The organism is Pseudomonas sp. 2822-17, assembly GCF_002742485.1.
GTDB classification, from domain to species: domain Bacteria; phylum Pseudomonadota; class Gammaproteobacteria; order Pseudomonadales; family Pseudomonadaceae; genus Aquipseudomonas; species Aquipseudomonas cyclaminis.
In genome coordinates, this window is record NZ_LJRZ01000392.1 from 1 (window position 1) to 55,563 (window position 55,563).

Sequence of the window (55,563 nt, forward strand, 5' to 3'; positions counted from 1 at the left end):
TGAGAGTAGGTCATCGTCAAGATTAAATTCCGAAACCCCATTTGCGAAAGCAGATGGGGTTTTGTTTTGGGCGGTCGGAAAGTCCGACGCGCTGCTCGGAGTGCGCTTCAATGCCAAGCGTCCGCCTTTCTATGCAATGCCCCTGCGCATGGCTATCATGCGTGCCTCATTGTGAGGCGATACTTGCATGCTGACGTTGTTAGAACTTCTGAAAGATGGCCGGTTCCATTCCGGAGAAGCGCTTGGTGCTGCCCTGGGCGTTAGTCGCAGTGCTGTTTGGAAGCAGCTCCAGCACCTTGAAGCCGAATTGAATCTGCCCGTTCATAGGATTCGAGGGAAGGGGTATCAATTGGCTTCTCCTCTTGTTTTCTTGAGCGCTGCGGAAATTCGGCAACATGCGCCTGCTTTGGCGTGGCCTATCCATGTCTACGATTCCATCGACTCAACAAATGCTGAAGCTTTGCGCCTTGCGGGTGTCGAGTGCGCAACCCCCTTCCTAGTGCTTGCGGAACAGCAAACGGCGGGAAGAGGCAGGCGTGGTCGAAAGTGGGTCAGTCCGTTTGCTCAGAATGTGTATTACAGCCTCGTCTTGCGTATTGAGGGCGGTCTGCGGCAACTGGAGGGGCTAAGCCTTGTGGTTGGGTTGGCAGTCATGCAAGCCCTACGTGAATCGGGAGTTCAGGCTGCTGCTTTGAAATGGCCTAACGACGTCCTCGTTGGACATAAGAAAATTGCCGGGATCTTGCTGGAACTCGTAGGGGACCCTGCGGATATCTGCCACGTTGTCCTCGGAATAGGTATCAACGTCAATATGCAGAAGGCTGATGAGGTTGACCAGCAATGGACATCGGTGCAGTTGGAGACGGGCTCTCCTGTTGATCGCAATTCGTTGGTTGCCCGTCTTGGTCTGCAGTTGCAGCGGTACCTGGATCGGCACAGGGCATTAGGTTTTGCCGCGCTTCAGGATGAATGGGAGGCAAGCCATGCTTGGCAGGGCAGGGCGGTGTCGCTCATAGCCGGTGTCAATGAGGTCGATGGATTTGTTCTGGGCGTTGATCGTCAAGGTGCGTTGCGCTTAAGTGTCGATGGCATTGAGAAAATATACAGTGGTGGTGAGTTAAGCCTGAGGTTGCGTGATGATTCTTGAGCTCGACTGTGGGAACAGCTTTATCAAGTGGCGTGTGCTCGGTTCGAGTCTGGCTGGTGTAGCGATAGAAGGTGTGGCAAGTTCTGATGAGGCATTGGTTGATAGTCTACTGGCGGTGCCTGGCCTGTTGCTGACGCGTTGCCGGCTGGTGAGTGTGCGTGCGCTGGAGGAGACAGACAAGCTGGTCGCGGCGCTTGTGGATGCATTTGGTGTTGCTGTTACCTGCGCTGCTTCAGCTCGTGAAATGGCTGGGGTGCGTAACGGCTACGAAGATTTCGAGCGCTTGGGGCTCGATCGCTGGTTGGCGATGCTTGGTGGATTTAAGTTGGCATCCGGCGCTTGCTTGGTCCTGGACTTTGGTACGGCGGCGACGGCAGATTTTATAGCTGCGGATGGAGAGCACCTGGGGGGCTTCATTTGTCCGGGTATGTCTCTCATGAGGAATCAGCTGCGAACGCATACGCGCAAGATCCGGTATGGCGATGCCGCCGCTGAAAGGGCCTTGGAGTGCCTGTCACCGGGTCGCACCACGGTCGAAGCTGTAGAGCGGGGCTGTACGTTGATGCTAAGAGGGTTTGTGCTGACCCAGTTGGAGCTGGCCAGGAGCTACTGGGGCGATGACTTCGCCGTGTTCCTGACAGGCGGCGACGCTGATCTGGTATTGGATGCTGTGCCGCAGGCTCGGCTCGTTCCTGATCTGATTTTCGTTGGTTTGGCGATGGCGTGCCCGTTATCTTGAGGTGTTTATGCGTTGGCTGTTTTTGCTTTTACTGATCCTCAACGCTTTTTACTACATATGGCATCAACAAGAGGCGCCGTTGCGCGCTAAAGATGTCACTCCTCTGAGTCTCTATCGAGGCAGCCAGCAGGATATTCGTCTGCTGAGCGAGTCCTCTGACGCCGTGGCCCGCAGGGAGCGGGCAAAGGCGTCTGATGCGCAAAATACCTGTTTGTATATTGGTGGTTTTGTAGATCAGCGCCAGGCGCAATCTGTCGAGCAGCGCCTCACCAGCCTGGATATAAAGGTCAGGATTCAGTTGCTGAGCTTGCCTGATGCCCAGGGTTACTGGCTCCGGGTTGCCCCGGAAAGCAGGCGTCTGGCTGAGGATCTGCCCTTTGAAAACCTTGCTAAGGAATTCAATGAGTTAAAACATAAAATAATGCTGTGCGAAGGCATTGCAACTGTCGAATAGTTTGAATAGAATGGCGCCCGCTTCGCAGTGAAGACCTTTAGGGGGATTTGATGGGAAGTGACGTCAATGCAGCTAACCTCATAATTTAAATGAGAAAATGCTTGACAGAAGGTCGGCGTGATGTAAAATGCCGGCTCGCTTAGGAGGGGTTCCCGAGCGGCCAAAGGGATCAGACTGTAAATCTGACGTCTACGACTTCGAAGGTTCGAATCCTTCCCCCTCCACCATTTTTAGCGTGAGCTGCAAGCTCCGCGGGTATAGTTTAGTGGCAGAACCTCAGCCTTCCAAGCTGATGATGCGGGTTCGATTCCCGCTACCCGCTCCAAGTTTGCAGGTTGTGCAGGTGTTTTGCTCTTGTAGCTCAGTTGGTAGAGCACACCCTTGGTAAGGGTGAGGTCAGCGGTTCAAATCCGCTCAAGAGCTCCATATAACAAGGCAGATATGAAAATATCTGCCTTTGTTTTAACAGCTGCCTCGGCTTGAGGGTGTTGTATCTGGCGATGATGTTGTCAGGTGATTTCAAGTCTAGTGGGGTTGGTTGTTGTAAAGTCTTTTTCAGGCCTGCATAATGGTCGGCCTGATTTTGTTTTAGGTCAGTAGCTCAATTGGCAGAGCGACGGTCTCCAAAACCGTAGGTTGGGGGTTCGATTCCCTCCTGACCTGCCAGATTCACGTGGTGTGTCTGGCTTTCTTTTCACAGGATCTTCATAGATGACTCCTAAGGCTGAAGCTCAAAGCTCTCGTTTCGATCTCGTCAAGTGGCTCGCTGTGGTCGCATTGGTGGTCGTAGGCGTTGTTGGCAATCAGTACTACTCTGCTTCGCCGATCCTGTACCGCGTTCTCGCTTTGCTTGCTCTTGCTGCTGTAGCTGCCTTTGTAGGCTTGCAGACTGCCAAAGGCAAGTCTTTCGCGGTTCTGGTGAAGGAAGCTCGCACCGAAATCCGTAAAGTCGTTTGGCCGACTCGCCAAGAAACCACGCAGACCACGTTGATTGTTGTGGCTGTTGTTCTGGTTATGGCGTTGCTGTTGTGGGGGCTTGATTCCCTCCTCGGCTGGCTTGTTTCCTTGATTGTTGGCTAAGGGTGTCCCGTGGCTAAGCGTTGGTACGTTGTGCATGCTTACTCGGGTTACGAGAAGCATGTTATGCGCTCTTTGCTAGAGCGCGTAAAGCTGGCAGGCATGGAAGATGGCTTCGGCGAAATTCTGGTTCCCACTGAAGAAGTGGTTGAAATGCGGAATGGTCAGAAGCGCAAAAGTGAGCGTAAGTTCTTCCCTGGCTATGTGCTGGTTCAGATGGACATGAATGAAGGTACTTGGCACTTGGTCAAGGACACTCCTCGTGTCATGGGTTTCATTGGCGGTACTGCTGATAAGCCTGCTCCAATCACTGACAAAGAGGCAGAAGCAATTCTGCGTCGTGTTGCTGATGGTAGCGACAAGCCTAAGCCGAAGACGTTGTTCGAGCCGGGTGAGGTTGTTCGTGTCACAGATGGTCCGTTTGCTGATTTCAACGGTACTGTCGAAGAAGTTAACTACGAAAAGAGCCGGATCCAAGTGGCGGTGCTCATTTTCGGTCGCTCTACTCCGGTAGAGTTGGAGTTCAGCCAGGTCGAGAAGGTCTAGCTGAATAAGCATCCCAACCCCGCAGCCTTAGGCTGTGGGGTTTTGTCGTCACTGGGATAAACGCGCAAGTAACCGGGGAGCCTTTCGAGGCGTTTGAACCCGTAATTGGAGTGCCTCATGGCCAAGAAGATTACCGCTTACATCAAGCTGCAAGTGAAGGCCGCTCAGGCCAACCCAAGCCCACCTGTTGGTCCAGCTCTGGGTCAGCACGGCGTGAACATCATGGAATTCTGCAAGGCTTTCAACGCCCGTACTCAGGGTCTTGAGCCAGGTCTGCCGACTCCAGTGATCATCACTGTATACAGCGACCGTAGCTTCACTTTCGAAACCAAGTCGACCCCGGCTTCGGTTTTGCTTAAGAAAGCTGCTGGTCTGACTAGCGGTTCCGCTCGTCCTAACACCGTTAAGGTTGGCACCGTAACTCGTGCTCAGCTGGAAGAAATCGCGAAAACCAAAAACGCGGATCTGACTGCAGCTGATATGGATGCAGCCGTGCGTACCATCGCCGGTTCTGCTCGTAGCATGGGCCTTAACGTGGAGGGTGTGTAATGGCTAAGCTGACCAAGCGCCAAAAGGCTATCGCCGGCAAAATCGAAGCGGGCAAGTCCTACAGCTTTGTAGACGCTGCTGCTCTGCTGACCGAGCTGTCGACTGTCAAGTTCAGCGAGTCTGTTGACGTTGCTGTAAACCTGGGTGTTGACCCACGTAAATCCGACCAGGTCGTTCGTAGCGCTACTGTGCTGCCACACGGTACTGGCAAGACTGTACGTGTAGCCGTCTTCACCCAAGGTCCAGCTGCTGAAGCAGCTCTGGCCGCTGGCGCTGATCGCGTTGGCATGGACGACCTGGCTGCCGAAATGAAAGGCGGCGACCTGAACTATGACGTAGTTATTGCTTCCCCGGATGCAATGCGCGTTGTAGGTCAATTGGGTCAGATCCTGGGCCCGCGCGGCCTGATGCCTAACCCTAAAGTCGGCACCGTAACTCCAGACGTAGCTACCGCGGTTAAAAACGCCAAGGCTGGTCAGGTTCGTTATCGCACCGACAAAAACGGCATCATTCACACCTCCGTTGGCAAAGTCGGCTTCGACGCCGTCAAGCTGAAGGAAAACGTTGAAGCCCTGATCGCTGATCTGAAGCGTATCAAGCCAGCTTCCTCGAAAGGTATCTACGTCAAGCGCGTTACCCTGAGCACCACTATGGGCCCAGGTCTGGTCATCGACCAAGGCTCGCTGGACGTATAAGACACAGATTGGCGCAAGCGATTGCGTCAATTGGAAAAAATTGGGGTCCCTGCCTGGCGGGGGCTATCCAAGACCGTAGGCGACGCAAGTCTTAAACCAAAAGCCTACGCAGATGGTGCTCCCGGTTCCTTACCGAATCAGACACCAAAACGACATCCGGCTCCGGCCAGATGAAACGGTAACAAGCAGGAGTTAAACCCGTGGCAATTAATCTCGAAGACAAGAAGGCCATCGTCGCTGAAGTCAACGAGGCTGCCAAAGCTGCTCTGTCCGCTGTCGTGGCTGATGCCCGTGGTGTGACAGTAGGCGCTATGACCGGACTCCGTAAAGAGGCTCGTGAAGCTGGCGTATACGTACGTGTTGTACGTAACACCCTGCTCAAGCGCGCCGTTGCTGACACTGAATACAGTGTCCTCAACGACGTGTTCACAGGCCCGACTCTGATCGCGTTCTCCAAGGATCATCCAGGCGCTGCTGCCCGTTTGTTCAAGGAATTCGCCAAGAGTCAGGATAAGTTCGAGATCAAGGCAGCTGCGTTCGAGGGCAAGTTCCTCGCAGCTAACCAAATCGACGTACTGGCAACACTGCCGACCCGCGACGAAGCCATTTCGCAGCTGATGAGCGTGATTCAAGGCGCTACCAGCAAGCTGGCTCGTACTCTGGCTGCAGTTCGCGAGCAAAAAGAAGCTGCCGCAGCCTAAGGCTGAGCAAATTCTCTCGCGTATTTTTGTTTATTTCGATGGCCGCGTAGGCCGTCCCCCAATTCAGGAAATACAGCAATGTCTATCTCCCAAGACGATATCCTCAACGCCGTAGCTGAAATGTCGGTTCTGCAGGTTGTTGAGCTGATCAAAGCTTTCGAAGAAAAATTCGGCGTTTCCGCTGCCGCTGCTTCCGCTGGCCCAGCTGCTGCTGCTGCCGTTGTTGAAGAGCAAACCGAATTCAACGTCATGCTGCTGGAAGCTGGCGAGAAGAAAGTAAACGTGATCAAGGCAGTACGTGAACTGACCGGTCTGGGCTTGAAAGAAGCCAAGGCTGTAGTTGACGGCGCTCCTGCTATGGTTCTGGAAGCAGTGACCAAAGATGCAGGCGACAAAGCCAAGGCAACTCTGGAAGAAGCAGGCGCTAAAGTCGAGCTGAAGTAAGCATCGACATTGCGTCTCCAGCCCAAGCGTTAAGCTGAAGGCTGATGGCTGGTGGCTCTTGCCACCGGCCTTTTTCCGTTCTTGGCTGTCGACTCGGTCGCCGCCATTAACGCGCTGTAGCCACCCGATGCGGTGGTGCAAACCATGGGGTTTGCAAGATTTTCTGGCTGCTCCCGTCGGAGGGGCCAAACAAGCAGGTGACCAAGCTGGGGAACGCTGATGGCTTACTCATATACTGAGAAAAAACGTATCCGCAAGGACTTTAGCAAGTTGCCGGACGTCATGGATGTCCCGTACCTTCTGGCTATCCAGCTGGATTCGTATCGTGAATTCTTGCAGGCGGGAGCGACCAAAGATCAGTTCCGCGACGTGGGCCTGCATGCGGCCTTCAAATCCGTTTTCCCGATCATCAGCTACTCCGGCAATGCTGCGCTGGAGTACGTCGGTTATCGCCTGGGCGAACCGGCATTTGATGTCAAAGAATGCGTGTTGCGTGGCGTTACGTACGCCGTACCTTTGCGGGTAAAAGTCCGTCTGATCATTTTCGACAAAGAATCGTCGAACAAAGCGATCAAGGACATCAAAGAGCAAGAAGTCTACATGGGCGAAATCCCATTGATGACTGAGAACGGTACCTTCGTTATCAACGGTACCGAGCGTGTAATTGTTTCCCAGCTGCACCGTTCCCCGGGCGTGTTCTTTGACCACGACCGCGGCAAGACGCACAGCTCCGGTAAACTGTTGTACTCCGCACGCATCATTCCGTACCGCGGTTCGTGGTTGGACTTCGAGTTCGACCCGAAAGACTGCGTGTTCGTGCGTATCGACCGTCGTCGCAAGCTGCCGGCCTCGGTACTGCTGCGCGCGCTCGGTTACACCACTGAGCAAGTGCTGGACGCTTTCTATACCACCAACGTGTTCAGCCTCAAGGATGAAACTCTAAGCCTTGAGCTGATTGCTTCGCGTCTGCGCGGTGAAATTGCGGTCCTGGACATTCAGGATGAAAATGGCAAGGTCATTGTTGAAGCGGGTCGTCGTATCACTGCGCGCCACATCAACCAGATCGAAAAAGCCGGCATCAAATCGCTGGAAGTGCCTCTGGACTACGTCCTGGGTCGCACGACCGCCAAAGTCATCGTTCACCCTGCTACTGGAGAAATCCTGGCTGAGTGCAACACCGAGCTGAACACTGAGATCCTGGCCAAGATTGCCAAGGCTCAGGTTGTTCGTATCGAGACTCTGTACACCAACGATATCGACTGCGGTCCGTTCGTCTCCGACACCCTGAAGATCGACTCCACCAGCAACCAATTGGAAGCGCTGGTCGAGATCTATCGCATGATGCGTCCTGGCGAGCCACCTACCAAAGACGCAGCCGAAACCTTGTTCAATAACCTGTTCTTCAGCCCTGAGCGTTATGACCTGTCTGCGGTCGGCCGGATGAAGTTCAACCGTCGTATCGGTCGTACCGAGATCGAAGGTTCGGGCGTGCTCTGCAAGGAAGACATCGTTGCGGTCTTGAAGACTCTGGTCGACATCCGTAACGGCAAAGGCATCGTCGATGACATCGACCACCTGGGTAACCGTCGTGTTCGCTGCGTAGGCGAAATGGCTGAGAACCAGTTCCGCGTTGGCCTGGTACGTGTTGAGCGTGCGGTCAAAGAGCGTCTGTCGATGGCAGAAAGCGAAGGCCTGATGCCGCAAGACCTGATCAACGCCAAGCCAGTGGCTGCGGCGGTGAAAGAGTTCTTCGGTTCCAGCCAGCTCTCGCAGTTCATGGACCAGAACAACCCGCTCTCCGAGATCACCCACAAGCGCCGTGTTTCTGCACTGGGCCCGGGCGGTCTGACCCGTGAGCGTGCAGGCTTTGAGGTTCGTGACGTTCACCCTACGCACTACGGTCGTGTATGCCCGATCGAAACGCCGGAAGGTCCGAACATCGGTCTGATCAACTCCCTGGCCGCTTATGCGCGCACCAACCAGTACGGCTTCCTTGAGAGCCCGTACCGTGTGGTGAAAGACGCTCTGGTCACCGACGAGATCGTGTTCCTGTCTGCTATCGAAGAAGCTGATCACGTGATCGCTCAGGCTTCGGCCACGATGAACGACAAGAAAGTCCTGATCGACGAACTGGTAGCTGTTCGTCACTTGAACGAGTTCACCGTCAAGGCGCCGGAAGACGTCACCTTGATGGACGTTTCGCCGAAGCAGGTAGTTTCGGTTGCAGCGTCGCTGATCCCGTTCCTGGAGCACGATGACGCCAACCGTGCGTTGATGGGTTCCAACATGCAGCGTCAAGCTGTACCGACCCTGCGTGCTGACAAGCCGCTGGTAGGTACCGGCATGGAGCGTAACGTAGCCCGTGACTCCGGCGTTTGCGTCGTGGCTCGTCGTGGCGGCGTGATCGACTCCGTTGACGCCAGCCGTATCGTGGTTCGCGTTGCCGATGACGAAGTTGAAACTGGCGAAGCCGGTGTCGACATCTACAACCTGACCAAATACACCCGCTCGAACCAGAACACCTGCATCAACCAGCGTCCGCTGGTGAGCAAGGGTGATCGCGTTCAGCGTAGCGACATCATGGCCGACGGTCCGTCCACCGACATGGGTGAACTGGCTCTGGGTCAGAACATGCGCATCGCGTTCATGGCATGGAACGGCTTCAACTTCGAAGACTCCATCTGCCTGTCCGAGCGTGTTGTTCAAGAAGACCGCTTCACCACGATCCACATTCAGGAACTGACCTGTGTGGCACGTGATACCAAGCTTGGGCCTGAAGAGATCACTGCAGACATCCCGAACGTGGGTGAAGCTGCACTGAACAAGCTGGACGAAGCCGGTATTGTTTACGTAGGTGCTGAAGTAGGCGCAGGCGACATCCTGGTTGGTAAGGTCACTCCGAAAGGCGAGACCCAACTGACTCCGGAAGAGAAGCTGCTGCGTGCGATCTTCGGTGAAAAAGCCAGCGACGTTAAAGACACCTCCCTGCGTGTACCTACCGGTACCAAAGGTACTGTCATCGACGTACAGGTCTTCACCCGTGACGGCGTTGAGCGTGATGCTCGTGCACTGTCCATCGAGAAGACTCAACTCGACGAGATCCGCAAGGACCTTAACGAAGAGTTCCGTATCGTTGAAGGCGCGACCTTCGAACGTCTGCGTTCCGCTCTGGTAGGCCACAAGGCCGAAGGCGGCGCAGGTCTGAAGAAAGGTCAGGACATCACCGACGAAATCCTCGACGGTCTTGAGCACGGCCAGTGGTTCAAGCTGCGCATGGCTGAAGATGCTCTGAACGAGCAACTCGAGAAGGCCCAGGCCTACATCGTTGATCGCCGCCGTCTGCTGGACGATAAGTTCGAAGACAAGAAGCGCAAACTGCAGCAGGGCGATGACCTGGCTCCAGGCGTGCTGAAAATCGTCAAGGTTTACCTGGCAATCCGTCGCCGCATCCAGCCGGGCGACAAGATGGCCGGTCGTCACGGTAACAAGGGTGTGGTCTCCGTGATCATGCCGGTTGAAGACATGCCGCACGATGCCAATGGCACCCCGGTCGACGTCGTCCTCAACCCGTTGGGCGTACCTTCGCGTATGAACGTTGGTCAGATCCTTGAAACCCACCTGGGCCTCGCGGCCAAAGGTCTGGGCGAGAAGATCAACCGTATGATCGAAGAGCAGCGCAAGGTCGCAGACCTGCGTAAGTTCCTGCACGAGATCTACAACGAGATCGGCGGTCGCAACGAAGAACTGGACACCTTCTCCGACCAGGAAATCCTGGATCTGGCGAAGAACCTGCGCGGCGGCGTTCCAATGGCTACCCCGGTGTTCGACGGTGCCAAGGAAAGCGAAATCAAGGCCATGCTGAAACTGGCAGACCTGCCAGAAAGCGGCCAGATGCAGCTGTTCGACGGCCGTACCGGCAACAAGTTTGAGCGCCCGGTTACTGTTGGCTACATGTACATGCTGAAGCTGAACCACTTGGTAGACGATAAGATGCACGCTCGTTCTACCGGTTCGTACAGCCTGGTTACCCAGCAGCCGCTGGGTGGTAAGGCTCAGTTCGGTGGTCAGCGTTTCGGGGAGATGGAGGTCTGGGCACTGGAAGCATACGGTGCTGCATACACTCTGCAAGAAATGCTCACAGTGAAGTCGGACGATGTGAACGGTCGTACCAAGATGTACAAAAACATCGTGGACGGCGATCACCGTATGGAGCCGGGCATGCCCGAGTCCTTCAACGTGTTGATCAAAGAAATTCGTTCCCTCGGCATCGATATCGATCTGGAAACCGAATAACACGTGACGCGAATCGAGAGCGGGGCTATTTAGCCCGCTCTCTGCTCCGCCAGGAGGAAAGGCCTTGAAAGACCTACTGAATTTGCTGAAAAACCAGGGTCAAGTCGAAGAGTTCGACGCCATCCGTATTGGATTGGCATCGCCTGAGATGATCCGTTCGTGGTCGTTCGGTGAAGTTAAAAAGCCGGAAACCATCAACTACCGTACGTTCAAACCTGAGCGTGACGGCCTGTTCTGCGCCAAGATCTTTGGCCCGGTAAAGGATTACGAGTGCCTGTGCGGTAAGTACAAGCGCTTGAAGCACCGTGGCGTGATCTGCGAGAAGTGCGGCGTTGAAGTCGCGCTGGCCAAGGTTCGTCGTGAGCGTATGGCGCACATCGAACTGGCCTCGCCGGTTGCCCACATCTGGTTCCTGAAATCGCTGCCGTCCCGTATCGGCTTGCTGATGGACATGACCCTGCGTGATATCGAGCGCGTTCTCTACTTCGAGAGCTATGTCGTTATCGATCCAGGCATGACTACCCTTGAAAAAGGTCAGCTGCTGAACGATGAGCAGTACTTCGAAGCGCTGGAAGAGTTCGGCGACGATTTCGATGCCCGCATGGGTGCCGAAGCTGTCCGCGAACTGCTGCACGCTATCGACCTGGAACACGAGATTGGCCGTCTGCGCGAAGAGATTCCGCAAACCAACTCGGAAACCAAGATCAAGAAGCTGTCCAAGCGTCTGAAGTTGATGGAAGCCTTCCAAGGTTCCGGCAACTTGCCAGAGTGGATGGTGCTGACCGTTCTGCCGGTTCTGCCGCCAGACCTGCGTCCTCTGGTACCGTTGGATGGTGGTCGTTTCGCAACGTCCGACCTCAACGACCTGTACCGTCGCGTGATCAACCGTAACAACCGCTTGAAGCGTCTGCTTGATCTGTCCGCTCCGGACATCATCGTGCGCAACGAAAAGCGTATGTTGCAAGAAGCGGTCGATGCACTGCTCGACAACGGCCGTCGTGGCCGCGCTATCACGGGTTCGAACAAGCGTCCTCTGAAATCCTTGGCTGACATGATCAAGGGTAAGCAAGGTCGTTTCCGTCAGAACTTGCTCGGCAAGCGTGTTGACTACTCCGGTCGTTCGGTAATTACCGTAGGCCCGACCCTGCGTCTGCACCAGTGCGGTCTGCCTAAGAAGATGGCACTTGAGCTGTTCAAGCCGTTCATCTTCGGCAAGCTGGAAATGCGCGGTCTCGCGACCACCATCAAAGCGGCCAAGAAAATGGTCGAGCGCGAACTGCCAGAGGTTTGGGACGTTCTTGCTGAAGTGATTCGCGAACACCCGGTTCTCCTCAACCGTGCACCGACCCTTCACCGTCTGGGTATCCAGGCGTTTGAACCGGTACTGATCGAAGGTAAGGCTATCCAGCTGCACCCTCTGGTCTGCGCTGCGTACAACGCCGACTTCGACGGCGACCAAATGGCCGTGCACGTACCGCTGACACTGGAAGCCCAGTTGGAAGCGCGTGCGTTGATGATGTCGACCAACAACATTCTGTCGCCAGCCAACGGTGAGCCAATCATCGTTCCGTCGCAGGACGTTGTATTGGGTCTGTACTACATGACCCGTGAAGCGATCAACGCCAAAGGCGAAGGTCGTGTGTTCGCTGACCTGCAAGAAGTTGACCGTGTGTTCCGTGCCGGCGAAGCCGCACTGCACGCCAAGGTCAAAGTGCGGATCAACGAAACCGTCAACGACCGTGACGGCGGCAGCGTGAGCGGCACCCGTATCGTCGACACCACTGTCGGCCGTGCGCTGCTGTATCAAGTTGTGCCAAAAGGTCTGTCCTACGACGTCGTCAACCTGCCGATGAAGAAAAAGGCGATCTCCAAGCTGATCAACCAGTGCTACCGCGTGGTTGGTTTGAAAGAGACCGTGATCTTCGCTGACCAGTTGATGTACACCGGTTTTGCTTATTCGACCATCTCCGGCGTTTCCATCGGTGTTAACGACTTCGTTATCCCGGATGAAAAAGCCCGCATCATCGCAGCTGCAACCGATGAAGTGAAAGAGATCGAAAGCCAGTACGCCTCGGGCCTGGTAACACAGGGCGAGAAGTACAACAAAGTGATCGACCTTTGGTCCAAGGCCAACGACGAAGTCTCCAAGGCGATGATGGCCAACCTCTCGAAAGAGAAAGTCATCGACCGTCACGGCGACGAAGTTGACCAGGAATCCTTCAACTCGATGTACATGATGGCCGACTCGGGCGCACGGGGTTCTGCTGCGCAGATCCGTCAGCTCGCCGGTATGCGTGGCCTGATGGCCAAGCCGGACGGTTCCATCATCGAAACGCCGATTACTGCGAACTTCCGTGAAGGTTTGAGCGTACTCCAGTACTTCATCTCCACTCACGGTGCTCGTAAGGGTCTTGCGGATACCGCGTTGAAAACCGCTAACTCCGGTTACCTGACTCGTCGTCTGGTAGACGTTGCACAAGATCTGGTTGTAACCGAGATCGATTGCGGCACCGAGCACGGCTTGCTGATGACTCCGCACATTGAAGGCGGTGACGTTGTAGAGCCGCTGGGTGAGCGCGTATTGGGTCGTGTTATTGCACGCGACGTATTCAAGCCAGGTACCGAGGAAATTATCGTTCCTGCCGGCACCCTGGTAGATGAAAAGTGGGTCGAGTTCATCGAACTCAACAGCATCGACGAAGTGATCGTTCGCTCGCCGATCAGCTGTGAAACCCGCTACGGCATCTGCGCCAAGTGCTACGGCCGTGACTTGGCTCGTGGTCACCAGGTGAACATCGGTGAAGCGGTCGGCGTTATCGCTGCCCAGTCCATCGGTGAGCCGGGTACCCAGCTGACCATGCGTACGTTCCACATCGGTGGTGCGGCAAGCCGGACCTCCGCTGCGGACAGCGTTCAGGTGAAGAATGGCGGTACCGTCCGTCTGCACAACCTCAAGCACGTTGAGCGAGTGGATGGTCACCTGGTTGCTGTGTCCCGTTCCGGCGAACTGGCCATCGCTGATGACTACGGTCGTGAGCGTGAGCGCTACAAGCTGCCGTACGGTGCTGTGATTTCGGTTAAAGAAGGTGACAAGGTCGACGCTGGCGCTATCGTGGCCAAGTGGGATCCGCACACTCACCCAATCGTTACCGAAATGAAAGGTACCGTGACCTACGTGGGCATGGAAGAAGGCATCACGATCAAGCGTCAGACTGACGAATTGACCGGTATGACCAACATTGAAGTACTCGACGCCAAAGATCGTCCAGCTGCCGGTAAAGACATCCGTCCTGCCGTGAAGATGGTCGATGACAACGGCAAGGATCTGTTGCTGCCAGGCACTGACGTAATCGCTCAGTACTTCCTGCCAGCCAACGCCCTGGTCGGTGTAGCGGATGGTGCGAAGATCGCGATCGGTGATGTTATCGCGCGTATCCCGCAAGAAACTTCGAAGACTCGCGACATCACCGGTGGTCTGCCGCGTGTTGCCGACTTGTTCGAAGCTCGTCGTCCGAAAGAAGCGTCGATTCTGGCAGAAGTCAGCGGCACCATCGCGTTCGGTAAAGAGACCAAGGGCAAGCGCCGCCTGGTTATCACCCCGAACGACGGTACCGATCCGTACGAAGAGCTGATTCCAAAGTGGCGTCACCTGAACGTCTTCGAAGGCGAACAGGTAAACCGCGGCGAAGTTATCTCCGACGGCCCGAGCGATCCACACGACATCCTGCGTCTGCTGGGTGTAAGTGCGCTGGCCAAGTACATCGTTAACGAGATCCAGGACGTTTATCGCCTGCAAGGCGTGAAGATCAACGATAAGCACATCGAGACCATCCTGCGTCAGATGCTGCGTAAAGTTGAAATCGCTGAATCCGGCGATTCCAGTTTCATCAAGGGCGACCAGATGGAACTGACTCACGTACTGGTAGAAAACGAGCGTCTGGCTGGCGACGAGAAATTCGTTTCCAAGTTCACTCGTGTGCTGCTGGGTATCACCAAGGCGTCGCTGTCCACTGAATCGTTCATCTCGGCGGCCTCCTTCCAGGAGACCACTCGTGTACTGACCGAAGCAGCGGTAACCGGCAAGCGCGATTACCTGCGCGGCCTGAAAGAGAACGTGGTCGTGGGTCGTCTGATCCCGGCGGGTACCGGTTTGGCTTATCACAGCGAGCGTAAGCGTCGCCGTGATGCTGACAAGCCGCTGCGCGTTAGCGCCAGTGAAGTGGAAGCTGCACTGACCGAAGCACTGAACTCAAGCGGTAACTGAGTTCTGCGCTAGATAAGACTGGGCCCTGGCAGCCCCATTCGTCGGATCGAGGCAGTTTTGCCCCGGTTCGACGAGTGGGGAGGTCGGGGCCTTGCCTTGACTGGGGACAAGATCCTCTTTAGACTCTTGTACCCCTAAATTTGGCGGGAATTCGTTCCTGCCATTTTGCTTTTCTTGCAAGACAATAGCGTCGCAAGACAACAGTGGAGCTAGTAGATGGCAACTATCAACCAGCTGGTACGTCAGCCGCGTAAGCGTATCGTCGAGAAATCCGACGTACCTGCGCTGCAGAACTGCCCGCAACGTCGTGGCGTATGCACCCGTGTGTATACCACCACGCCGAAAAAACCTAACTCGGCACTGCGTAAAGTATGCCGTGTGCGTCTGACCAACGGTTTCGAGGTTTCCTCGTACATCGGCGGTGAAGGCCACAACCTGCAAGAGCACAGCGTGGTACTGATCCGCGGCGGTCGTGTAAAAGACTTGCCAGGTGTTCGTTACCACACCGTACGCGGCTCCTTGGATACTTCCGGCGTTAAAGGTCGTAACCAGGGTCGTTCGAAGTACGGTACCAAGAAGCCTAAGTAGTAGCGGCTTTTTGTAAAACTGAATCATCTTATTTTCTGAGTCGATAAGAGTAAGGTCGGAGGCGTCCCGAAAGGGCACCGATTCCGAACGAACCTGAAGACCGTTTGAGGGCTTATCCATGCCAAGAAGACGCGTAGCAGCCAAGCGCGAAGTGCTTGACGATCCAAAATACGGAAGCCAAATCCTGGCCAAGTTCATGAACCACGTGATGGAAAGCGGCAAGAAAGCCGTTGCCGAGCGTATCGTTTATGGCGCGCTGGAAAAGGTTAAAGAGCGCAAGAACAGCGACCCCCTGGAAATCTTCGAGAAAGCTCTCGACGCCATCGCTCCGCTGGTCGAAGTGAAGTCGCGCCGTGTAGGCGGTGCTACTTACCAGGTTCCGGTCGAAGTTCGTCCGTCCCGTCGTAACGCTCTGGCAATGCGCTGGTTGGTAGACTTCGCCCGTAAGCGTGGCGAGAAGTCTATGGCTCTGCGTTTGGCCGGCGAACTGTTGGACGCTGCTGAAGGTAAAGGTGCTGCTGTTAAGAAGCGTGAAGACGTGCACCGTATGGCTGAAGCTAACAAAGCTTTCTCGCACTACCGCTTCTAATCTTAGCTTCACTAATTTTGCGAGGGCTTTATGGCTCGTACTACTCCGATTAGCCGCTACCGTAACATCGGTATCGTTGCTCACGTGGATGCTGGTAAAACCACCACCACCGAGCGCGTACTGTTTTACACCGGCAAAAGTCACAAGATGGGCGAGGTGCATGATGGCGCCGCGACCACAGACTGGATGGTTCAGGAGCAGGAGCGTGGTATTACCATTACTTCTGCTGCTATTACCGCCTTCTGGAAAGGTTCCGAGAAGCAGTACAAAGATGAGCACCGCTTCAACGTAATCGATACTCCGGGCCACGTTGACTTCACCATTGAAGTTGAGCGTTCCCTGCGCGTACTCGACGGCGCTGTCGTTGTGTTCTGCGGTACCTCGGGTGTTGAGCCTCAGTCGGAAACCGTATGGCGTCAAGCCAACAAATACGGTGTTCCACGTCTTGTTTACGTAAACAAGATGGACCGTGCTGGTGCTAACTTCCTGCGCGTGATCGGTCAGATCAAGCAGCGCCTGGGTCACACTCCGGTGCCAATCCAGTTGGCTATCGGTTCCGAAGACAACTTCCAAGGCCAGATCGATTTGCTGACCATGGAAGCTGTTTACTGGAACGATGCTGACAAAGGTATGGTTCCTGTTCGTAAGCCTATCCCTGCTGAGCTGCAGGAACTGGCTGACGAATGGCGCAACAACATGGTTGAAGCTGCGGCCGAAGCCAACGAAGAGCTGATGAACAAGTACCTCGAAGGTGAAGAACTCACCAACGTGGAAATCAAGGCTGCTCTGCGTCAGCGTACTATTGCTGGTGAGATCGTCTTGGCTGTTTGCGGTTCCTCGTTCAAGAACAAGGGCGTTCCCCTGGTTCTCGATGCTGTGATCGACTACTTGCCGGCACCAGTGGATATTCCTGCCATCAAGGGTACTGACCCGGATGACGAGACTATCGAGCTGGAGCGTCATGCAGACGACGCAGAACCGTTCTCCGCTCTGGCATTTAAAATTGCCACTGACCCATTCGTGGGTACCTTGACCTTCGTCCGCGTTTACTCGGGCGTGTTGAACTCCGGCGACGGCGTGATCAACTCGGTTAAAGGCAAGAAAGAGCGCGTGGGTCGTATGGTGCAAATGCACGCAAACGCCCGCGAAGAGATCAAGGAGGTGCGCGCTGGTGACATCGCGGCCTTGATCGGCATGAAGGACGTCACCACTGGTGAGACCTTGTGCAACGCTGACAAGCCAATCATCCTGGTTCGTATGGACTTCCCGGAGCCGGTTATTTCGGTTGCCGTAGAGCCTAAGACCAAGGATGACCAGGAAAAAATGGGTATTGCTCTGGGCAAACTTGCTCAGGAAGATCCATCTTTCCGCGTTAAAACTGATGAAGAGACTGGTCAAACGATCATCTCTGGCATGGGCGAGTTGCACCTGGACATCCTGGTTGACCGGATGCGCCGCGAGTTCAACGTCGAAGCTAACATCGGTAAGCCTCAGGTTTCCTATCGTGAGCGCATCACGAAGAACTGTGAAATCGAAGGCAAGTTCGTTCGTCAGTCCGGCGGTCGTGGTCAGTTCGGTCACTGCTGGATCCGTTTTGCTCCTGCTGACGAAGGTCAGGAAGGTCTGCAATTCGTGAACGAAGTAGTAGGTGGTGTGGTTCCTAAGGAATACATCCCTGCTATCCAGAAGGGCATCGAAGAGCAGATGAAGAACGGTGTTGTTGCCGGCTATCCGCTGATCGGCCTGAAAGCAACCGTTTTTGACGGTTCTTACCACGACGTCGACTCCAACGAGATGGCGTTTAAGGTGGCTGCTTCCATGGCAACCAAGCAACTGGCCCAGAAGGGCGGTGGTGAGTTGCTTGAGCCAATCATGGCGGTAGAAGTTGTTACACCTGAAGACTATATGGGTGATGTCATGGGCGACCTTAACCGTCGTCGCGGCATGATCTTGGGTATGGAAGACACGGTTTCCGGCAAAGTGATTCGCGCCGAGGTTCCGTTGGGTGAGATGTTCGGTTACGCGACCGACGTTCGCTCCATGTCCCAGGGTCGCGCAAGCTACTCTATGGAATTCAAAAAATACAACACAGCTCCGGCGCACATCGCTGAAACTGTATCCAAAAAACAAGGCTGATTCAGTCCTTTAGGCAAGGAGTTAATTGTCGTGGCTAAAGAAAAATTTGATCGTTCCCTACCGCACGTCAACGTTGGCACTATCGGTCACGTTGACCACGGTAAAACCACTCTGACCGCAGCTCTGACTCGCGTTTGCTCCGAAGTATTCGGTTCGGCAATCGTTGATTTCGATAAAATCGACAGCGCGCCAGAAGAGAAAGCTCGTGGTATCACCATCAACACCGCGCACGTCGAGTACAACTCGAAGATCCGTCACTACGCTCACGTCGACTGCCCAGGTCACGCTGACTATGTGAAGAACATGATCACTGGTGCTGCCCAGATGGATGGCGCGATCCTGGTCTGCTCGGCCGCTGATGGTCCGATGCCACAAACCCGTGAGCACATCCTGCTGTCCCGTCAGGTAGGCGTTCCGTACATCGTGGTTTTCCTGAACAAGGCTGACCTGGTAGACGACGCTGAGCTGCTGGAACTGGTTGAGATGGAAGTGCGCGATCTGCTGAGCACTTACGACTTCCCAGGCGACGACACTCCGATCATCATCGGTTCTGCTCGTATGGCGCTGGAAGGCAAGGACGACAACGAAATGGGCACCACTGCCGTTCGTAAACTGGTTGAAACCCTGGACAGCTACATCCCAGAACCAGTTCGTCTGACCGACAAGCCGTTCCTGATGCCAATCGAAGACGTATTCTCGATCTCCGGTCGTGGTACTGTTGTGACTGGTCGTATCGAGCGCGGTATCGTTCGCGTTCAAGATCCGCTGGAAATCGTTGGTCTGCGTGACACCACCACCACCACCTGCACCGGTGTTGAAATGTTCCGCAAGCTGCTCGACGAAGGTCGTGCTGGTGAGAACTGCGGCGTTCTGCTGCGTGGTACCAAGCGTGACGACGTTGAGCGTGGCCAGGTTCTGGTTAAGCCGGGTTCGGTTAAGCCGCACACCAAGTTCACCGCTGAAGTCTACGTTCTGAGCAAAGAAGAAGGCGGTCGTCACACTCCGTTCTTCAAAGGCTACCGTCCACAGTTCTACTTCCGTACTACTGACGTGACTGGTAACTGCCAGCTGCCAGAAGGCGTTGAAATGGTAATGCCAGGCGATAACATCCAAATGGAAGTTACCCTGATCAAAACCATCGCAATGGAAGACGGTCTGCGCTTCGCAATTCGTGAAGGCGGCCGTACTGTTGGCGCTGGTGTTGTAGCTAAAATCATCGAGTAAGCATCTCTTTTGAGATAGCTTCGATGCTTTGAAAAGGCCCCCGCTCAGCGGGGGCTTTTTTATTGGGTTGACACCTATCTGGGGCGTCTATAGAATTGCGCCTCCTTTTAACGGGCGTATTGCGCTCGCTGGGAATAGCAGCCGGAGTCTGAAATCCAATGCAAAATCAGCAAATCCGTATCAGGTTGAAGGCTTTTGACCATCGCCTGATCGACCAATCCACCCAGGAAATCGTGGAAACCGCGAAACGTACTGGTGCTCAAGTGCGTGGTCCAATTCCACTGCCTACCCGCAAAGAGCGGTTCACCGTTCTGGTCTCCCCGCACGTCAACAAAGACGCGCGTGACCAGTACGAGATCCGTACTCATAAGCGCGTTCTGGACATTGTCCAGCCAACGGATAAAACCGTTGATGCACTTATGAAGCTTGATCTGGCGGCCGGTGTGGAAGTACAGATCAGCCTCGGCTAAGACTTGGGTCTTAGTCGTGTAACGCTCTGAAATGGGCGGCCATAGCGGGTGAAAGCCCCGTACACTCATGAGGTTTACAACATGACTATTGGTGTAGTCGGTCGTAAATGCGGTATGACCCGTATTTTCACCGAAGAAGGTGTCTCCATTCCGGTTACGGTCATTGAGATCGAGCCGAATCGCGTCACCCAGTTCAAAACTGAAGAAACCGATGGCTATCGTGCAGTGCAAGTCACTGTCGGCGAGCGTCGTGCTTCGCGCGTGACTGCTGCTCAAGCAGGTCACTTCGCAAAAGCAAACGTTGCAGCTGGTCGTACTGTTATGGAGTTCCGTCTTGAAGATGGTGACTACCAGGCTGGCGATCTGATCAACGCTGAAATCTTCGCCGCTGGTCAACTGGTTGATGTAACCGGTCAGTCCAAGGGTAAAGGCTTCCAGGGTACGATCAAGCGTTGGAATTTCCGTGGTCAAGACAACACTCACGGTAACTCCGTTTCCCACCGCGTCCCGGGCTCTATTGGCCAGTGCCAGACTCCTGGTCGTGTATTCAAGGGCAAAAAAATGTCCGGTCATATGGGCGCTGAGCGCGTGACCGTGCAGTCCCTCGAAGTAGTGCGCGTCGACGCTGAACGCAATCTGTTGTTGGTCAAGGGTGCTGTTCCTGGCGCTACTGGCGGCAACCTGGTTGTACGTCCAGCGGCCAAGGCTCGCGGTTAAGGGGAAGCTGACATGCAATTAAATGTAAATGACGCTCAAGCGATCGAAGTTTCCGAACTGACATTTGGCGGCGAATTCAACGAGACGCTGGTTCACCAAGCAGTCGTGGCCTACATGGCCGGCGGCCGTCAAGGTAGCAAGCAGCAAAAGACCCGTTCCGACGTACGTGGTGGCGGTAAGCGCCCTTGGCGTCAGAAAGGCACTGGCCGTGCTCGTGCCGGTACTATCCGTAGCCCAATCTGGCGTGGCGGCGGTACCACTTTCGCAGCTCGTCCACAGGATCACTCTCAGAAGCTCAACAAGAAGATGTATCGCGCAGCTCTGCGCTCCATTCTTGCTGAACTCGTGCGTACTGATCGTCTGGTCGTGGTTCAGGACTTCGCTGTTGAAAGTCCAAAGACCAAAGATCTGCTGGGCAAACTGAACAACATGAGCCTGACCGACGTTTTGATCGTGTCTGAAGCTGTTGATCAGAACCTGTACCTGGCTGCTCGCAACCTGCCACACGTTGATGTACGTGACGTGCAAGGTTCCGATCCAGTTAGTCTGATCGCATACGACAAGGTGTTGATCACCGTGTCGGCCGTGAAGAAATTCGAGGAGCTGCTGGGATGAACCAGGAACGCGTATTTAAAGTTCTGCTTGGCCCGCACGTTTCCGAAAAGGCTACGGTTCTGGCTGACAAGAAAGGCCAGTTCGTTTTCAAGGTTGCAACTGACGCAACCAAGCTGGAAATCAAGAAGGCCGTCGAAAGCCTGTTCAGCGTGAAAGTTGAGCGTGTTACTACCCTGAATGTTCTGGGTAAGAGCAAGCGCACTGCTCGCGGTCTGGGCAAGCGTAATGACTGGAAGAAGGCAGTTATCTCCCTTCAGCCAGGCCAAGATCTCGATTTCAGCAGCAGTGCTGAGTAAGGAAGGGGTGCATCATGGCAATCGTTAAATGCAAACCGACTTCCCCTGGCCGCCGTTTTGTGGTCAAGGTGGTCAACCAGGAGCTGCATAAAGGCGCTCCTCACGCACCGCTGCTCGAGAAGAAATCGAAGACTGGTGGTCGTAACAACAATGGTCGCATTACCACTCGTCACATCGGTGGTGGCCATAAGCAGCATTATCGTCTGGTCGACTTCCGTCGCAACGACAAAGATGGCATCTCTGCCACTGTCGAGCGTATCGAATACGATCCAAACCGTACTGCTCACATCGCTCTGCTGCTGTACGCAGATGGCGAGCGTCGCTACATCATCGCCCCTAAAGGCGTGAGCGCTGGCGACCAGCTGATCGCAGGTGCTTTGGCGCCGATCAAGCCGGGCAACGCTCTGCAACTGCGTAACATTCCAGTTGGTAGCACCGTACACGGCATCGAATTGAAGCCAGGTAAAGGCGCGCAAATCGCTCGTTCCGCTGGTGCTTCGGCTCAGCTGATCGCTCGTGAAGGTGTCTACGTGACCCTGCGTCTGCGTTCTGGTGAGATGCGTAAAGTGCTGGCTGAATGCCGTGCGACCTTGGGTGAAGTCTCGAACTCCGAGCACAGCCTGCGTTCGCTGGGTAAAGCTGGTGCCAAACGCTGGCGTGGCGTTCGCCCAACCGTTCGTGGTGTTGCCATGAACCCGGTTGACCACCCACACGGTGGTGGTGAAGGTCGTACCTCTGGTGGTCGTCATCCGGTATCGCCATGGGGCTTCCCGACTAAGGGCGCGAAGACTCGTGGTAATAAGCGTACCGACAAAATGATCGTCCGTCGTCGCAAGTAAATAGAGGGATACGACAGTGCCACGTTCTCTGAAAAAAGGTCCTTTTATTGATCTTCACCTACTGAAGAAGATCGAAGTGGCGGCGGAAAAGAACGATCGCAAACCAGTTAAGACCTGGTCGCGTCGTTCGATGATCCTGCCACAAATGGTCGGTTTGACCATCGCTGTACACAACGGTCGTCTGCACGTCCCAGTTCTCGTGAACGAAGACATGGTTGGCCACAAACTGGGCGAGTTTGCCGGTACCCGCACTTATCGTGGGCACGTGGCAGACAAGAAAGCCAAGCGTTAAGGGGTTAGGAAATGGAAGTAGCCGCTAAGTTGTCGGGCGCTCGAATCTCCGCCCAGAAAGCCCGCTTGGTCGCCGACCAGATCCGCGGGAAGAAGGTGGGCGAAGCGCTCAACCTGTTGGCTTTCAGCAGTAAGAAAGCCGCCGAGATCATGAAGAAAGTGCTGGAGTCGGCCGTAGCCAACGCCGAGCATAACGAAGGCGCAGACGTTGATGACCTTAAAGTCAGCACCGTTTTCGTCAACGAAGGGCGTTCGCTGAAGCGCATCATGCCACGTGCCAAAGGCCGTGCTGATCGCATCGTCAAGCGGTCTTGCCATATCACTGTCAAGGTTGCTGACAAGTAACGGAGTCGAAGAGATGGGTCAGAAAGTACATCCCATTGGCATTCGCCTGGGAATCGTCAAGGAGCACACCTCCGTCTGGTACGCAGACGGTCGGACTTATGCGGACTATTTGTTCGCTGATCTGAAGGTGCGTGAGTATCTCCAAGACAAACTAAAAAGCGCGTCCGTAAGCCGTATCGATATCCATCGTCCGGCACAAACTGCACGTATCACCATCCACACCGCTCGTCCAGGTATCGTTATCGGGAAGAAAGGTGAAGATGTTGAGAAACTGCGTCAGGACCTGACCAAGCAAATGGGTGTGCCTGTGCACATCAATATCGAAGAGATCCGCAAGCCGGAGCTCGACGGTATGCTGGTTGCGCAGAGCGTAGCTCAGCAGCTGGAGCGTCGCGTAATGTTCCGTCGCGCTATGAAGCGCGCCGTACAGAACGCCATGCGCATTGGTGCCAAAGGCATCAAAATCCAAGTGAGCGGTCGTCTCGGCGGTGCTGAAATCGCACGTACTGAATGGTATCGCGAAGGTCGTGTGCCACTGCACACCCTGCGTGCCGACATCGACTATGCCAACTACGAAGCTCACACCACTTACGGTGTGATCGGTGTAAAGGTTTGGATCTTCAAAGGCGAAGTAATTGGTGGTCGCCAAGAAGAACTGAAACCACAAGCACCAGCGCCTCGTAAAAAAGCTGCTAAGTAAGGGGTACGCCAAATGTTGCAACCAAAGCGTACGAAGTTCCGCAAGCAGATGACAGGCCACAACCGTGGTCTGGCTCAGCGCGGTAGCAAAGTCAGCTTCGGCGAGTTCGCGCTGAAGTCTGTAGCTCGTGGTCGTCTCACCGCTCGTCAGATCGAGTCAGCGCGTCGTGCACTGACCCGTCACGTTAAACGTGGCGGCAAGATCTGGATCCGTGTATTCCCGGACAAGCCGATCTCCAAAAAACCTCTTGAGGTTCGGATGGGTAAAGGTAAGGGTAACGTGGAATACTGGGTAGCCCAGATTCAGCCAGGCAAAGTCCTGTATGAAATCGAGGGTGTAACTGAAGAGCTGGCGCGTGAGGCTTTTGCCCTGGCTGCTGCAAAGCTGCCGCTCGCCACCGCCTTTGTTAAACGGACGGTGATGTGATGAAAGCGAATGAACTTCGTGAAAAATCCGCACAGCAGCTGAACGAGCAACTGCTCGGCCTGCTGCGCGACCAGTTCAATCTGCGCATGCAGAAAGCAACTGGCCAGTTGGGGCAGTCTCATCTGCTCTCGCAAGTTAAGCGTGACATTGCTCGCGTGAAGACTGTGCTCAACCAGCAGGCAGGTAAGTGATCATGGCTGAAGCCGAAAAGACTGTCCGTACGCTGACTGGCCGTGTTGTCAGCGACAAGATGGACAAAACCATCACCGTACTGATCGAGCGTCGCGTTAAGCACCCGATCTACGGTAAATATGTTAAGCGTTCGACTAAGCTGCACGCGCACGACGAAACCAATCAGTGCCACATCGGCGACAAAGTCACTATTCGTGAAACTCGTCCGCTGGCCAAGACCAAGTCTTGGGCACTGGTTGATGTTCTCGAACGCGCTGTGGAAGTCTAAGGACTAGGGGTCGGAGAAATTATATGATTCAGACTCAATCCATGCTCGATGTGGCCGATAACAGCGGCGCTCGCCGTGTTATGTGCATCAAGGTGCTGGGTGGCTCCCATCGTCGTTACGCTGGTATCGGTGACATCATCAAAGTTACCGTGAAGGAAGCAATTCCTCGCGGCAAAGTGAAAAAAGGCCAAGTGATGACTGCTGTTGTAGTCCGCACTCGTCACGGCGTACGTCGTGCTGATGGCTCCATTATCCGCTTTGATGGCAACGCTGCTGTTCTTCTGAACAACAAGCAAGAGCCGATCGGCACCCGTATCTTTGGGCCAGTGACCCGTGAACTTCGTACTGAGAAGTTCATGAAGATCGTCTCGCTCGCCCCAGAAGTGCTGTAAGGAGATCCGACATGCAAAAGATTCGTCGTGACGACGAGATCATCGTGATCGCCGGCAAAGACAAAGGTAAGCGCGGTAAGGTGCTTAAGGTTCTCGCCAATAACCGTCTGGTTATCGGTGGTCTGAACCTGGTCAAGCGTCATACCAAGCCTAACCCGATGTCGGGCGTACAAGGCGGTATCGTCGAAAAAGAAGCTCCACTGGACGCTTCTAACGTCGCCATTTTCAACGGCGAAACCAACAAGGCTGACCGCGTTGGTTTCAAAGTAGAAGACGGCAAGAAAATTCGTGTCTTCAAGTCGACCCAAAAAGCGGTTGATGCTTGAACACTGCTAGGTAGAAGACCATGGCACGACTAAAAGAGATTTACTGGAAAGAAATCGCACCGAAGCTTAAGGAAGAACTTAAGCTTTCGAACGTGATGGAAGTTCCACGCGTTACCAAAATCACCCTGAACATGGGTCTGGGCGAAGCTGTCGGCGACAAAAAAGTCATCGAGCATGCTGTTGCTGACCTGGAAAAGATCACCGGCCAGAAAGTCGTTGTGACCTACGCTCGGAAATCCATCGCTGGCTTTAAAGTCCGTGAAGGTTGGCCGATCGGCGTCAAAGTGACCCTGCGTCGTGAGCGTATGTATGAATTCCTGGATCGTCTGCTGTCGATCTCCCTGCCTCGGGTTCGCGACTTCCGCGGCCTGAATGCCAAGTCCTTCGATGGTCGTGGTAACTACAGCATGGGCGTGAAAGAGCAGATCATCTTCCCGGAAATCGACTACGACAAGATCGATGCTCTCCGCGGTCTGGACATCACCCTGACCACCACTGCCAAGAACGATGATGAAGGCCGCGCTCTGCTGCGTGCGTTCAAATTCCCGTTCCGCAACTGATTGGAGTAGGACCATGGCCAAGATGAGCATGAAAAACCGCGAGCTGAAGCGTCAGCTCACGGTTGCCAAGTACGCCAAGAAGCGTGCAGCACTGAAAGCAATCATCGTAGATCTGAACGCAAGTCCAGAAGCGCGTTGGGAAGCGACAGTTGCTCTGCAGAAGCAGCCACGTGACGCAAGCGCCTCGCGCATGCGTAACCGCTGCCGCCTGACCGGTCGTCCACACGGCGTTTACCGCAAGTTCGGCCTCGGCCGTAACAAACTGCGTGAAGCGGCAATGCGTGGTGACGTACCAGGTCTGGTTAAAGCCAGCTGGTAAGTACTTTCAGCGTCGGGGCGGTCAAAATCGCAAGATACTGACCGCCGGTGACCTTGAATCTGGAACAAGCCCCTTTTGGGGCTTGTTTCATTTCCGGAGTGTGTCTAAAATACGCGGCTCGCCTGAGCCCGTGTTTTTTACCCGGAGATTCTCGGCGACATATGTAGCCGCAAGGCTAATTTTTTTGTATTAGGAGCGTCTAGCCCATGAGTATGCAGGACCCGTTAGCGGACATGCTAACTCGTATCCGTAATGCCCAGATGGCTGAAAAGTCCGTCGTAAGCATGCCATCTTCCAAGTTGAAGGTAGCTGTTGCCAAAGTCCTGAAAGACGAAGGCTACATTGCGGGTTATCAGATCAGCAGCGAAATCAAACCACTGCTGTCCATCGAGCTGAAGTACTTCGAAGGCCGTTCGGTCATCGAGGAAGTGAAGCGCGTTAGCCGTCCAGGCCTGCGTCAGTACAAGTCCGCTGAAGATCTGCCGAAAGTTCGTGGCGGTCTGGGCGTGTCTATCGTCTCCACCAACAAAGGTGTGATGACGGATCGTGCTGCGCGCGCTGCCGGTGTCGGCGGCGAAGTTCTTTGCACTGTGTTCTAAGGGGGGATAAGCATGTCTCGCGTCGCTAAGAACCCCGTTAAGCTGCCAGCCGGTGTCGAAGTAAAATTCGCAGGCCAACAGCTTTCGGTGAAGGGTGCCAAGGGCACTCTTGAACTGAACATCCATTCGTCCGTTGAGATCGTTGAAGAAGCTGGTGAGCTGCGTTTCGCTGCTCGCAATGGCGATCAACAAACTCGCGCAATGGCCGGTACCACGCGTGCGTTGGTAAACAACATGGTCCAAGGCGTAAGCCAAGGCTTCGAGCGTAAGCTCCAGCTGGTCGGTGTTGGTTACAAAGCGCAAGCAAAAGGCACGGTTTTGAACCTGGCCCTTGGCTTCTCGCACCCAGTGGATTACGAACTGCCGGAAGGCATCACCGCTGAGACCCCTAGCCAGACCGATATCCTGATCAAGGGTATTGATAAGCAGCTGGTAGGTCAGGTGGCCGCTGAGATCCGCGACTTCCGTCCACCAGAGCCGTACAAAGGCAAAGGTGTGCGCTACGCGGACGAAGTCGTCCGTCGTAAAGAAGCCAAGAAGAAGTAGGGCATAGCAAATGACCGACAAAAAAGTTACTCGACTGCGTCGCGCTCGCAAAGCACGCCTGAAAATGCACGAACTAGAAGTCGTGCGTCTCTGCGTGTACCGCTCGTCGCAGCACATCTACGCCCAGGTCATCTCGGCCGACGGCAACAAAGTCCTGGCAAGCGCCTCGACTTTGGATAAAGAACTGCGTGATGGTGCCACCGGCAACATCGACGCGGCCACAAAGGTTGGCCAGCTGGTCGCTACACGTGCTAAGGCCGTGGGCGTCTCGCAAGTGGCTTTCGACCGCTCTGGCTTCAAGTACCACGGTCGCGTTAAAGCGCTGGCTGATGCTGCTCGTGAAGCTGGGCTGGAGTTCTAAGTTATGTCAAATAACGACCAAAAGCGCGACGAAGGCTACATTGAGAAGCTGGTTCAAGTTAACCGCGTAGCCAAAACCGTTAAAGGCGGCCGTATCTTCACTTTCACCGCGTTGACCGTGGTGGGTGATGGTAAAGGACGTGTTGGCTTCGGCCGTGGCAAGTCACGTGAAGTGCCTGCTGCGATCCAGAAGGCGATGGAAGCTGCTCGTCGCAACATGATCCAAGTTGATCTGAACGGCACCACGCTGCAATACGCTATGAAGTCCGCTCACGGCGCTTCGAAGGTGTACATGCAGCCTGCTTCTGAAGGTACCGGTATCATCGCTGGCGGCGCTATGCGTGCTGTCCTCGAAGTTGCTGGCGTTCAGAACGTTCTGGCCAAGTGCTACGGTTCGACTAACCCGGTAAACGTGGTTCACGCCACTTTCAAAGGTTTGAAAGCTATGCAGTCTCCTGAATCCATTGCCGCCAAGCGTGGCAAAAGTGTCAAGGAGATCTTCTGATCATGGCTACCGTTAAAGTAACGCTGATCAAAAGCATGACCGGCCGCATTCCTAACCACAAACTGTGCGTTAAGGGTTTGGGTCTGCGTCGCATCGGTCACACTGTAGAAGTCCAGGATACTCCCGAGAATCGCGGGATGATCAACAAGGCTTACTACATGCTGCGTGTAGAGGGTTAATCGATGAAACTCAATGATCTGAGTCCAGCGCCGGGTTCCCGTCGCGAAAAGCATCGTCCGGGCCGTGGTATCGGTAGCGGTTTGGGTAAGACTGGTGGCCGTGGCCACAAAGGTCAAACCTCCCGCTCCGGTGGCACCATCGCTCCAGGCTTTGAAGGCGGTCAACAGCCGCTGCATCGTCGCCTGCCTAAGTTCGGTTTCGTATCCCTGAAAGCTATGGATCGCGCAGAAGTGCGTCTGTCCGAGCTGGCTAAAGTGGAAGGCGACATCGTTACTGTGCAGACCCTGAAAGATGCCAACGTGATCAACGTCAACGTACAGCGTGTGAAAATCATGCTGTCCGGTGAAGTGACTCGCGCTGTCACTATCGGCAAGGGAATCGGCGCCACCAAAGGTGCGCGTTCGGCTATCGAAGCAGCTGGCGGCAAGTTCGAGGAATAAATGGCTAAGCAAGGTGCTCTCTCAGCGCTCGGCAAAGGCGGTATGTCTGAACTTTGGGCTCGTCTGCGTTTTCTGTTCTTGGCGATTATCGTCTACCGAATAGGCGCACACATCCCGGTTCCAGGTATCAACCCGGACCGACTCGCAGACCTGTTTCGACAGAATGAGGGGACCATTCTTAGCTTGTTCAACATGTTTTCCGGCGGTGCGCTGGAGCGGATGAGCATCTTTGCACTGGGGATCATGCCGTACATTTCGGCATCGATCATCATGCAGTTGATGACCGCCGTCAGCCCGCAGCTGGAGCAGTTGAAGAAGGAAGGTGAAGCTGGCCGTCGCAAGATTAGCCAGTACACCCGCTACGGCACTGTCGCTCTCGCCTTGGTTCAAGCTATCGGCATGTCCGTTGGTTTGGCAGGGCAGGGCGTTGCGTTCACTGGTGACTTTGGCTTCCATTTCGTTGCGGTATCCACGTTTGTGGCTGGCGCAATGTTTATGATGTGGCTGGGTGAGCAGATTACTGAGCGTGGTGTTGGTAACGGTATCTCGATGTTGATTTTCGCAGGTATCGTCGCCGGTCTTCCGAGAGCGATTGGGCAGTCTTTCGAGTCTGCACGTCAGGGTGATATCAATATTTTCGCCCTTGTCGCCATCGGTTTGCTGGCAGTAGCGATTATCGGTTTTGTGGTGTTCATTGAGCGTGGTCAGCGTCGTATTGCTGTTCACTACGCCAAGCGTCAGCAGGGCCGTAAGGTTTTTGCTGCGCAGACCAGCCACTTGCCGCTGAAAGTGAATATGGCCGGTGTTATTCCGGCAATTTTCGCGAGCAGCATTTTGCTGTTTCCGGCTTCGTTGGGTACCTGGTTTGGTCAGTCTGAAAACATGGGCTGGCTGCAGGACCTCTCTCAGTCGATCGCTCCTGGTCAGCCGTTGAATATTCTGCTGTTTAGTGCAGGGATTATTTTCTTCTGCTTCTTCTATACGGCGTTGATGTTCAATCCGAAAGACGTAGCGGAAAACCTGAAGAAGTCCGGTGCCTTTATTCCGGGTATCCGTCCAGGTGAGCAGTCTGCACGCTACATTGACGGCGTTCTGACTCGTTTGACCCTGTTCGGTGCTCTATATATGACGGCCGTGTGCTTGTTGCCCCAGTTCCTGGTGGTTGCAGCAAACGTTCCGTTCTACCTTGGCGGGACCTCGTTGCTGATCGTCGTCGTGGTTGTGATGGACTTCATGTCCCAAGTACAATCGCACCTCGTTTCGCACCAGTACGAATCCCTGATGAAGAAAGCCAACCTGAAGGGCTACGGCAGCGGCATGTTGCGCTGAGTACCCCATAAGGTTCGAGGAGTTGGTGATGAAAGTTCGTGCATCGGTGAAAAAGCTGTGCCGTAACTGCAAGATTATTCGCCGCGAAGGTGTTGTTCGAGTAATTTGCAGCGCGGAACCGCGTCACAAACAGCGCCAAGGCTGAGTGTGATCCGCTTGAAGCCCGGCAGCTAGTGCGCTGCCGGGTTGATTATTTGTTATTACAGCGATATTATCTCGCGCCCTATTTCTTGGCTTCCGGGGCGTAGGTAGCTGTCAATTGGAGTCCCACTGAATGGCCCGTATTGCAGGCGTTAACATTCCAGATAACAAGCACACTGTTATCTCGCTGACCTACATCTATGGTGTTGGTCGCACTACTGCGCAGAAAATTTGCGCAGATACTGGGGTAAACCCAGCCGCGAAGATCAAAGATCTGAGCGACGAGCAGATTGAGCTGTTGCGTGGCGAAGTGGCGAAGTTCACCACTGAAGGTGACCTGCGTCGCGAAATCAACATGAAAATCAAGCGTTTGATGGACCTCGGTTGCTACCGTGGTCTGCGTCATCGTCGTGGTCTTCCAGTACGCGGTCAGCGTACCAAGACTAACGCGCGTACCCGTAAAGGTCCGCGTAAGCCGATCCGCAAGTAATCGCCCACGCGAATCGACAGGAAAATTATCATGGCAAAACCTGCTGCTCGTCCTCGTAAAAAAGTTAAAAAGACAGTGGTTGATGGCATCGCCCACATCCATGCATCTTTTAACAACACAATCGTGACCATCACCGACCGTCAAGGTAACGCGCTTTCTTGGGCTACCTCCGGTGGTTCGGGTTTCCGCGGTTCCCGCAAGTCCACCCCGTTTGCCGCTCAAGTAGCTGCTGAACGTGCTGGTCAAGCTGCGCTGGAATATGGCCTGAAAAACCTCGACGTTAACGTCAAAGGTCCAGGTCCAGGTCGTGAGTCTGCTGTCCGTGCTTTGAACGGCTGTGGCTATAAGATCGCCAGCATCACCGACGTGACGCCAATCCCGCACAACGGGTGCCGTCCGCCGAAGAAGCGCCGCGTGTAATCCAGGAGATTGTAAAGAATGGCTCGTTACATTGGTCCAAAATGCAAACTCGCTCGTCGTGAAGGCACCGATCTCTTCTTGAAGAGCGGCGTGCGCGCGATCGAATCGAAGTGCAACATTGAAGCAGCACCTGGTATCCACGGCCAACGCCGCGGTCGCCAGTCCGACTACGGCACCCAACTGCGTGAAAAGCAGAAGGTCCGTCGTATTTACGGCGTTCTCGAGCGTCAGTTCAGCGGCTACTACAAAGAAGCTGCTGGCAAGAAAGGTGCAACCGGTGAAAACCTGCTGCAACTGCTCGAATGCCGTCTGGACAACGTTGTATACCGTATGGGCTTTGGTTCGACTCGTGCCGAATCCCGTCAGCTGGTATCGCACAAATCCGTAAGCGTAAACGGCCAAACCGTTAACGTCCCGTCCTACCAGGTTCGTGCTGGTGACGTGGTCGCGATTCGCGAGAAAGCAAAAAACCAACTTCGCATTGTCCAAGCTCTCGATCTGTGTGCCCAACGTGGCCGCGTAGAATGGGTAGAAGTAGACACTGAGAAGAAGTCGGGCGTTTTCAAGAACGTTCCTGCTCGCAGTGATCTGTCCGCCGACATCAACGAAAGCCTGATTGTCGAGCTCTACTCCAAGTAAGGGCTAGAAAATAGGTGCATCCATGCAGATTTCGGTAAATGAGTTCCTGACACCCCGCCACATTGATGTGCAGGTTGTCAGTCCAACCCGCGCCAAGATCACTCTCGAGCCTCTCGAGCGTGGTTTTGGCCACACCCTGGGCAACGCGCTGCGCCGCATCCTGTTGTCCTCAATGCCCGGCTGTGCAGTAGTCGAGGCCGAGATTGACGGTGTGCTCCACGAGTACAGCGCCATCGAAGGTGTACAGGAAGACGTAATTGAAATCCTGTTGAACCTTAAAGGTCTGGCTATCAAGCTGCACGGCCGTGACGAAGTTACGCTGACCTTGTCGAAGAAGGGTTCGGGGGTGGTTACCGCTGCCGATATTCAGCTGGATCATGATGTCGAGATCGTTAATCCCGATCACGTAATCGCTAACCTGGCGTCTAACGGCGCCCTGAACATGAAGCTCACTGTAGCTCGTGGTCGTGGTTATGAACCGGCCGACTCGCGTCAGAGCGATGAAGACGAAAGCCGCAGCATTGGTCGCTTGCAGCTCGACTCTTCGTTCAGCCCGGTTCGCCGTATCGCATACGTGGTGGAAAACGCCCGTGTCGAGCAGCGTACTAACCTGGACAAGCTGGTTATTGATCTGGAAACCAACGGTACTTTGGATCCTGAAGAGGCAATCCGCCGCGCTGCAACCATTCTGCAACAGCAGTTGGCTGCGTTCGTCGACCTCAAAGGTGACAGCGAACCAGTGGTAATCGAGCAGGAAGACGAGATCGATCCGATCCTGCTTCGCCCGGTTGACGATCTGGAACTGACTGTACGTTCGGCTAACTGCCTTAAGGCGGAAAACATTTACTACATCGGCGACCTGATTCAGCGTACCGAAGTAGAACTGTTGAAGACTCCGAACCTTGGCAAGAAATCCTTGACTGAAATCAAGGACGTTCTGGCCTCCCGCGGTCTGTCCCTCGGCATGCGCCTCGACAACTGGCCGCCTGCAAGTCTTAAGAAGGACGACAAGGCGACTGCCTGATCGTCGTAATCACCGAACGTGAGTTTGGTAAGGAATGAACCATGCGTCATCGTAAAAGTGGTCGTCACCTGAGCCGTACCAGCTCGCACCGCAAGGCCATGTTTCAAAACATGGCGGTGTCGCTGTTCGAGCACGAGCTGATCAAAACTACACTGCCGAAAGCTAAAGAACTGCGTCGCGTTGCTGAGCCGCTGATCACTTTGGCTAAGACAGACAGCCTGGCTAACCGCCGTCTGGCTTTCGACCGTACTCGCTCGAAAGCTATCGTTGGTAAGCTCTTCAACGACCTGGGCAAGCGTTACGCTACCCGTGAGGGTGGCTACCTGCGCATCCTCAAGTGCGGTTTCCGCGCTGGCGACAACGCGCCTATGGCGTACGTCGAGTTGGTTGATCGTGCTACTGCCGGCGAAGCTGTAAGCGCCGAGTAAGACGACAAGCTGTAACGGAGAACCGGGCCTAGTGCCCGGTTTTTTGTGTGTGTAAAAAACGTTGTCTATATTAATTGAGTCGCTGCCAGCATCAGAGTCCAATCCATAGCTAATTACTCTGTTGGGTTTGTTAGTTATTTTCTATCAATGACCATAATTTAATAAATTTGATGGTGTCATCTTGATCGTCAATACTCCCTCTAAGCCGATTAGCCGGCAGTTCCAAGTCTGACCTGAGGAAGATTGAGCATGAGCCAGAATAAAGTCCTTACTACCGCCAGCGGTGCCCCCGTTGCGGATAACCAGAATTCCCGTTCCGCCGGCCCGCGCGGCCCGTTGCTGCTCGACGATTTTCACCTGATCGAGAAGCTCGCTCACTTCAACCGTGAAAACATCCCGGAGCGGCGTGTACACGCTAAAGGTTCGGGTGCCTACGGTACGTTCACGGTCACCCAAGACATTACCCAGTACACCAGCGCCAAGCTGTTTGAGTCCGTTGGCAAGCAAACCCCTACCTTCCTTCGGTTTTCCACTGTTGGTGGTGAACGCGGTTCGGCCGATACCGAGCGCGACCCGCGCGGCTTCGCTTTGAAGTTCTACACCGAAGAAGGTAACTGGGACATCGTGGGTAATAACACGCCAGTGTTCTTCATTCGCGACCCGCTGAAATTTCCGGACTTCATCCACACCCAAAAGCGCCTCCCACAAAGCAACCTGAAAAGCGCGCAAATGATGTGGGACTTCTGGTCGCACTCGCCTGAGGCGCTGCACCAGGTGACCATCCTGTTTTCGGACCGTGGCATTCCAGACGGCTATCGCCACATGCACGGCTTCGGTAGTCACACCTACAGCCTGATCAATGCCAAGGGCGAGCGTCACTGGGTTAAATGGCATTACAAAACCAAGCAGGGCATCAAGAACCTGGCTCCGGCGGATGCCGCACGTTTGGCCGGTACTGACCCTGATTACGCCCAGCGTGATCTGTTCGGCGCGATTGAGCGCGGTGACTTTCCGAAATGGCGCGTCTGCATCCAGATCATGACTGAAGCCCAGGCTAACGCTCACTATGAGAATCCTTTCGACGTGACCAAAACCTGGTCTCAAAAGGAGTTTCCGCTGATCGAAGTGGGTGAACTGGAGCTCAACCGCAACCCTCTGAACTACTTTGCCGAAGTGGAGCAAGCCGCGTTCGGGCCAAGCAATATGGTGCCCGGTGTTGGTCTGTCGCCAGACCGTATGTTGCAAGGTCGTGTTTTTGCTTACGCCGATGCCCATCGTTATCGTGTCGGCACCAATCACCAGCAATTGCCGGTAAACGCGCCGCGCAGCCCGGTAAACAGCTACCAACGCGACGGCTCGATGGCTTTTGGCAGCAACGGTGGTTCAGCCCCTAACTACGAGCCGAACAGCTACGCCGGTGCCCCCAAGCAAGCCCCGCAGTACGCTGAGCCTGCTTTGGCGCTGAGCGGTGCCGCTGATCGTTACGATCATCGTGAAGACACTGACTACTACAGCCACGCGGGTGCGCTGTTCCGTCTGATGAATGCTGAGCAGCAGGCACTGCTGACCACCAACATCGCCGGTGCAATGGCTGGGGTTTCCAGTGATGTTGTCCAGCGTCAATTGGCGCACTTCTACAAGGCAGACGCTGCTTACGGAGAAGCAATCGCAAAGGCGCTGGGTGTATCGCTTAACTGACTCTAAACGATAAGCAGAACCGCCCTCATTTGGGCGGTTTTTGCGTTATTTCAGCTACTTTTCTCGGGAAATGTGCGTTTTTATGCCGTTGATCCCGTGACCTCCAGGTCATGATGGTTCAAACTACAGTCTTTCAAGCAGGGAGATGTAGGGCGATGCAAGGTCACCCCGACGTAATCGATTACCTCAACACGTTGCTGACGGGCGAACTGGCAGCTCGTGACCAATATTTCATCCACTCGCGGATGTACGAAGACTGGGGTTTTACCGAACTCTACGAGCGTATCAACCACGAGATGGAAGAAGAGGCACAGCACGCTGACGCACTGATGCGCCGTATCCTGATGCTCGAAGGCACGCCGCGTATGCGTCCCGACGACCTGGACGTGGGCACAACCGTACCTGACATGCTGGCAGCCGATCTTCGCCTCGAATACAAGGTACGTGCTGCGCTTTGCAAGGGCATTGAGCTCTGCGAGCAGCACAGTGACTTCGTCACACGTGAAATCCTTCGCGTGCAATTGAATGACACAGAAGAAGATCACACCTACTGGCTGGAAAAGCAGTTGGGTCTGATCAAGCTCATTGGCCTGGAAAACTACCTGCAATCGCAGTTCTGATTCCCGGCTACGAAAAAGCCCCTGTCACCGCAAGGTGACAGGGGCTTTTTCATGGGACGACAAGTCAGGCCCGGTCGCGCTCCAGCAACGGTTTCAAGTAGTAACCGGTGTGGGACTGCGGCATTTCAGAGACTTGCTCCGGCGTGCCGACCGCGATGATCTGGCCACCCTTGGAGCCGCCCTCCGGCCCGAGGTCCACCAACCAGTCAGCCGTCTTGATCACATCAAGGTTGTGCTCAATCACCACTACAGTGTTGCCGTGGTCGCGCAATCGGTGCAGCACGTCGAGCAGTTGCTGGATATCCGCGAAATGGAGCCCCGTAGTCGGTTCATCGAGGATATACAGAGTCTTGCCCGTATCACGCTTGGACAGCTCCCTGGACAGCTTCACCCGCTGTGCCTCGCCACCGGACAGCGTGGTCGCTGATTGCCCCAGCTTGATATACGACAGGCCCACATCCATCAGCGTCTGCAGCTTGCGCGCCAATGCTGGAACCGCGTCGAAGAACACGCGAGCTTCCTCGATGGTCATCTCCAGGGTTTCGTGGATGTTCTTGCCCTTGTACTTGATCTCAAGAGTTTCGCGGTTATAGCGCTTGCTCTTGCACACATCGCACGGCACATAGATATCCGGCAGGAAGTGCATCTCTACCTTGATCAAGCCATCGCCCTGACACGCTTCACAGCGTCCGCCCTTGACGTTGAACGAGAACCGCCCAGGCCCGTAGCCACGTGAGCGAGACTCCGGCACACCCGCGAACAGCTCGCGAATCGGCGTGAACAGCCCCGTGTACGTTGCCGGGTTGGACCGAGGTGTACGGCCAATCGGGCTCTGGTCGATATCGACCACTTTGTCCAGGTGCTCAAGGCCCTTGATGCTGTCATGCGCGGCCGCTTCCAGCGTAGTTGCGCCGTTCAGGGCGGTTGCACTAAGGGGGAACAGCGTGTTGTTGATCAGCGTCGACTTACCCGAACCCGATACACCGGTCACGCAGGTCAGCAAGCCCAGCGGAATCTCCAGGTCGACATTACGCAGGTTGTTCCCGCGAGCGCCCTTGAGATGCAGCGCCATCTTCTTGTTGCGCGGCGTACGTTTAGCCGGCACTGCAATCTTCACACGGCCAGACAAGTACTTGCCGGTCAGGGAGTCCGGATGAGCCATGACTTCGGCCGGTGTGCCTTCAGCAACAATATGTCCACCGTGCACGCCGGCGCCTGGGCCAATATCGACCACATAGTCCGCCAGGCGAATCGCGTCTTCATCGTGCTCGACCACAATCACCGTGTTGCCGATATCCCGTAGGTGCTTCAACGTGCCCAACAGACGATCGTTGTCCCGTTGGTGCAAGCCAATGGACGGTTCATCCAGGATGTACAACACGCCCACCAAGCCTGCACCAATCTGGCTGGCCAGGCGAATACGTTGCGCCTCACCGCCGGACAAGGTGTCGGCGCTACGGTCCAGAGAAAGATAGTCCAGGCCCACATTGACCAGGAACTGTAACCGCTCACGAATTTCCTTGAGGATCTTGTCGGCAATTTCCCCACGGCGTCCGGTCAGCTTGAGCACACCGAAGTATTCACACGCATCGCCGATCGGCAGGTTCGTCACTGCTGGCAGGGTCTTCTCGCCCACCCAGACATGCCGCGCCTCACGGCGCAAGCGAGTGCCACGGCAATCTGGACAAGGTTGAGTGCTGAGGAATTTCGCCAGCTCTTCGCGCACGCTCGCCGATTCGGTCTCGCGGTAGCGCCGCTCCAGGTTCGGCACAATGCCTTCGAACGGGTGCGAACGCTTAACGATGTCGCCGCGGTCGTTCAGGTATTTAAAGTCGACGTTCTGCGAACCACTGCCATTGAGGATGACCTTCTGCTGATCTGCAGGCAGTTGGTTGAAAGGCACTTCAAGGCTGAATTTGTAGTGGGACGCCAGCGACCCCAGCATCTGGAAGTAATAGACGTTACGCCTGTCCCAGCCGCGTATCGCGCCTTCCGCCAACGTCAGCTCGCCATTGACCAGGCGCTTGATATCGAAGAACTGCTTCACACCCAGGCCATCGCAGGTTGGGCAGGCGCCGGCCGGGTTGTTGAAGGAAAACAGCTTGGGTTCCAGTTCGCTGATGGCATGGCCACAGATCGGGCAGGCAAAGCGCGCAGAGAAGATGATCTCTTCGCCCGGCTCGTCATCCATCGGCGCAACCAGCGCAATACCATCCGCCAGCTTCAGCGCGGTCTCGAACGATTCCGCCAGGCGCTGCTGCAGGTCGGCGCGCACTTTGAAGCGGTCGACCACTACATCGATCGAATGCTTCTTCTGCTTGTCGAGCTTCGGTGCTTCGTCCAGTTCATACAGCTTGCCATTGATGCGCGCGCGTACAAAACCTTGCGCCCGCAGCTCTTCGAAGACGGAAAGATGTTCGCCCTTGCGCTCGCGAATCACCGGCGCCAGCAGCATCAGCTTGGCACCTTCCGGCTGGGCCAGTACCAGGTCGACCATCTGGCTGACGGTCTGGGCTTCCAGTGGAATGTCGTGATCCGGGCAGCGGGGGATACCGACCCGCGCGTAAAGCAGGCGCAGGTAGTCGTAGATTTCAGTGATGGTGCCCACGGTGGAACGTGGGTTGTGGGAGGTCGACTTCTGTTCGATGGAAATTGCCGGCGACAGGCCTTCAATGGTGTCGACGTCGGGTTTTTCCATCATCGACAGGAACTGCCGGGCATAGGCCGACAGCGATTCCACATAGCGGCGCTGACCTTCGGCATACAGCGTGTCGAACGCCAGGGACGATTTGCCCGAGCCAGACAAGCCGGTGATGACAATCAGCTTGTCCCGGGGCAGGGTCAGGTCGATGTTCTTCAGGTTGTGGGTTCTAGCCCCACGAATCAGGATCTTGTCCAAGATGGCCTCGCACGGCGGGCGTAAATAATGCCGGAGTATACGGCTAAAGACTGGATGAATATACACTGTCAAAGTGCCGGGTGCAGCCTTACATGAAAGCTGCGCGGCAAAGCGCCGCATATACCCTCTCAATCGATGGGACTGGTAGAATCGCCGCCGGTTCACACGAGGTTTTTCCATGCACGATCCCCACAGCGAACGCATGAGTAGCGGCGAGACCCGAGCGGCAAGCGGTCTGGCCCTTGTGTTCGCCTTCCGTATGCTGGGCATGTTTATGGTGTTGCCAGTGCTGGCGACCTATGGCATGGACCTCGCCGGCGCAACCCCGGCGCTGATCGGCCTGGCGATTGGCGCCTATGGCCTGACACAGGCGATTTTTCAGATTCCGTTCGGGATCATTTCCGACCGCATTGGCCGTCGTCCGGTGATTTACCTGGGGCTGATCGTGTTCGCCCTCGGCAGTGTGCTCGCGGCCCAGTCCGATTCGATCTGGGGCGTGATCGCCGGACGTATTCTGCAAGGTGCCGGGGCGATTTCCGCTGCGGTGATGGCGCTCCTCTCTGACCTGACCCGCGAGCAGCATCGCACCAAGGCCATGGCGATGATCGGTATGACCATCGGCCTGTCGTTTGCCGTGGCCATGGTGGTCGGACCCTTGCTCACACGTGCGTTCGGCCTGCACGGTTTGTTTCTGGCCACAGGCGGCATGGCGTTGTTCGGCATCGTGATCGTGGCCTTCATGGTGCCGCGCTCCACCGGCACATTGCAGCACCGTGAATCCGGCGTTGCGCGCAACGCGTTGTTGCCGACGCTCAAGCACCCGGACCTGCTGCGCCTGGATTTAGGTATCTTCGTATTACACGCAATGCTGATGTGCAGCTTCGTCGCCTTGCCCCTGGCACTGGTACAAAAAGCCGGGCTGCCCAAGGAGCAGCACTGGTGGGTCTACCTCACCGCTCTGTTGATTTCGTTTTTCGCCATGATCCCGTTCATCATCTATGGCGAGAAAAAACGCAAAATGAAACGAGTTTTGCTGGGCGCCGTCGCGACATTGATGCTCACTGAACTATTCTTCTGGCAGTTCGGCGACAGCCTACGGGCGCTGGTAATCGGCACGGTGGTGTTCTTCACCGCGTTCAACCTGCTGGAGGCTTCATTGCCTTCGCTGATCAGTAAAGTTTCACCGGCGGGTGGCAAGGGCACGGCGATGGGGGTGTATTCCACCAGCCAGTTCCTCGGCTCGGCGTTAGGCGGCATCATGGGCGGCTGGATGTTTCAGCATGGCGGTTTGTCGGTTGTCTTCCTCGGATGCGCCGGGCTGGCTGCACTTTGGCTGGTCTTTGCTGTTACCATGCGCGAACCTCCCTACGTCACAAGTCTGCGTTTGCCGCTATCGCCCGAAGCGATCCGCGAAGCCGGTCTGGCAGAGCGCCTGAAGGCCGTCGTAGGGGTAACGGATGCAGTCGTGGTCGCTGAAGAGGCGGCCATTTACATCAAATTGGACACCGAATTATTGGATCGCGCGACGCTTGAGCAACTGGTCAACCCAGTGCCGACAGCGCGCCCAGCCTAGGAGAACGTTATGGCCCGTGGGGTTAACAAAGTCATATTGGTCGGTACTTGCGGCCAGGATCCCGAAGTTCGCTACTTGCCTAACGGTAACGCCGTGACCAACCTGAGTCTGGCGACCAGCGAACAGTGGACCGACAAGCAAACCGGTCAGAAAGTCGAAAAAACCGAATGGCACCGTGTGTCGATGTTCGGCAAGGTCGCAGAGATCGCCGGTGAATACCTGCGCAAGGGTTCGCAGGTCTACATCGAAGGCAAACTGCAGACCCGCGAGTGGGAAAAAGACGGCATCAAGCGTTACACCACTGAAATCGTGGTCGACATGCAAGGCACCATGCAACTGCTGGGCGGCCGTCCACAGGGCGACCAACAGGGCCAGGGCGGCATGTCCAACTCGGCACCGCGTCCACAGCAGTCGCGTCCGCAGCCAAGCCAGCAGCCACAGCGTGAGTCGCGTCCAGCGCCACAGCAGGCCGCTCCTCAGCCGGCTCCGGATTTCGACAGCTTTGATGACGATATTCCGTTCTAGGATATCGCTCGGAGCAATCCGTAAAGTTTTCCCGGAAAGCCCCGTGAGCACTGCTCTCGGGGCTTTTTTATTTGCCATCGCTACCCACGGCTCCAGGCCGAACGGTGTTCTGAAACGGATCAACTGACGGGACCAGTGATCAGTTGTCCCGGCATTTGTGCTCATGGGCTACAGGATTTAGGCTGGAGCCAAACCCTAGAGACGAAGGAAAGCCGCGATGACCTGGTCTGCCAAGCAGTACACGATGTTTGAACAACAGCGCACTCGCCCCGTGCGTGACCTGGTGGCAGCCATTCCCAATCTGGATGTGCACACCGCCGTCGACCTCGGCTGCGGCCCTGGCAACTCCACCCAAGTGTTGGCCGAGCGTTTTCCTCAAGCGGATGTCACCGGCATGGACAGCTCTGAAGACATGCTCGTCGACGCCCGCAACCGCCTGCCGAGCCTGAGCTTTGAACTGGCGGACATCGGCGCCTGGAACCCTGTAAAAACATTCGATGTGATCCTCGCCAACGCCTCGCTGCAATGGCTGCCAGACCACGCCACGCTTTACCCCCATCTGGTCAACCAGTTGAACCCCGGCGGTACGCTGGCGGTGCAAACCCCGGATAACCTGGACGAGCCTGCGCACCGCCTGGCTCGGGAGGTTGCGGCGGATGGCCCGTGGGCTGCCAGGATTGGTACGGTCAAACACAATGAACGGCACGCGGCGAGTTACTACTACCAGTTGCTGAGCAAGCACTGCGCCACTATTGATGTATGGCGCACGACCTACCTGCACCCGTTGGCGGATCATGGGGCGGTGGTGGAGTGGTTCAAGGGCTCTGCATTGCGTCCATTCCTCGCGCCTTTGACCGATGATGAAAAAGTCGCCTTCCTACAGGAATATCAGGCGCGGATTACCCAGGCCTATCCAGCCCTGGCCGATGGCAGCGTACTACTGCCATTCCCGCGCCTGTTTATCATCGCGACCCGCTAAAAGCCCAGGCAAGCAGTGGTCACGCTGCTGCTTGCGCCTTCAAATACTCATCCGCCGACACCACGCCCGCATACCCAAACGCCAGTGACGCCATATACGCGCCATGCACCTGCGCGGCCGGGATCACTTGCCCGTTGAATTCCTGATCGCGGGTGGCACAAGCGTCATGAATCACCGTGACCTTGTAGCCCAGGTCCGCTGCGGCGCGCACCACGGCGTCGACGCACATATGGCTCATGCTGCCGACCACCACCAGTTCGGTGATGCTGCGTTGTTCCAGCAGGGCGCGCAGATTGGTTTCACGAAACGCGTTCACAAAGTGTTTAAGCACCACGGGCTCATCGCGTTGGTTCAGTACCTTCTGATGCAGGTGTGCGCCTTCGGACCCAGGCGTGAAGAACGGTGCCTCTTCGGACGTGAATTCATGGCGCACATGAATCACTGCATCCCCCGCCTGGCGAAACGCCTTGAGTACTTGCGCAGCCTTGTCCGCTGCAGCTTCTACGCCATCCAGCGGCCACTTGCCCTGAGGGAAGTAGTCGTTCTGGATATCGATTAGGATGAGCGCTTGCTTGGCCATGGGTATTGCCTCGTGATGGGTTGATGGGCCCAGTATCTTAGCTGGCGCCGACGCCGGGGATTGGCTGCACCGACAATAACAGGGGGAAAACTGACAATGGCGGTTGTTGAGCTGGGTGTGTTGATCTACCAAGGGGCGCAATTGGCTGCCGTGCATGGCCTGACCGACCTGTTCGGCGTGGCCAACCGGATCGCCGCCGAGCATCAGTCGGCACAACTGCCGCTGCTGCGGATCAGCCATTGGCACGTGGATGCCGATGGTCACCCGACACGGGTATTCGATAGCCACCCAGGCCCCGAGCAACCGATGATGGCCGTGCTGGTGCCACCGTCGATTGGTGTGTTCACCGATGAACAGTCGCCGCCTGCGCTGTTGGCGTGGCTTCGTCAACAGCACGCGACGGGCACAGTGCTGGGCGGCGTGTGCATCGGCTCGATCATGCTGGCGCGCAGTGGCTTGCTGGATGGGCGCAGCGCGACCACCCATTGGTCTTCCGCCAAGTCTTTTGCCGCGCAGTACCCGGCCGTGCGCCTGGAAGCGGATAAACCCATCGTCGATGACGGTGACCTGATCACCACCGCCGGGCTGATGGCCTGGTCAGAGCTGGGCCTGCGTCTGGTTGACCGCCTGATGGGGCCGAGTATCGCTGCCGACACCGCGCGGTTTTTGGTCATTGAACACAGCGACAGCGCGAGCCAGTGCGGCAGCAACTTTGCGCCGATCCTCGGCCATGGCGACGTGGCGATTCTCAAAGTCCAGCATTGGTTGCAAGCCAGCGGCGCGGTGGAGGTGTCCGTGGCGGCCATGGCGCAAGAGGCGGGGCTGGAGGCGCGCACTTTCCTGCGGCGCTTTCGCGGCGCCACCGGCTTGAAACCCACCGAATACTGCCAGCACCTTCGGGTGGGCAAGGCGCGGCAGATGTTGGAATTCACCAACGGCACCATTGACCATATCGCCTGGACCGTGGGCTATCAGGACCCCAGCGCCTTTCGCGCCACCTTCAAGAAAATCACCGGCCTGGCGCCCAGCGATTACCGCAGCCGTTTTGGCGTGTGAATCGTGCAGAACGCCGCGCATTTGAGGCGTCGTCGTGCAGAATAAAACAGGCCAACTGCCATCGGTTTTTCGGTAACTGCTTGATTTCAAGACGCTTGCACTCACGGCTGTTTTGGCCTGATCCCTGCAGCCTTCCTGATACACACATGGCGGGAAGGCCAAGGGGGATGCATGACCCCAACACAACGCAGGAAATGGGTGGTCGCTCACTCCACACGAGCGGGCGCGCCCCAGCATGAGGTCGACACCAATCACGGCCTGGCCCGCTGGCTGGCGCAGATCCTTGGGCTTAAATTCGATGGCCGCTACGACCCGCAAAAACATGCTGGCCGTGAGCTTTATCTGCTGCCCACTCAAACCCTGGTGGGCCCGGCGCAAGCCCTCGCGCTCAACATCAAAGGCCCCGAAGACCTGTGGGGCGGCTATGTCGATCACGACTTCATCTGCACCAAAGCCATCAGCCATGGTTTGCTGAGCCCTGAAGCCATCGCGCCCGAAGGATGGTCGCCGTTGTTCTGTGAGCGGGTAAGAACAGTCGTGTTGGATGGCCTCAGTGTGTTTTCGCTCGAAGACGCTTTACCCGCCGCCGCCCATTTGCTCGACGACGGGCCCATCCGCCTGAAACCGGTGCACGCCTGCGCCGGACGCGGCCAGGAAGTTATCCACAGCCTCGATGCCTTCAAGGCCGTACTCGCCCGACCCGACGCCGCGCAGTTGTTCAACGACGGCGTGGTGCTGGAGCAAGATCTGCGCGACGTGGTCACCCATAGCGTGGGCCAGAGTTTTATCGGCGATCACGTATTCAGCTACTGCGGGCAGCAATACCTGACCGAGGACGGGCAGGGCGAAAGCGTCTATGGCGGCTCCGACTTGCTGGTCGTTCCGGGTTATTACGAAGATTTGCTTGAACTCGATCTGCCCGACGACGTACGACTGGCCATCGAGCAAGCGCAAATCTTCGACACGGCGGCAGATGAAGCCTACCCCGGCTTCTACGCGTCCCGGCGCAACTACGACATCGCTCAAGGCCTGGATAGCCACGGCCAGCGCCGCAGTGGCGTGCTCGAACAATCCTGGCGCATGGGCGGCGCCAGCAGCGCGGAGGTCGCGGCGCTGCAAAGCTTCATCAATCACCCGGGTCTTAACGCCATTCATGTGTCCTCGGTAGAAACCTATGTGGACCAGGCGCTGCCAGCGGATGCCATTGAGGTGTATCGCGGCCCCGCAGAAAACAGTGACTTTCTTCTCAAATACGTGACGGTCAAATCTTATGACGGCTAGAAGTGAAACCATTTCCATCGACATCGACGACGAACAAATGAGCGGCACCTTCCTGAGCCCCAAATCCAAAGTACCAGGCGTGTTGTTTGTGCACGGTTGGGGCGGTAGCCAGGAGCGGGATCTGGAACGGGCCAAAGGCATCGCCGGCCTTGGCTGTGTGTGCCTTACTTTCGACCTGCGCGGCCACGCCGGTACCGGCATTCCATTGAACCGCGTCACCCGCGAAGACAACCTGCGCGACCTGCTGGCGGCCTACGACCGGCTGCTCGCCCACCCGGCCATCGACACCTCGGCGGTGGCGGTCGTGGGCACCAGTTATGGCGGTTACCTCGCCGCCATCCTCACCTCGTTGCGCCCGGTACGCTGGCTGGCGCTGCGCGTGCCGGCGCTGTACCGCGATCAGGAATGGCTCAAGCCCAAGCGCGACCTGGATAAGGTCGATTTGATGGATTACCGCAGCACCCTGGTGCACGCCGAGACCAATCGCGCATTACACGCCTGCGCGGCGTTTACCGGTGATGTGCTGATCGTCGAATCGGAAACCGACGACCACGTGCCCCATGCCACCATCATGAGCTACCGCGCGGCGTGCCAGCAGACGCACTCCCTGACGCACCGCATCATTGATGGCGCTGACCATTCCCTCAGCGATCCGGTGTCCCAGCAGGCTTACACCTCAATCCTGGTCGACTGGATTACCGAGATGGTGGTCGGCGAGCGGTTGAGCATCATCCAGTCCCAGTAGCCCGTTCAGGCGGGTGTTTTCTTTACCCGCAACGCCTTGGCCTTGGCTTCTACACCCACGTACATCACCAAGGCGATCAGCAGCGGGCAGATGAAGTAGATCGCCCGGTACGCGATCAGCCCCGCCAGCAAACTGCCCCGCGAGGCCTCATGCTGCAGCAGCCCGATAAACACCGCTTCCAGTACCCCAAGCCCCGCCGGAATATGGGTGAGCACACCGGCAATCGCGCTGATCAGCAACACCCCAACTACCAGCGGATAGTCCAACTTGGCGGGCAGCAGGGTAAAAATCACCGCCGCCATCAGCGACCAGTTCAACGCGCCCAACGCCAGTTGCAAACAGGCCATGCGCAGCGACGGCAGGTTGATCTCAATGCCGCGGATCGACCACGCGCGTTTTTTCGAAAACTGGCAGGCCGCCAGGTAACCGAGGCTGGCCAACACCAGCAACACGCCCACCCCTTGCAACGCGCCGCTGCTCAGTTTCCAGCCCGGCGGCATGGTCACCAGCCCGCTGCTGAAAACCGCGCCGGCCAACGCCATGTAGCCAAACCAATTGGTGGCCAGGCTCAGGCCGAGAATCTTGGCGATATTGCTGCTGCTCACCCCCAGCCGCGAATACAGCCGATAGCGCATGGCGATGCCGCCAACCCACGCGCTGAGGTTGAGGTTGAACGCATAACTGATAATCCCCACCGGCAAGATCTGCTTCCAGCGCAACGGCTGGCGGATGTAGGTGCGGCCGATCAGGTCGAAGCAGGCGTAGACGATAAAGCTGCACAGGGTCAACGCGCCCGCGATCAGCAAGGTGCGCAGTTTGAACTCACCGAGTGTCTGGACCACCTCGCTCCAGTCGATCCGGCGGGCGAGCAGGGTGAATAGCACGATCAGCAGCAGGAAGAAGACGATGGTCAGTGGCTTCTTCCAACGCTTGAAACGATCAGCTGTCATGGCGCTGGCCCTCATGCACGAAGGCTTTCAAACGTGGCTTGTGTGCCGGCAACCAGCCGGTCAGCGCGGGGAAGTGGCGCATTACATGGAACACCAGAAAGCCGACGGTCAATCGCCACAACCACAGGCGTGGCTTGCGGTTTTCCGGGATGGTCTGGCAGTGATTCTGACTGAGTGCTTGCAGGCGCTCGTACAGTTGCTGATTAAACGCACGATCGCGAATCAACACATTGGCTTCCAGGTTCAGCGCCAGGCTCAGCGGGTCGAGGTTGCTCGAACCCACCGTGCTCCACTCGTCATCCACCAGCGCGACCTTGCCGTGCAGCGGGCGCTGGCAGTATTCGTGAATCACCACGCCGTCCTTGAGCAGATAGTCGTAGAGCATGCGCGCCGCCAGCTTGGCCAGCAGTACGTCGGGTTGGCCCTGCATGATCAATTGCACCCGCACACCACGGCGCGCCGCGTTGCGGATTTCCCGCAGCAGGCGGTAGCCGGGGAAGAAATACGCGTTGGCGATCACGGCTCGGTGTCGGGCCTTGCTCAAGGCGTGGATATACGCTTCTTCGATGTCGTCACGATGTTGCAGGTTGTCGCGGTAGATCAGGCGCACCAGGCCGTCGCCGTGCTCGTTCGACCACGCTGAAGGCCGTTGCTGGCGCCGCCGCCAACCGCGCCGCGTGCGCACCTGGCGGCCACTTTGCGCCAGGGCAAAGTGATGCAGATCGGCCACCGCCGGGCCAGTGATTTGCACCGCGTAATCCTGTTTGGCCTCGGGGCCGAAATCCCCCAAGTGATCGGCAGAGAAGTTGATCCCGCCGATAAACCCCACCGTGGCGTCCACCACCACAATCTTGCGGTGCAGGCGGCGGAACCAGTTGGTGCGAATGCCCAGGGTCTTGGACGCCGGATCGAACATCTGCACCGTCACCCCAGCCTCGGCCAGTTCACCGAGAAACGCCGGGCTCAGCTCGCCGCAGCCAAAACCATCCAGGCTGACCACCACCTTGACCCCACGCTGCGCGGCCTCGATCAGGATGCCTTGCAGCTCATGGCCGACCTTGTCTTCGAAGAGGATGAAGGTCTCCAGCAGGATCTCGCGCCGGGCCTGGCGCATCGCTTCGAAGACCTTGGGAAAGTACGCTTCGCCGTTTTCCAGCAACTCGACCTGATTGCCGCTCTGCCAGCCGTAATCCAGGTCGCGGGCCTTGGTTTCATCCGGCGGTTGGTCCGTGGAAATGTGCTCGACGGCAATGTTCATAGCTCAATCTCCACCGACAGCGGTACATGGTCTGACAGATGCGACCACGGCCGGGTGGTCAGCACCTTGGGGTTGTGCACCTTTACGTTACGCACGTAAATGCGATCCAGCGCCAGCAATGGCAGGCGAGCTGGAAAGGTGCGCGCCGGTTTGCCAAGGGCGTGCACAAACACCTCGGTGAGGCCGCTTTGGCTCAGGTCGGCACGCTGGCGCCAGTCGTTGAAATCGCCGGCGACCACCAGTGGTGCATCGGCGGGAATCTCGCGGATGCGCTGCTCCAGCAAACGCAATTGCTGCTGGCGATGCACTTCGCGCAAGCCCAGGTGAATACAGATCGCATGCACTTCCTGCCCGTTGCCCGGCAGGCGCAACACGCAATGCAGCAAACCACGGTTTTCATGGCCGCTTTGGGAGATGTCGAGGTTGTCGTAGCTCACGATCTGGAATTTCGACAGCAACGCATTGCCGTGGTCGCCATGGGGATACACCGCGTTGCGTCCGTAAGCAAACTGCGGCCAGATGCTGTCGGCCAGAAACTCGTATTGCGGCATGTTCGGCCAGTCGCTGTAGCGCTGCGGATGGCGCTCGTGGGTGCCGTGGATTTCCTGCAGGAACACCATGTCCGCGCCCACACTGCGCACCGCTTCGCGCAGCTCGGGCAGGATGAAGCGTCGGTTCAGGGCCGTGAAGCCCTTGTGGATATTGACCGTCAGCACCGTAAAGCGCGTGATGGCGACGCTGGGGGTTACGGGCACCCAGTCTGGGATCGCAGTCATGTGTATTCCTGTGAAGAGTGGCGCAATGCTTCATGTAAGGGCTGACTGCCGGTGGCTGGAGAAAGTTTCGAGCGTCCTACGGACGGTTCTGGAGGACGCATAGAGTTACAAATGCTGTTGAATTGCCATCAGTGACGTGATCCAATCCCGCGCTATCTACCCCATTCAACGATTGTGCAGGGCCTGTTCATGGATGATGCAGTTGGCGCTTTTCTGGTGCTGGCAGTGGGTCGGCGGCTCTTTTCATGAAGGCCGGAACCCATCAAGTGAATACCTCCTTTACCCGAAAAATCAGCCTGCTTGCCGGCGCCGTGGCGCTCAGCGGCTGCGCGACGCTTAACGATGCGGGCAAAAACTACGGCACGGCCATTGGTTGCGCCGGGGGGGCATTGCTCGGCGCCGGCTTGACGTACGCGATCACCGGCGACGCCAAAAAGGCCATCGTCGGCGGCGGCGTGGGCGCGGCGGCCGGTTGTGTGGCGGGCAACTTGTGGCAGAACCGCTTGCAGGAACTGGAGCGGATTGCCAAAGAAGAGAACCTGAACATTCAGGTGCAAACCCTGCAAAGCCAGGACGTGGCTACCGGCACCACCCGAGCCCCTGCGCCGACCGAGGCGGGCATCGTCGCCCAGGTGCAGGATGAAGGCATGTTCGCCACCGGCAGCGCGCAGTTGAGCACCAACGGTCAGCGCCAGGTGCGCAAGCTGGCCGCCGCGTTTGCGCCCAAGCAGGGCCAGAACAGCCAAGCGGCGATTCTGGTCGTCGGCCACACCGACGCCACCGGCAGCGCCGCCACCAACCAGCGATTGTCCGAGCAGCGCGCCCGCGCTGTGGCGTCGATCCTGGCCGAGCAAGGCATCGCGCCGCAGCGCATGTTCTTCCAGGGCGCGGGGGCTTCGCGGCCGATCGCCGACAACAGCGACGTGCAGCAACGCGGCAAGAACCGTCGGGTTGAGATCGTTGAAGTGACCGACCGCAACATGCTGGTCAAGCGCGTCAACGCCGAACAGAACAACTCCAAATACCTCACGCACGGCACCTCGACCGAGCCCGTGCGTACCGTCGCCAGCGCGCCGAAAAACAAGCCTGCCGTCACAACCAAACCGGCTGCCCAGAGCCAACCCGCTGACGCCGGCACCGCGCTGGTCGACTTCGGTGGCACGCCTGCCAGCGACACGCGCTGGACCCTGGCCCAAGGCATCGCGCCGAAAAAGGCCGGCTTCGCCCTGGTCAGCAGCGCCCACGCCAGCGACCTGCCCAACAGCAGTTGCGACGCCGACCGCCCGCGTGAAACCGGCAAAGTGTTCAACCTCGCCAGTGGCAAGGCGCTCGACACCCAAGTCACCACCGAATACCTGCCGGGCTACAACAACCGCGTATGGGCCAACGTAGTCAATGGCCACCTGGTGACGCTGTCGCCGGTTTCGATCCTGCGCGATGGCGCCAGCGTCGACCGCCAGCCCTTCATCGAAGTGGTCAAGGATTACAAAGAGGGCAACCGCAAATCGATCAAGAGCAAAGCCGTGGCCAACACCTACGAAGGTGAAGAACTGGTGCTCTATCGCGTATTCATCCAAGACCCCAAGGCACCGGTGTCGTGTATCGACGTGGTGTTCAGCAAGAAAAACTCCGAAGCCACGGACGGTGCGTTGTTCTACCCGCGCAGCCGTGAAGCTTTCACTACCCGTTTCGTGCCGATTCGCGCGTAAGACTCAAGGACATACACCATGGAAGACTTCAGCTTCAATGCGCTGACGGCCCTGCTCTGGGCAAACAAACTAATCACCGGCCTGGTGATCTCCACATTGCTGGCGGCCATCCTGATTCAAGCGTATTGGGACAAGGTGGGGTATTTCGTCATGCGTGTGTGGCACGGCGTGCCCGTGATCGGCAAGGTGGCGCGCTTGTCCAAGCAGAGCCTGATGCTTGACGCCCACGGCTGGCCGAAATCCGAAAGCGAGCTGTGCGACGCGTACTACTCGCGCTATGAAAAAATCGGCGCGGAAGATGTCGATTTCTTCAACAAGAGCGAATCCTACCTGCGCACCATCGGTGAGCGCGGGCGCCGCGAGCGGCCTTTCTGGGTGTTTGCCCTGATCTTTATGCTGATCATGTTCGAGGCCGTGGGTTTCGCCTACGTGCTGGTGCCCTTTATCAACCAAAACCTGTCGGCCAACGATCAAAGCTGGATGGGCTGGTTGTTCGCCTTCTTGCTGGCGGTCGCCTCGGCGATCCTGGCCGAAGTCACTGGCCGCGCCGCGCACAAGAACGCGCTGATCAGCAAGGCGCGCCACTGGTGGGAAAACGACAGCGACAGCGACCGCCCGAACCAGCTCAAGGAGTTGCCGGGCATCGGCATCAAACACACCGACAGTGATAAAGACGGCAAGGACTACAACCGCATCCTGGCGCGCATCAACACCAACCACACCGTGACGCCGAGCCGTGGCTGGATGATCACCACCGGTATCTGGATCGCGATTATCGCGATCGCCGCGTTCGGTATCCGCACCATGCAGCTCAAAAGCATCGAGACCGAAATGGTCGGCAGCCCCCATGCCTTTGCCCAGCAGAATTACGACTCGGCCAGCCCGTTCGAACTGCCGGCCGATTCGGCGGCGATCAACGATCAGGCCGACAAGCAAACCCTGACCGACAAGATGGACGCGATCCGCAAAGCCTCGCTGATCACCTTCATTGTGCTGTCGGTGATCTACATCGCGATCCAGATCACCAGTATCTGGCTGGCGTCGATCTTCGGGTTTGCCGGGGTTGAGTCCAAGACGGCCTGGGAGCACACCCACAAATTTTCCAGCGGCGAAGCCCTGGAAAACTGGATGCAGAGCCAGCGCGTGGAAATTGCCTCCCATGCCGATCACAAACTGAGCAAGTTGCAGCTCAAGCTCGCCGGGCGCACCACCACCAACGCCCAGCAGCAGGCCGCGTTGACCACGGCGCACAATCGCAGCTTCGAGACCTTCGTAGCGCGCAAACAGGCGTTGCCGGGCAATCCGCAACCGGTGGCCAAACCCGTCAGTGTTCCGGTTGCACCTGCTGCACCGGTGGTAGCGGAAGTCGCGGCTCCAGTTCCAGCTCCTGTAGCAGCCCCCGTGCAGACGCCAGTTGCTGCCTCGGAGGGTCTCGATGCCCTGCGCGGCAAGGACCTGACGGCCTACAGCGAGGAACAATTGGCAACGATCAGCCGTGTCAAAGGCCATGCACTGGAAGATGTGCTGGCGCTGCGTGCCGAACAGCAATTGCTTAAAGACTTTGACGCCACAGGTGCCTGAATGATGATCCCGCGCTTTTTCTGTGCCCTGTTGCTGGCGCCCTTGATGGCGATGGCCGGCGAGCGCAATGACATTCCGGATTGCTACCCCTACGCCAAGGTCGCCGAGTTTCGGCCCGTGGCCGCGGGGCGCGAGTTGACAGTGATCATCGATCAAACGATCCCGATGCCCGAGGTCATTCAGAAGTCCACCTGGGCCCAGATTCAGCGCTTTGTACAACCGGGCGACAAGGTCCGGCTGTACAGCTTCTCGGCGTTTCTGCCGGGGCAGTTCATGCAGTTGCGCTTTGCCGGTGAACTCAACCAGGGCATCGACGAAAAGGTCCGCGAGCGGGTCGGTATGCAATCGCTGCGCACCTTCGACACCTGCCTTGCCGAGCAGCGCAGCTTTTTCAACAAGACCTTTGGCAAGGTGTTTGTGACCACGCTGCGTGAAGCGTCCGAAGACATTGCACGCAGTGAAATCTTCCAGTCGTTGCGTGATATCGGCAACGACCTGGGCCAGCAACCGGCCCAGGAACGTGTGGTGTTGTTGATTTCCGACATGCTGGAAAACAGCGATTTCGGCAGCTTCTACGCCAACAACCGGATTCGTGACCTGCAACCCGACGCCGAGCTCAAGCGTGTGGCCGACAAGGGTCTGTTTGCCGACCTGCAGGGCGCGCGCGTCTATGTGGCCGGAGCGGCGCTGGTGACCAAGGACGTCAAGCAGGCGTATCGTTCCGGCAAGACTATCCAAGCGTTGGAAGGCTTCTGGAAAGGCTATTTCGCCGGTTCCAACGCGCAGTTGGTAGCGTTTGGCGCGCCGAGCCTGAATGTCGACCTGAAGTGAACCATCCTCGTTGAAACCCGTCAGTTCCTTACAGACCCTTCTGTAAGGAGCCCGGTGTTTTGCTCAATCTCAAGACTGCTTTACTGCTGGGTGCGCTGCTGTGTTGCGGCAGTGGCGCACTGCACGCCGCGGCGGCGGCGCCTGAACCCGAGGCGCCGGCCAAGCCGGAGTTGCTGGTAGAAGGCGGTCTGCTGGGTGCGATCAGCTCCAGCATCGACGACGTGCAGGACAAGCTCGACCTCAACCAAAACCTGATCGACGCCTGGCGCCTGCGTGCGGACAGGGCGGCGGATGAAGTAGGGCGGTTGGTTAACCAAACGTCAGAACGTTCGCCGTGGACCGTGGCCGGAAATTTCCTGCTGCTGTCCGGGGTGTGGGTCGGCGCGTTTACCGTACTGACGCTGTTGGGGCGGTTTATCGTGCAGCGCCTGGGGCGACGGTCATTTGTCGCACAGCGTAAGCGCCTGCACGCGGTGCTCGGGTATGTGGTGCCCTACACGATCCCGGCGCTGATCTGCTTGCCGCTGACCCTTTATGTCAGTCACTTTCTACCCACTTCAGTGGGGCGTGCGCTGGCGCTGTGTTTTGCCTATGCCACCAGCAGCGGCATTTTTTCCACGTCGATGCTGTTGTGCGTCATTGTCATGTTCAACGTCGGTCACAAGCGCCCGGCAGTGCAGATTATTCGCGATTATTGCCCCAAGCCGCTGTTCTTGATCGGCTTCCTCGCCGCCCTCAGCGATGCCCTGACCAGCCCACAAATCGCCCGTCAACTGGGCGGTAATATCACCAGCAGCATCGCGGTGTTTACCGGCCTGTTCGCGGCAGTGATCTTCGGCGTGCTGGTGGTGCGCCTGCGTCGGCCGGTCGCCCACCTGATCCGCAATCGACCTCTGGCTCAGCGCCTTAAACACCCGGCGTTGCAGCAATCGTTGCGGGTGTTTTCCGGCTTGTGGTACTGGCCGATTCTGTTGATGGTGCTGGTCTCGGCCATCAACTTGATCGGTGCCGGTGACGATAACCAGAAAGCCCTGCGTTGCGCGCTGTTCACCACGATTCTGCTGATTGGCACCGTGTTCCTGAGTACCGTGCTGCAGCACCTGTTCAAGTCTCGCAGCCAGGTGGCGATCCAGCGCAGCAGCGCCTACAAGGAACGTTTCCTCAGTCTGTTGCACGCGATCCTGCGCATCGTCATGGCCATCGCCTTTATCGAAATCCTCGGGCGGATCTGGGGTGTGTCGTTGTTCGAGTTTGCCCAGCGCAACTCGATAGGACGGGCGATCAGCGACTCTTTGAGCAGCATCGGCCTGATCCTGCTGATGACGTGGCTGTTCTGGGTGGTGCTCGACACGGCGATCCAGGAAGCGCTGAAACCGCCAGTGAACAAGCGCTCCAACCGCCAGCCGAGCACGCGGGTGAAAACCATCCTGCCGCTGGTGCGTAATGCGGTGAAGATCATTCTGGTGGTCATCTGCGCGATCACCACCATGGCCAACCTGGGCATCAATGTCGCACCGCTGCTGGCGGGTGCCGGTGTGGTCGGCCTGGCCATTGGTTTCGGCTCACAGCAACTGGTGCAGGATGTGATCACCGGGTTGTTCATCATCATTGAGGACACGCTGTCCATCGGCGACTGGGTGGTGCTTGACTCCGGCCATGCCGGCACCGTTGAGGGCTTGACCATCCGCACCCTGCGCCTGCGCGACGGCAAGGGTTTTGTGCATTCGGTGCCGTTCGGGCAGATCAAGGCTGTCACCAATCAGTCGCGGCAATTTGCCTATGCGTTCTTCTCGGTGCAGTTCACCTACGACACCGATGTGGACAAGGCCGTGGAGTTGATTCGTGAAGCTGGTCAGGCGATCCGCGACGATGTGTTCCTCAAATACAACCTGCAAGGGCCGCTGGAGGTGTTTGGTGTCGACAGGATGGACCTCAATGGGGTGGTGCTCACGGCGCAGTTCCGCACAGTGTCGGGTGGGCAATATGCTGTCAGTCGTGCCTTTAATCAGAGTCTGAAAAAGCTTGTGGATAACTGCCCCGAGGTGCACTTCGCGCAGACTTATCCACAGCAGGTCATGATGCCTCAGCGTACGGCGCTGGAGCACGCGCCGGCAGAGCCCGATGTCAAGACACTTAATCCGTGACGGTTGCGCTACAAACCCGCAAAATGCAACGATTCTGGCAACTGCCAGCGGCAAGGCCCATGGGCCTGCCGACCATAGCCAACGTTCCAAACAGACCGGGCCTGCTCAATCTATGCGAATGCGCCTTATGTTACTGGGCGGCGGGAATGCCCTCGGGCAGGCGCTGATTCGCCTCGGTGCAGAGGAAGACATCGGTTTCCTCGCACCCAAACCGCCCCAAGACGGCTGGGATGCCGCGAGCCTCACCCAATTGCTCGACGACACCCGTCCCGATGCCTTGATCAATCTCGCCTACTACTTCGACTGGTTCCAGGCCGAAGCCGTCAGCGAAACCCGTTTGGCTTCCCAGGAGTTCGCCATCGAACGCCTGGCCGAACTGTGCCAACACCACAACATCACCTTGCTCCAACCGTCCAGCTACCGCGTATTCGATGGCTCCCGTGCCACCGCCTACAGCGAAAAGGACGAGCCGGTGCCCCTGGGCCTGCGCGGCCAGGCGTTGTGGCGTATCGAACAGAGTGTGCGCGCCACGTGCCCGCAGCATGTGTTGCTGCGCTTTGGCTGGCTGCTGGATGACAGCGTTGATGGCACTCTCGGGCGCTTCCTGGCCCGGGCCGAGAACACCGACGAGTTGCTGATGGCGGATGACCGACGCGGTAACCCGACGCCGGTGGATGATGCGGCGCGGGTGATCATTTCAGTGCTCAAGCAACTCGATTGCGCGGCGCCGCTGTGGGGTACTTACCACTACGCCGGCCAGGAGGCCACCACGCCGCTGGCGCTGGGCCAGGCGATTCTGACCGAAGCACGCAATTTCCACCCGTTGGCGATTGAATCACCCACCGCCCAGGCCCACGCGGCCCGGCCGGACGCGGCGGATGAGCCGCAACACGCGGTGCTGGCCTGCAAGAAAATCCTGCATACCTTTGGCATCAAGCCACGGGCGTGGCGAGCGGGGTTGCCGGCGTTGCTAGACCGGTTCTACCGCCACAGCTGAATCCAACACAAAACCCAAATGTGGGAGGGGGCTTGCCCCCGATAGCAGAGTGCCAGTC

61 protein-coding genes and 4 tRNA genes are annotated in these 55,563 nt (G+C 56.9%); 60 read left to right on the forward strand and 5 right to left on the reverse strand.

Features of this window, described 5'->3' with window-relative positions:
* Nucleotides 1-187: 187 nt before the first annotated feature.
* The 49 genes from birA (at nt 188) to bfr (ending at nt 35,621) form a co-directional block, all read left to right on the forward strand.
* Nucleotides 188-1,147 (forward strand): bifunctional biotin--[acetyl-CoA-carboxylase] ligase/biotin operon repressor BirA, encoded by a 960-nt coding sequence (gene birA / locus AOA60_RS11825; protein ID WP_099584602.1) that lies wholly within the window; start codon nt 188-190, stop codon nt 1,145-1,147.
* Nucleotides 1,137-1,886 carry a pantothenate kinase gene (locus AOA60_RS11830; protein WP_099584603.1) on the forward strand — a complete coding sequence of 250 codons (750 nt, stop codon included), beginning with the start codon at nt 1,137-1,139 and terminating at the stop codon, nt 1,884-1,886. Before birA ends, AOA60_RS11830 begins: the two co-directional genes overlap by 11 nt.
* Before the next feature lie 7 nt (nt 1,887-1,893).
* Nucleotides 1,894-2,340, forward strand: coding sequence for a hypothetical protein (locus tag AOA60_RS11835; protein ID WP_099584604.1), 447 nt, complete (start codon nt 1,894-1,896; stop codon nt 2,338-2,340).
* A 142-nt stretch (nt 2,341-2,482) separates the two neighbouring features.
* Nucleotides 2,483-2,567: transfer RNA gene (locus tag AOA60_RS11840), tRNA-Tyr, on the forward strand.
* 24 nt (nt 2,568-2,591) lie between these two features.
* Nucleotides 2,592-2,665, forward strand: a tRNA-Gly gene (locus tag AOA60_RS11845).
* Between the two features lie 25 nt (nt 2,666-2,690).
* A tRNA-Thr gene (locus tag AOA60_RS11850) sits at nt 2,691-2,766 on the forward strand.
* A 164-nt stretch (nt 2,767-2,930) separates the two neighbouring features.
* Nucleotides 2,931-3,006, forward strand: a tRNA-Trp gene (locus AOA60_RS11855).
* 45 nt (nt 3,007-3,051) lie between these two features.
* Complete coding sequence (secE, locus tag AOA60_RS11860; protein WP_003194658.1) at nt 3,052-3,420, forward strand: preprotein translocase subunit SecE; 369 nt, start codon at nt 3,052-3,054, stop codon at nt 3,418-3,420.
* Between the two features lie 9 nt (nt 3,421-3,429).
* A complete protein-coding gene (nusG, locus tag AOA60_RS11865; RefSeq protein WP_003176436.1) occupies nt 3,430-3,963 on the forward strand; it encodes a transcription termination/antitermination protein NusG in 534 nt (177 codons plus the stop codon).
* Between the two features lie 117 nt (nt 3,964-4,080).
* Entirely contained in the window at nt 4,081-4,512 is a 432-nt protein-coding gene (gene rplK, locus AOA60_RS11870; protein ID WP_003176435.1) for a 50S ribosomal protein L11, read from the forward strand.
* Nucleotides 4,512-5,207 (forward strand): 50S ribosomal protein L1, encoded by a 696-nt coding sequence (gene rplA, locus AOA60_RS11875; RefSeq protein ID WP_028618134.1) that lies wholly within the window; start codon nt 4,512-4,514, stop codon nt 5,205-5,207. Before rplK ends, rplA begins: the two co-directional genes overlap by 1 nt.
* 200 nt (nt 5,208-5,407) lie before the next feature.
* Entirely contained in the window at nt 5,408-5,908 is a 501-nt protein-coding gene (gene rplJ / locus AOA60_RS11880; RefSeq protein WP_003232405.1) for a 50S ribosomal protein L10, read from the forward strand.
* A 78-nt stretch (nt 5,909-5,986) separates the two neighbouring features.
* Entirely contained in the window at nt 5,987-6,352 is a 366-nt protein-coding gene (gene rplL, locus AOA60_RS11885) for a 50S ribosomal protein L7/L12 (RefSeq protein ID WP_053138313.1), read from the forward strand.
* Between the two features lie 219 nt (nt 6,353-6,571).
* Nucleotides 6,572-10,645: a DNA-directed RNA polymerase subunit beta gene (gene rpoB / locus AOA60_RS11890; RefSeq protein WP_032884533.1), complete on the forward strand. Its 4,074-nt coding sequence runs from the start codon at nt 6,572-6,574 to the stop codon at nt 10,643-10,645.
* Nucleotides 10,646-10,709: 64 nt separating this feature from the next.
* Nucleotides 10,710-14,909 carry a DNA-directed RNA polymerase subunit beta' gene (gene rpoC, locus AOA60_RS11895; RefSeq protein WP_099584605.1) on the forward strand — a complete coding sequence of 1,400 codons (4,200 nt, stop codon included), beginning with the start codon at nt 10,710-10,712 and terminating at the stop codon, nt 14,907-14,909.
* Between the two features lie 216 nt (nt 14,910-15,125).
* The gene (rpsL, locus tag AOA60_RS11900) at nt 15,126-15,497 is read left to right on the forward strand and encodes a 30S ribosomal protein S12 (protein WP_002555494.1); all 372 of its coding nucleotides are present in this window, start codon (nt 15,126-15,128) and stop codon (nt 15,495-15,497) included.
* A gap of 118 nt (nt 15,498-15,615) precedes the next feature.
* Complete coding sequence (gene rpsG / locus AOA60_RS11905; protein ID WP_002555493.1) at nt 15,616-16,086, forward strand: 30S ribosomal protein S7; 471 nt, start codon at nt 15,616-15,618, stop codon at nt 16,084-16,086.
* A gap of 30 nt (nt 16,087-16,116) precedes the next feature.
* Nucleotides 16,117-18,222, forward strand: a complete 2,106-nt coding sequence (gene fusA / locus AOA60_RS11910) for an elongation factor G (protein ID WP_015886136.1) — start codon at nt 16,117-16,119, stop codon at nt 18,220-18,222.
* Between the two features lie 30 nt (nt 18,223-18,252).
* A complete protein-coding gene (gene tuf, locus AOA60_RS11915; RefSeq protein ID WP_099584606.1) occupies nt 18,253-19,446 on the forward strand; it encodes an elongation factor Tu in 1,194 nt (397 codons plus the stop codon).
* 158 nt (nt 19,447-19,604) lie between these two features.
* Nucleotides 19,605-19,916, forward strand: a complete 312-nt coding sequence (gene rpsJ, locus AOA60_RS11920; RefSeq protein ID WP_003186070.1) for a 30S ribosomal protein S10 — start codon at nt 19,605-19,607, stop codon at nt 19,914-19,916.
* Nucleotides 19,917-19,997: 81 nt separating this feature from the next.
* Entirely contained in the window at nt 19,998-20,633 is a 636-nt protein-coding gene (rplC, locus tag AOA60_RS11925) for a 50S ribosomal protein L3 (RefSeq protein ID WP_003194649.1), read from the forward strand.
* Nucleotides 20,634-20,645: 12 nt separating this feature from the next.
* Entirely contained in the window at nt 20,646-21,248 is a 603-nt protein-coding gene (gene rplD, locus AOA60_RS11930) for a 50S ribosomal protein L4 (RefSeq protein WP_003176424.1), read from the forward strand.
* Nucleotides 21,245-21,544 (forward strand): 50S ribosomal protein L23, encoded by a 300-nt coding sequence (rplW, locus tag AOA60_RS11935; protein WP_002555488.1) that lies wholly within the window; start codon nt 21,245-21,247, stop codon nt 21,542-21,544. Before rplD ends, rplW begins: the two co-directional genes overlap by 4 nt.
* Before the next feature lie 14 nt (nt 21,545-21,558).
* Entirely contained in the window at nt 21,559-22,383 is an 825-nt protein-coding gene (gene rplB / locus AOA60_RS11940; RefSeq protein ID WP_003176423.1) for a 50S ribosomal protein L2, read from the forward strand.
* A gap of 16 nt (nt 22,384-22,399) precedes the next feature.
* Entirely contained in the window at nt 22,400-22,675 is a 276-nt protein-coding gene (rpsS, locus tag AOA60_RS11945) for a 30S ribosomal protein S19 (RefSeq protein ID WP_003232420.1), read from the forward strand.
* Between the two features lie 11 nt (nt 22,676-22,686).
* Nucleotides 22,687-23,019 carry a 50S ribosomal protein L22 gene (rplV, locus tag AOA60_RS11950; protein WP_003103908.1) on the forward strand — a complete coding sequence of 111 codons (333 nt, stop codon included), beginning with the start codon at nt 22,687-22,689 and terminating at the stop codon, nt 23,017-23,019.
* Nucleotides 23,020-23,032: 13 nt separating this feature from the next.
* Nucleotides 23,033-23,719: a 30S ribosomal protein S3 gene (gene rpsC / locus AOA60_RS11955; protein ID WP_003176422.1), complete on the forward strand. Its 687-nt coding sequence runs from the start codon at nt 23,033-23,035 to the stop codon at nt 23,717-23,719.
* Nucleotides 23,720-23,731: 12 nt separating this feature from the next.
* The gene (gene rplP / locus AOA60_RS11960) at nt 23,732-24,145 is read left to right on the forward strand and encodes a 50S ribosomal protein L16 (protein WP_003232424.1); all 414 of its coding nucleotides are present in this window, start codon (nt 23,732-23,734) and stop codon (nt 24,143-24,145) included.
* Complete coding sequence (gene rpmC, locus AOA60_RS11965; RefSeq protein ID WP_002555481.1) at nt 24,145-24,336, forward strand: 50S ribosomal protein L29; 192 nt, start codon at nt 24,145-24,147, stop codon at nt 24,334-24,336. The genes rplP and rpmC overlap by 1 nt, the downstream gene beginning before the upstream one ends.
* 2 nt (nt 24,337-24,338) lie before the next feature.
* Entirely contained in the window at nt 24,339-24,605 is a 267-nt protein-coding gene (gene rpsQ, locus AOA60_RS11970) for a 30S ribosomal protein S17 (protein ID WP_003176419.1), read from the forward strand.
* A 23-nt stretch (nt 24,606-24,628) separates the two neighbouring features.
* Nucleotides 24,629-24,997: a 50S ribosomal protein L14 gene (gene rplN / locus AOA60_RS11975; RefSeq protein ID WP_002555479.1), complete on the forward strand. Its 369-nt coding sequence runs from the start codon at nt 24,629-24,631 to the stop codon at nt 24,995-24,997.
* A gap of 11 nt (nt 24,998-25,008) precedes the next feature.
* Nucleotides 25,009-25,323 (forward strand): 50S ribosomal protein L24, encoded by a 315-nt coding sequence (gene rplX, locus AOA60_RS11980; RefSeq protein ID WP_003176416.1) that lies wholly within the window; start codon nt 25,009-25,011, stop codon nt 25,321-25,323.
* 20 nt (nt 25,324-25,343) lie between these two features.
* The gene (gene rplE, locus AOA60_RS11985) at nt 25,344-25,883 is read left to right on the forward strand and encodes a 50S ribosomal protein L5 (protein ID WP_003176415.1); all 540 of its coding nucleotides are present in this window, start codon (nt 25,344-25,346) and stop codon (nt 25,881-25,883) included.
* A 13-nt stretch (nt 25,884-25,896) separates the two neighbouring features.
* On the forward strand, nt 25,897-26,202 hold the full coding sequence (gene rpsN, locus AOA60_RS11990; RefSeq protein WP_003176414.1) for a 30S ribosomal protein S14: 306 nt from the start codon (nt 25,897-25,899) through the stop codon (nt 26,200-26,202).
* Between the two features lie 206 nt (nt 26,203-26,408).
* A complete protein-coding gene (rpsH, locus tag AOA60_RS11995; RefSeq protein WP_003176413.1) occupies nt 26,409-26,801 on the forward strand; it encodes a 30S ribosomal protein S8 in 393 nt (130 codons plus the stop codon).
* A 12-nt stretch (nt 26,802-26,813) separates the two neighbouring features.
* Nucleotides 26,814-27,347: a 50S ribosomal protein L6 gene (gene rplF / locus AOA60_RS12000; protein ID WP_003176412.1), complete on the forward strand. Its 534-nt coding sequence runs from the start codon at nt 26,814-26,816 to the stop codon at nt 27,345-27,347.
* A 10-nt stretch (nt 27,348-27,357) separates the two neighbouring features.
* Nucleotides 27,358-27,708 carry a 50S ribosomal protein L18 gene (gene rplR / locus AOA60_RS12005; RefSeq protein WP_017135964.1) on the forward strand — a complete coding sequence of 117 codons (351 nt, stop codon included), beginning with the start codon at nt 27,358-27,360 and terminating at the stop codon, nt 27,706-27,708.
* A 3-nt stretch (nt 27,709-27,711) separates the two neighbouring features.
* Nucleotides 27,712-28,212 carry a 30S ribosomal protein S5 gene (rpsE, locus tag AOA60_RS12010; RefSeq protein WP_003186035.1) on the forward strand — a complete coding sequence of 167 codons (501 nt, stop codon included), beginning with the start codon at nt 27,712-27,714 and terminating at the stop codon, nt 28,210-28,212.
* Nucleotides 28,213-28,214: 2 nt separating this feature from the next.
* The gene (rpmD, locus tag AOA60_RS12015) at nt 28,215-28,391 is read left to right on the forward strand and encodes a 50S ribosomal protein L30 (RefSeq protein WP_003176408.1); all 177 of its coding nucleotides are present in this window, start codon (nt 28,215-28,217) and stop codon (nt 28,389-28,391) included.
* A gap of 3 nt (nt 28,392-28,394) precedes the next feature.
* On the forward strand, nt 28,395-28,832 hold the full coding sequence (gene rplO / locus AOA60_RS12020) for a 50S ribosomal protein L15 (RefSeq protein WP_003176407.1): 438 nt from the start codon (nt 28,395-28,397) through the stop codon (nt 28,830-28,832).
* Entirely contained in the window at nt 28,833-30,161 is a 1,329-nt protein-coding gene (gene secY / locus AOA60_RS12025; RefSeq protein WP_017736663.1) for a preprotein translocase subunit SecY, read from the forward strand.
* 28 nt (nt 30,162-30,189) lie between these two features.
* A complete protein-coding gene (gene rpmJ / locus AOA60_RS12030; protein ID WP_002555468.1) occupies nt 30,190-30,306 on the forward strand; it encodes a 50S ribosomal protein L36 in 117 nt (38 codons plus the stop codon).
* Nucleotides 30,307-30,435: 129 nt separating this feature from the next.
* Nucleotides 30,436-30,792 (forward strand): 30S ribosomal protein S13, encoded by a 357-nt coding sequence (gene rpsM, locus AOA60_RS12035; RefSeq protein ID WP_003210063.1) that lies wholly within the window; start codon nt 30,436-30,438, stop codon nt 30,790-30,792.
* Between the two features lie 30 nt (nt 30,793-30,822).
* Nucleotides 30,823-31,212 (forward strand): 30S ribosomal protein S11, encoded by a 390-nt coding sequence (gene rpsK, locus AOA60_RS12040; protein ID WP_002555466.1) that lies wholly within the window; start codon nt 30,823-30,825, stop codon nt 31,210-31,212.
* Between the two features lie 18 nt (nt 31,213-31,230).
* Entirely contained in the window at nt 31,231-31,851 is a 621-nt protein-coding gene (gene rpsD / locus AOA60_RS12045; RefSeq protein WP_003210056.1) for a 30S ribosomal protein S4, read from the forward strand.
* Between the two features lie 22 nt (nt 31,852-31,873).
* Nucleotides 31,874-32,875 (forward strand): DNA-directed RNA polymerase subunit alpha, encoded by a 1,002-nt coding sequence (rpoA, locus tag AOA60_RS12050; protein ID WP_003176403.1) that lies wholly within the window; start codon nt 31,874-31,876, stop codon nt 32,873-32,875.
* A 41-nt stretch (nt 32,876-32,916) separates the two neighbouring features.
* Complete coding sequence (gene rplQ, locus AOA60_RS12055; protein WP_003176402.1) at nt 32,917-33,303, forward strand: 50S ribosomal protein L17; 387 nt, start codon at nt 32,917-32,919, stop codon at nt 33,301-33,303.
* A 249-nt stretch (nt 33,304-33,552) separates the two neighbouring features.
* The gene (locus tag AOA60_RS12060) at nt 33,553-35,001 is read left to right on the forward strand and encodes a catalase (protein WP_099584607.1); all 1,449 of its coding nucleotides are present in this window, start codon (nt 33,553-33,555) and stop codon (nt 34,999-35,001) included.
* A 155-nt stretch (nt 35,002-35,156) separates the two neighbouring features.
* Nucleotides 35,157-35,621: a bacterioferritin gene (bfr, locus tag AOA60_RS12065; protein WP_033900044.1), complete on the forward strand. Its 465-nt coding sequence runs from the start codon at nt 35,157-35,159 to the stop codon at nt 35,619-35,621.
* 64 nt (nt 35,622-35,685) lie between these two features.
* On the opposite strand, the gene uvrA is transcribed toward bfr, so the two are convergent.
* On the reverse strand, nt 35,686-38,520 hold the full coding sequence (uvrA, locus tag AOA60_RS12070) for an excinuclease ABC subunit UvrA (RefSeq protein ID WP_099584608.1): 2,835 nt from the start codon (nt 38,518-38,520) through the stop codon (nt 35,686-35,688).
* 178 nt (nt 38,521-38,698) lie between these two features.
* On the opposite strand from uvrA, the gene AOA60_RS12075 reads away from it, so the two are divergent.
* The 3 genes from AOA60_RS12075 (at nt 38,699) to tam (ending at nt 41,597) form a co-directional block, all read left to right on the forward strand.
* On the forward strand, nt 38,699-40,093 hold the full coding sequence (locus AOA60_RS12075; protein WP_099584609.1) for an MFS transporter: 1,395 nt from the start codon (nt 38,699-38,701) through the stop codon (nt 40,091-40,093).
* Between the two features lie 9 nt (nt 40,094-40,102).
* Nucleotides 40,103-40,618 (forward strand): single-stranded DNA-binding protein, encoded by a 516-nt coding sequence (locus tag AOA60_RS12080; protein ID WP_003232445.1) that lies wholly within the window; start codon nt 40,103-40,105, stop codon nt 40,616-40,618.
* 217 nt (nt 40,619-40,835) lie between these two features.
* On the forward strand, nt 40,836-41,597 hold the full coding sequence (gene tam, locus AOA60_RS12085) for a trans-aconitate 2-methyltransferase (RefSeq protein ID WP_099584610.1): 762 nt from the start codon (nt 40,836-40,838) through the stop codon (nt 41,595-41,597).
* 19 nt (nt 41,598-41,616) lie between these two features.
* Here the strand turns inward: tam and AOA60_RS12090 are convergent, their stop codons facing one another.
* Nucleotides 41,617-42,177, reverse strand: a complete 561-nt coding sequence (locus tag AOA60_RS12090) for a cysteine hydrolase family protein (RefSeq protein ID WP_099584611.1) — start codon at nt 42,175-42,177, stop codon at nt 41,617-41,619.
* Between the two features lie 96 nt (nt 42,178-42,273).
* On the opposite strand from AOA60_RS12090, the gene AOA60_RS12095 reads away from it, so the two are divergent.
* The 3 genes from AOA60_RS12095 to AOA60_RS12105 all read left to right on the forward strand — a co-directional run bounded on the left by AOA60_RS12095 (nt 42,274) and on the right by AOA60_RS12105 (nt 45,259).
* Nucleotides 42,274-43,233, forward strand: coding sequence for a GlxA family transcriptional regulator (locus tag AOA60_RS12095; RefSeq protein ID WP_099584612.1), 960 nt, complete (start codon nt 42,274-42,276; stop codon nt 43,231-43,233).
* 171 nt (nt 43,234-43,404) lie between these two features.
* Nucleotides 43,405-44,514, forward strand: coding sequence for a DUF3182 family protein (locus AOA60_RS12100; protein ID WP_099584613.1), 1,110 nt, complete (start codon nt 43,405-43,407; stop codon nt 44,512-44,514).
* Nucleotides 44,504-45,259 (forward strand): S9 family peptidase, encoded by a 756-nt coding sequence (locus tag AOA60_RS12105; protein ID WP_099584614.1) that lies wholly within the window; start codon nt 44,504-44,506, stop codon nt 45,257-45,259. Before AOA60_RS12100 ends, AOA60_RS12105 begins: the two co-directional genes overlap by 11 nt.
* A 5-nt stretch (nt 45,260-45,264) precedes the next feature.
* Here AOA60_RS12105 and AOA60_RS12110 read toward each other — a convergent pair whose 3' ends face one another.
* From AOA60_RS12110 to AOA60_RS12120, 3 genes are read right to left on the reverse strand one after another with little or no spacing between them, the layout of a single operon-like run.
* Nucleotides 45,265-46,209, reverse strand: coding sequence for a lysylphosphatidylglycerol synthase domain-containing protein (locus AOA60_RS12110; protein ID WP_099584615.1), 945 nt, complete (start codon nt 46,207-46,209; stop codon nt 45,265-45,267).
* Nucleotides 46,199-47,467: a cardiolipin synthase ClsB gene (gene clsB, locus AOA60_RS12115; RefSeq protein WP_099584616.1), complete on the reverse strand. Its 1,269-nt coding sequence runs from the start codon at nt 47,465-47,467 to the stop codon at nt 46,199-46,201. The genes AOA60_RS12110 and clsB overlap by 11 nt, the downstream gene beginning before the upstream one ends.
* Complete coding sequence (locus AOA60_RS12120; protein ID WP_099584617.1) at nt 47,464-48,243, reverse strand: endonuclease/exonuclease/phosphatase family protein; 780 nt, start codon at nt 48,241-48,243, stop codon at nt 47,464-47,466. Before AOA60_RS12120 ends, clsB begins: the two co-directional genes overlap by 4 nt.
* A gap of 266 nt (nt 48,244-48,509) precedes the next feature.
* Here AOA60_RS12120 and AOA60_RS12125 point away from each other — a divergent pair, with 266 nt between their 5' ends.
* From AOA60_RS12125 to AOA60_RS12145, 5 genes are all read left to right on the forward strand, one after another.
* Nucleotides 48,510-49,952: an OmpA family protein gene (locus tag AOA60_RS12125; RefSeq protein ID WP_218240627.1), complete on the forward strand. Its 1,443-nt coding sequence runs from the start codon at nt 48,510-48,512 to the stop codon at nt 49,950-49,952.
* 18 nt (nt 49,953-49,970) lie between these two features.
* A complete protein-coding gene (locus AOA60_RS33025) occupies nt 49,971-51,533 on the forward strand; it encodes a hypothetical protein (protein WP_160385009.1) in 1,563 nt (520 codons plus the stop codon).
* Nucleotides 51,534-52,364: a hypothetical protein gene (locus AOA60_RS12135; protein WP_099584619.1), complete on the forward strand. Its 831-nt coding sequence runs from the start codon at nt 51,534-51,536 to the stop codon at nt 52,362-52,364.
* A gap of 59 nt (nt 52,365-52,423) precedes the next feature.
* Complete coding sequence (locus AOA60_RS12140; protein WP_099584620.1) at nt 52,424-54,508, forward strand: mechanosensitive ion channel family protein; 2,085 nt, start codon at nt 52,424-52,426, stop codon at nt 54,506-54,508.
* Nucleotides 54,509-54,620: 112 nt separating this feature from the next.
* Complete coding sequence (locus AOA60_RS12145; protein WP_099584621.1) at nt 54,621-55,505, forward strand: sugar nucleotide-binding protein; 885 nt, start codon at nt 54,621-54,623, stop codon at nt 55,503-55,505.
* Nucleotides 55,506-55,563 lie beyond the last annotated feature (58 nt).

Excerpts from the sequence above, each read along its gene's own strand:
- birA (WP_099584602.1), top strand. The coding sequence starts at position 188 with ATGCTGACGTTGTTAGAACTTCTGAAAGATGGCCGGTTCCATTCCGGA.
- AOA60_RS11830 (WP_099584603.1), top strand. The coding sequence starts at position 1,137 with ATGATTCTTGAGCTCGACTGTGGGAACAGCTTTATCAAGTGGCGTGTG.
- AOA60_RS11835 (WP_099584604.1), top strand. The coding sequence starts at position 1,894 with ATGCGTTGGCTGTTTTTGCTTTTACTGATCCTCAACGCTTTTTACTAC.
- secE (WP_003194658.1), top strand. The coding sequence starts at position 3,052 with ATGACTCCTAAGGCTGAAGCTCAAAGCTCTCGTTTCGATCTCGTCAAG.
- rplK (WP_003176435.1), top strand. The coding sequence starts at position 4,081 with ATGGCCAAGAAGATTACCGCTTACATCAAGCTGCAAGTGAAGGCCGCT.
- rplA (WP_028618134.1), top strand. The coding sequence starts at position 4,512 with ATGGCTAAGCTGACCAAGCGCCAAAAGGCTATCGCCGGCAAAATCGAA.
- rplL (WP_053138313.1), top strand. The coding sequence starts at position 5,987 with ATGTCTATCTCCCAAGACGATATCCTCAACGCCGTAGCTGAAATGTCG.
- rpoB (WP_032884533.1), top strand. The coding sequence starts at position 6,572 with ATGGCTTACTCATATACTGAGAAAAAACGTATCCGCAAGGACTTTAGC.
- rpsL (WP_002555494.1), top strand. The coding sequence starts at position 15,126 with ATGGCAACTATCAACCAGCTGGTACGTCAGCCGCGTAAGCGTATCGTC.
- rpsG (WP_002555493.1), top strand. The coding sequence starts at position 15,616 with ATGCCAAGAAGACGCGTAGCAGCCAAGCGCGAAGTGCTTGACGATCCA.
- fusA (WP_015886136.1), top strand. The coding sequence starts at position 16,117 with ATGGCTCGTACTACTCCGATTAGCCGCTACCGTAACATCGGTATCGTT.
- rpsJ (WP_003186070.1), top strand. The coding sequence starts at position 19,605 with ATGCAAAATCAGCAAATCCGTATCAGGTTGAAGGCTTTTGACCATCGC.
- rplC (WP_003194649.1), top strand. The coding sequence starts at position 19,998 with ATGACTATTGGTGTAGTCGGTCGTAAATGCGGTATGACCCGTATTTTC.
- rplD (WP_003176424.1), top strand. The coding sequence starts at position 20,646 with ATGCAATTAAATGTAAATGACGCTCAAGCGATCGAAGTTTCCGAACTG.
- rplW (WP_002555488.1), top strand. The coding sequence starts at position 21,245 with ATGAACCAGGAACGCGTATTTAAAGTTCTGCTTGGCCCGCACGTTTCC.
- rplB (WP_003176423.1), top strand. The coding sequence starts at position 21,559 with ATGGCAATCGTTAAATGCAAACCGACTTCCCCTGGCCGCCGTTTTGTG.
- rplV (WP_003103908.1), top strand. The coding sequence starts at position 22,687 with ATGGAAGTAGCCGCTAAGTTGTCGGGCGCTCGAATCTCCGCCCAGAAA.
- rpsC (WP_003176422.1), top strand. The coding sequence starts at position 23,033 with ATGGGTCAGAAAGTACATCCCATTGGCATTCGCCTGGGAATCGTCAAG.
- rplP (WP_003232424.1), top strand. The coding sequence starts at position 23,732 with ATGTTGCAACCAAAGCGTACGAAGTTCCGCAAGCAGATGACAGGCCAC.
- rpmC (WP_002555481.1), top strand. The coding sequence starts at position 24,145 with ATGAAAGCGAATGAACTTCGTGAAAAATCCGCACAGCAGCTGAACGAG.
- rpsQ (WP_003176419.1), top strand. The coding sequence starts at position 24,339 with ATGGCTGAAGCCGAAAAGACTGTCCGTACGCTGACTGGCCGTGTTGTC.
- rplN (WP_002555479.1), top strand. The coding sequence starts at position 24,629 with ATGATTCAGACTCAATCCATGCTCGATGTGGCCGATAACAGCGGCGCT.
- rplX (WP_003176416.1), top strand. The coding sequence starts at position 25,009 with ATGCAAAAGATTCGTCGTGACGACGAGATCATCGTGATCGCCGGCAAA.
- rplE (WP_003176415.1), top strand. The coding sequence starts at position 25,344 with ATGGCACGACTAAAAGAGATTTACTGGAAAGAAATCGCACCGAAGCTT.
- rpsN (WP_003176414.1), top strand. The coding sequence starts at position 25,897 with ATGGCCAAGATGAGCATGAAAAACCGCGAGCTGAAGCGTCAGCTCACG.
- rpsH (WP_003176413.1), top strand. The coding sequence starts at position 26,409 with ATGAGTATGCAGGACCCGTTAGCGGACATGCTAACTCGTATCCGTAAT.
- rplF (WP_003176412.1), top strand. The coding sequence starts at position 26,814 with ATGTCTCGCGTCGCTAAGAACCCCGTTAAGCTGCCAGCCGGTGTCGAA.
- rplR (WP_017135964.1), top strand. The coding sequence starts at position 27,358 with ATGACCGACAAAAAAGTTACTCGACTGCGTCGCGCTCGCAAAGCACGC.
- rpsE (WP_003186035.1), top strand. The coding sequence starts at position 27,712 with ATGTCAAATAACGACCAAAAGCGCGACGAAGGCTACATTGAGAAGCTG.
- rpmD (WP_003176408.1), top strand. The coding sequence starts at position 28,215 with ATGGCTACCGTTAAAGTAACGCTGATCAAAAGCATGACCGGCCGCATT.
- rplO (WP_003176407.1), top strand. The coding sequence starts at position 28,395 with ATGAAACTCAATGATCTGAGTCCAGCGCCGGGTTCCCGTCGCGAAAAG.
- secY (WP_017736663.1), top strand. The coding sequence starts at position 28,833 with ATGGCTAAGCAAGGTGCTCTCTCAGCGCTCGGCAAAGGCGGTATGTCT.
- rpmJ (WP_002555468.1), top strand. The coding sequence starts at position 30,190 with ATGAAAGTTCGTGCATCGGTGAAAAAGCTGTGCCGTAACTGCAAGATT.
- rpsM (WP_003210063.1), top strand. The coding sequence starts at position 30,436 with ATGGCCCGTATTGCAGGCGTTAACATTCCAGATAACAAGCACACTGTT.
- rpsK (WP_002555466.1), top strand. The coding sequence starts at position 30,823 with ATGGCAAAACCTGCTGCTCGTCCTCGTAAAAAAGTTAAAAAGACAGTG.
- rpsD (WP_003210056.1), top strand. The coding sequence starts at position 31,231 with ATGGCTCGTTACATTGGTCCAAAATGCAAACTCGCTCGTCGTGAAGGC.
- rpoA (WP_003176403.1), top strand. The coding sequence starts at position 31,874 with ATGCAGATTTCGGTAAATGAGTTCCTGACACCCCGCCACATTGATGTG.
- rplQ (WP_003176402.1), top strand. The coding sequence starts at position 32,917 with ATGCGTCATCGTAAAAGTGGTCGTCACCTGAGCCGTACCAGCTCGCAC.
- AOA60_RS12060 (WP_099584607.1), top strand. The coding sequence starts at position 33,553 with ATGAGCCAGAATAAAGTCCTTACTACCGCCAGCGGTGCCCCCGTTGCG.
- bfr (WP_033900044.1), top strand. The coding sequence starts at position 35,157 with ATGCAAGGTCACCCCGACGTAATCGATTACCTCAACACGTTGCTGACG.
- AOA60_RS12075 (WP_099584609.1), top strand. The coding sequence starts at position 38,699 with ATGCACGATCCCCACAGCGAACGCATGAGTAGCGGCGAGACCCGAGCG.
- AOA60_RS12080 (WP_003232445.1), top strand. The coding sequence starts at position 40,103 with ATGGCCCGTGGGGTTAACAAAGTCATATTGGTCGGTACTTGCGGCCAG.
- tam (WP_099584610.1), top strand. The coding sequence starts at position 40,836 with ATGACCTGGTCTGCCAAGCAGTACACGATGTTTGAACAACAGCGCACT.
- AOA60_RS12090 (WP_099584611.1), bottom strand. The coding sequence starts at position 42,177 with ATGGCCAAGCAAGCGCTCATCCTAATCGATATCCAGAACGACTACTTC.
- AOA60_RS12095 (WP_099584612.1), top strand. The coding sequence starts at position 42,274 with ATGGCGGTTGTTGAGCTGGGTGTGTTGATCTACCAAGGGGCGCAATTG.
- AOA60_RS12100 (WP_099584613.1), top strand. The coding sequence starts at position 43,405 with ATGACCCCAACACAACGCAGGAAATGGGTGGTCGCTCACTCCACACGA.
- AOA60_RS12105 (WP_099584614.1), top strand. The coding sequence starts at position 44,504 with ATGACGGCTAGAAGTGAAACCATTTCCATCGACATCGACGACGAACAA.
- AOA60_RS12110 (WP_099584615.1), bottom strand. The coding sequence starts at position 46,209 with ATGACAGCTGATCGTTTCAAGCGTTGGAAGAAGCCACTGACCATCGTC.
- clsB (WP_099584616.1), bottom strand. The coding sequence starts at position 47,467 with ATGAACATTGCCGTCGAGCACATTTCCACGGACCAACCGCCGGATGAA.
- AOA60_RS12120 (WP_099584617.1), bottom strand. The coding sequence starts at position 48,243 with ATGACTGCGATCCCAGACTGGGTGCCCGTAACCCCCAGCGTCGCCATC.
- AOA60_RS33025 (WP_160385009.1), top strand. The coding sequence starts at position 49,971 with ATGGAAGACTTCAGCTTCAATGCGCTGACGGCCCTGCTCTGGGCAAAC.
- AOA60_RS12135 (WP_099584619.1), top strand. The coding sequence starts at position 51,534 with ATGATGATCCCGCGCTTTTTCTGTGCCCTGTTGCTGGCGCCCTTGATG.
- AOA60_RS12145 (WP_099584621.1), top strand. The coding sequence starts at position 54,621 with ATGCGAATGCGCCTTATGTTACTGGGCGGCGGGAATGCCCTCGGGCAG.